Below are 49,721 nucleotides of genomic sequence, written 5' to 3'. Positions count from 1 at the left end.
CTGAAAGATGCGCATGATCATTTGTCCGAACTCCGTAAAGTACGGTTCCTGAATGTATGAGCGCCTCTGGTTCTATGACCATATCATTTTGTTGCGGGTGTGTCTGCTTTGGGCTCAACGCGGTCATCCGACCTTTTTTCTGATGAAGGCTAAGCGCCGCTAAGCGGTCTTTCGGCAGCAGACAGTCGAACTTTGTGCATTTAGTGGTCGCTCAGCACGATAGCAGACGCTGACCAAAAACCCGCTCCGCTGTAGCCGAGGATGGCACTTAACTACCGCCAAGCCCCGTAGAAAAATGCACAATTATTCTCAACTCAAACCGAATTATATTATGTAAAGTATATAGTTATTGCTTGGTGCATTCACTTTCTGAGAACAGAGGGGTTCACTATGCCAACACCGCTCTTCAAGCCTGGTCATTCCGGAAATCCGGGTGGCCGACCCAAGCTGGAGCCCCAGACAAGAAAGTTGATTCAGTCGAACGGCGAGATCGCTGTTAAACGCATGAACGATCTTTTGTCGATGGATGAGCTCTTCAATCGCATTGATCGGAACGGCGAATTTGTATTGGGAAAACTCTCTGGCAAGGAACAAATCGCCTTGTTGGCCTTAGCGCAGGACCGAGCCTTTGGACGCGCTGATAGCGTTAGCATCACACACACCCACAGCGGAACTGTCGGCATGAGTGTCAATCCAACACAGCGGCTCAAAGACATCAGCGACCGCCTTCCAGAAAGATTGGCTCAGCGGAAGGTGATTGAGCCAAAACTGCATGACGTCGAGTAGTCTCCAACCATCTCTTAGGGGCTGCCTGGTGCAGAGGTTTGGGTTTGCGCCTACAGGCCATGCGCACGCGCACGTAAGCCTCCTCGAGTTGACGACCCTATACTGTATCTGATAGGCGACGCCCCCTTTTTCCAAAAAATTAGGAGGACCTGCAGATGTGGGTAGCATTCTCGACGCCCGAGAGTTCGGGCTTTTTTCTCGGCCGTTGCAAAGGATGAGGACGGTAAGACCAGCGGGCCGCACATGGGGTCTCGCGTCTGTCTTCGGTTCCACCGCGCTCAAGACGCCGAACTTCTGTGCGATTATGGTATGGACGGTGAGGTGATCGAAACACCGGGCGGCGACTATCGTTACCGGGCGTTCATTCCACGAAACCACCTCGTGACAGTGCTGATGAACCTGGGCGACCGAATGGCATACCCTAATTTCAAGGACAGCATTCCCAACGATGACATACCACCAGCAAACGCCTGCCATTAGGCATTGGCTGTGTTCGGTAATATACAGGCGAGTGGACCGCACGGAGTGGGGTGAAAACAACCTATTTCGCCCAGCGCGGTTGCTTCAAAGTTGCCTTGAAGAGAAACTCCTCGAAGCTATCAAGTGGACCAGATCACCCAAGACGTTTCTTTTATTGAGAAACCAATGGCGGACCGAGGAGGATTCGAACCCCCGACCCCTTGATTCGTAGTCAAGTACTCTATCCAGCTGAGCTATCGGTCCGCGTTGGTGAGGCGCTATTTAGACCCGGTGCCGGGGACGTGCAAGCCGATTCTGCAAAAATTCTTCAAAAAGTTAGATCGCCGCGTGGAAGGCTTATTTCAAAGGTTGTACCGGTGGGTCCGGTCTCTTTCAGCACGAGCTCTCCTCCATGTCCGCGCACCAATTCCTGTGAAATCGCAAGCCCAAGGCCCGAGCCGCCTTTGCGCACGCCGCCCTGGAATGGCGTGAACAGATTCTCGCGGGCTTTGGGCGGCAGGCCGGGGCCGGTGTCGCGGATTTCGATGCACCAACTGGCCTCCATGGCGCAGCCGGTGACGGTGACGCGCCCGGGTTTGCCCGAGGCGACCAGAGCCTGCCGGGCATTGCGCACAAGGTTCATGATCACGCGGAACAGCTGCTCGGGGTCTGCGCGCACGACCAGATCCTCGGGCACCTCGTTCACGATTTCGACGCATGCATCGGCAACGGCCAACTGCTCGCTGGCGGCGACATCTTCGGCGATGTCGCGGACGCGGACCATTGTCAGGGTCGGCGCGGGTTCTTCCGCGCGTCCAAAGGCGAGGGTGCTTTCACACAGTGAAACCGCACGCGTGATCGAGTTGACCAGCTTGGGGGCCATGCGGCGGACCAAGGGGTCATCGCTGGCTTCGATCCGGTCGGTGAACAGTTGTGCAGAGGTCAGAATATTGCGCAGGTCATGGCTGACCTTGGCCACCGCACCACCCAGTTGCGCCAGACGCTCGCGTTGTTTCAGCGCCTGCGTCAGGTCGGTCTGCAGCATCTTGAGGGCCTCTTCCGCCTCACGCAATTCAGTGACCTTGGAGTTGGGAGTGATAATGCCCCGCGCATCCTCGGGCGCGCTGGCATAGCGCTGCATATAGCCGACAACGCTTTTGATCGGGCGTACCAGCACAACGCGCACAGCAAGGAACAGGAAGAAAGCCGTGATTATCGAAATAACGAAGGACAGACCCAGAATACGCAGCCCGTAATCCACCATCGCCATGCGCAAGGGCATGCTGTCTATGGTTACCTCGATTAGTAGACCGGCGCCTTTGACTGGCTCACCGATCACGCGGATGACCTCATTCTCAGTGGTGAAAATACGGGTCATCGCATCGCGGATCAGGATCCATGGGCCCGCGTCTCGCAGATCATAGGTGTTGGTGATCTGTTCCGGGATAGGCGAAGACAGCATCAGCTGCCGCACCTCATCGCGCCGCAGGACGACGTTATAGACACCCGCATTTGCCAGCAGCTCGGCCTCGAGATCGTCGGCGAGCATATCATCGGCCAGTAGCGCCAAAGACGCGATCTGCGCGCGTTCCAACCGGTTCAGCAGGAAGTCTTCCCGGAAACGCGCGATGGACGGCACAAAGATCAGGACCTCGGCCAACATCACGAAGACCGTCGTCAGGATCAGAAATCGGCCGGACAGCGAGTTCAATTGGCGCTCCTCTTCCGGTCAGGGGATCCAGCGTTGCACGAACCTGACCACGCGTTTAACCGTCTGATTCTCAAACAGCCTTGGCGAGAAATAAGCCCCCGCCACACGTTTGTTAACCTCTCCGATCGTCGGATAGGGTGAAACCATCGCGGCGATCTGTCCCATCTTGAGGTTATTGGCCAGCGCAAGGGACCACAAGTTGATCAGCTCTCCGGCCTGATGACCAATGATTGTCGCGCCCACCGGGCGTCCTTTCACGACCATGACCTTGATGAACCCTTTTGTCTTACGCTCGGATATGGCGCGGTCATTGTGGTGATAGTCGAACCGGGCAACCTCCATCGCGTCGCCATGCTGTTCACGAGCCTGCGCCTCTGTCAGGCCAACTTGAGCCAGTTCGGGGTCCGTATAGGTAGCCCAAGGGATGTGAGATGTCTTGGCCTTTGATGGCAGACCAAACAGGGCCGAGCGGATGATAATGCCCGCATGATACCCCGCCACATGGGTGAATTGCAGACCACCCGCCACATCGCCGATGGCATAGACCTTGCGATTGGACGTGCGCAGAGCGTCATCCACCTTGATCCCCGTGCGCGTTCGGTCGATCCCTGCGGCCTCTACGTTCAGGCGTTCGACATTGGCCTTGCGTCCGGCTGCCATCAGAAGATGGGTCCCGGCAAAGATGTCTCCGTTCTGGGTGACAACTTCGACCGCGCCAGCCGAGCCTCGGATTTGCGCGACCATGGCTTGTTCCTGAATGTCGACACCTTCGGCCCGCAGGGTCTCCAGAACGAGGGCTGCAGCCTCGGGGTCATCCTTGCCCAGCGCCTTTGCGCCTTCGATCACGGTGACCTTGCAGCCCAGCCGGATATGGGCCTGCGCCATCTCCATCCCGATGGGGCCGCCGCCGATGATCAACAGGTGGTCGGGCTTATCCTTCAGATCAAAGATGGTTTCATTCGTGTAGAATGGCACCGAGTCCAGCCCCGGGATCGGCGGCACAAGCGGCGATGATCCGGTGGCGATGACAACCCGCCGGGCGGTGATCACGTTCTCACCGGCCTGCACCTGTGTCGGAGACAGGAAGGTGCCAAATTCGCGGATCACCTTGACGCCGAAGCCCTCGAACCGTTCCTGACTGTCCATCGGCTCGATCTGAGCGATGACATCGTGCACGTGATCCTTGGCGGCGGCATAGTCCACTTGCGGCACAACATCGGCCACGCCAAAAGGCGCAGAATACGCCTGCCCATAAGCCATCTTGCCACTTGCGATCAGGGCCTTGGAGGGGACACAGCCAAAGTTCAGGCAATCCCCGCCCATCTTGTGGCCTTCCAGCAGAATCACATCGGCCCCCATCTGCGCCGCCCCTGCTGCAACCGACAAACCGCCCGACCCGGCGCCGATGACCAGGATATCTGTTTTCAGCTCTTTCATGGAATTCAGGCGTCCTTTTTGCCGCGCAGGGCTTTGATCAGAATGGGCAGAGCGGCCAATACGCACAAGCCTATGATCGGACCGATAACAAAAGGTTCCCAAAGCAGCGAAACATCCGGCGTTTCGCCGCGATCAAAGACACCGCCTAGGCCGACGCCGATCCAGGTGTAGACGATACCACCCGGAATGATGCCCAGCGCCGTGGTGAACAGGAAGTTGCGGAACTTCACGCCCACCAATGCCGGGACCAGATTGGCCACAAAGAACGGAACCACGGGCACAAGACGCAGCAGGAACAGGACCGAGATCTCATTCTCGCGCAGGCCGTCCTTGAGTTTCTTGATGGTCCCTTCCGAGGATTCGAGTCGCGCCGTCAACGACTCACCCAAGCCCCAGCGCGCAGCCAAGAAGATGGCGGATGCGCCGATGGTTGCCGCGAATACGTTGAACGCGGTGCCTGCGAACAGGCCGAACAGGAAACCACCGGTCATCGAGGCGACGGCGGCCCCGGGCAGGGAAAACGCCACGATCACGATATAGATCCCAACGAAAGCTGCGGCCATGGCCCAGTAATACTCATCCCGCCAGGCCAACAGGGCCTCGCGATTGTCGCGCAGGGTTTCAAAACTCAGGTAGTCCCCAAGGGTGAAGAACCCCACCGCGGCGACGGTCAGGATCACAAGCAATGGAATATGGCGCGCAAACCCGCTGCGCGGTGCTTGGGTTGTTTCGCTCATCTGGCTGTCCGGCTTTGATTGTTTCATTCTGACCCCAACATGCGCTGCCTCGTGGTCCTGCAACAGGCCCCTCACGCGGCCTTGAACTCTGTGGCAGGGAATGTGAGGGTTCGGGGCGCAAAAAACCGGATTCTGAAATCTTTTGACCGGCCAGGTTACAGAATTGTTGCAAAAGGCGCGAAAACCCGTGCCTTGGGGTTTGACTTACCCCCCGCTTGGCAGTAGAGGACGGGCTTCGAACACTCGGGCCAGGCGAATCCGCGCCGCACCCACCGCTATAGATTGGAGACGGAGCGATGAAACGCACCTATCAGCCTTCGAACCTGGTTCGCAAACGCCGCCACGGTTTCCGCGCGCGCATGGCCACCAAAGCCGGCCGCAAAATCCTGAACGCGCGCCGTGCACGCGGCCGCAAATCGCTGAGCGCGTAAACCGCCTCACCGATCAGGTTATGAACATGACGCCGCCGGAGGCCCCTGAGGATGGTATCAACCAACCGAGGGTCAAGCCCCCGGCGGCGTCCGTTTGCGCGCCCAAACCTCTGACCGTTCTCAAGAATCGTTCTGATTTCCTGAAAACGGCACGGGCGCGTCGGCAAGGCACATCCTCGATGATGGTGCAGGCCCGCAAGCGTGCGCCGGATGAGGGCGCAGGCATTCGCATCGGGTTTACCTGTTCCAAGAAGGTCGGCAATGCGGTGGCCCGCAACCGCGCCAAGCGCCGCCTGCGTGAAGCAGCCCGCGCCGTACTGCCCACACAGGGGCATGAGGGCTGGGACTATGTCCTGATTGGCCGCGCCGAGGTCACCGCCGGGCGGGCGTTTGACGCCATGCTCGACGATCTGCGCTATGCGCTGCGCAAGATTCACTCCCCTCGCAAATGACCCTGCTGGCGCGCATATTTGCTCTGCCCGTGCGCGCATACCGGTTGGTTTTCAGCCCCTGGGTCGGATTCAATTGTCGCTACCAACCGACGTGTTCGGCCTATGCACTGGAAGCGCTAGAGAAACACGGCGCGATCAAGGGCGCGTGGCTGGCCGCCCGTAGAATCGGGCGCTGCCACCCATTGGGCGGTACGGGGTATGACCCAGTGCCCGAGAAATCCGAAGACGATTAGACCAGCGCCAGATTCCCTCGGTCCGTGAACCTTCGGGTCGGGATGACTTCCCGATCCAACTTACCCAGCAAAGAGTGGTGCAAATCTTCGTAGAACCGAGGCGAGTCGAAATACCAGCTGTGGCTGGCGGATGGTCCATCCGGGTAATCCGCGCGATTGTCATTGAAAAACTTGCCGCAATACAGGTTAACCGCCTTTTCAGGATGGTCCGAGGGCATACCCACCCGCCCTAATCTGCGCGAAACGCCCACGCGCTTGACCTCAGAGATCGAAAGAACCTCATCAAACGGGCTGTAGTAGCAGGTCAGCCTCGTACACCGCCGCATCAAGGATGAGGTCTTGGCGCTGCCTTCCCGGAAAGACTTGGCCGAAACATCCGCCGCGACAAAGGCGATCTGGCTTGTGGTCCAGCTGTGTTGGGCGATCTCATGGTCGTCATCGGCGTAATCCATAGCCTCGCGCACCAGAAACGTCCCCATCGAATACGCCAGAACGTGAACATTGTGGGGGCAATCCGGGGTCTGCATTTTGGACAAACGTCTGATCCCGTCATTGAACAGCTTATCCGCCGAGCGACGCGCATCGGCTCTGTCCGAGCTATAGCCCAAGACGGATCCATCGCTTGGCCAGTCAAAGCTGACGATCACACCTTTGAAACCATGGGCCTCAAGCCCTTTGCGGATCTTGCGGTGCCGCTCCAACATCTCGAACTGCTCGGTGTTGAAACCATGCACGAAAAATACGATATGGCCTTTTTCGTGATCCGTCGCCCCGACGGCCTGCTGCACCTTGTCCAGCCAGTCCGAAATTCGGATTTCATGTTTGCGCGCCGGTGTCTTTACGTTGGACGGGATCGCCAGATAGCGCGCCTTGCCCAGTCTGTTGGAATAGGTATTGCCGCTGCGTCCGCGGACGGTAAAGAAATAGTCCATTTTAAACTCCGTTAGTAAATCCGCAGAGCATAGCACAGGCGGCGCTTTCCCCAAAAACTGGCCCGGGTTCACGACACCTTGCCCACGCGCATCCTGCGCTGTAATCACGGCCCATGTTTGATGAAGCCGACGATATCCATCCGCTGTTTGCTGGCGCGCCCTCGACGACCGAGTTCAAGAAGCTGCGCAAACGCATCGTGCGCCAGACCCGTGAGGCGATCGAGCAGTACGGGATGATCGACCCCTCCGCCCATGACAAGGACGGCAAGCCGCCACGCTGGCTTGTCTGCCTGTCAGGCGGCAAGGACAGCTATACCCTGCTTGCCGTTCTCTATGAGCTGAAATGGCGCGGGTTGCTGCCGGTCGATTTGCTGGCCTGCAATCTGGATCAGGGGCAACCCGGCTTTCCCGCCACCGTCCTGCCCGAGTTTCTGGAACGGATGGGTGTTCCCCACCGGATCGAGTATCAGGACACCTATTCCGTTGTGATGGACAAGGTCCCTCAAGGCCGGACCTATTGCGCCCTGTGTTCGCGCCTGCGCCGGGGCAACCTGTATCGCATCGCGCGGGAAGAGGGCTGCTCGGCCGTAGTGCTGGGCCATCACCGCGACGACATTCTGGAAACCTTCTTCATGAACCTGTTCCACGGCGGGCGTCTGGCAACCATGCCGCCCAAGCTGGTCAATGAAGAGGGCGACCTGTTCGTCTTCCGCCCGCTGGCCCATGTGGCCGAGGCCGATTGCGAGAAATTCGCCAAGGCAATGAACTACCCGATCATTCCCTGCGATCTGTGCGGCAGTCAGGACGGTTTGCAGCGACAACAGGTCAAACACATTCTCGATCAGTGGGAAAAGAACAGCCCCGGCCGCCGTCAGGTCATGTTCCGCGCGTTGACCAACGCCCGCCCCTCCCATTTGCTGGACCCGAAATTGTTCGACTTTTCAGGGCTTTCCTTGGATTTCAGCAAAAAAGACGAAAATTCTGCTGAAATTCCGCAGTTGCGTTAACGTCTGACTCAGACTGGTTTCCTACCGTTCACCTTGAGCGTTCGATGCCCAAGGCCTGGAATAGTTATGCGGAACCTTCCTGATTTTGACCGTTTTCTGCGTCCTGTGACCTCTGCCCTCAGCGGGCCATCTGCGCTGGCCTTTCTGCCAGCGCTCAGCCTTGGCGCGTTTTGGCTGGGCGGCGAACGCGCGCTTGTCAGTGTGACGCTTGGGGTGCCGTTGATGTTCGCGGTGGCAGGGAGTGTGGACAGTCAGGCGAAAACGCATGCAGCGCAGGCAATCGGGGGTGTGCTGCCAAGTGATCAGTTCAATCTGGCCCTGTCAGAAAAGCTTGAAATCGCGCACCAGCAAGAGGCTGGTACAGCCTGCATCGCCATTGCAATCGACGGCTTTCCCGAGGTTGTGGATATTCACGGCCAGGCCGCCGCCGATCACATCCACCAGCAGTTCTCTAGCCGGGTTCTTTCGATGATCCGCGACGATGACATTGCGATGTTGGTCGGGGACGATGGTTTGATGATCGGGCTGCATCCGTCGCAACAGTTGGATCTCGAGGCTTGTATTCAGATGTCAGGGCGCATCCAGTCTGCGGTAGAAGAGCCGATCATGCTCAATGGAATCGGCCTCTACCTGACCTGTTCGATTGGGTTCAGCATGAACAAAACTATCTCTGGCGATACGGTCTCGGACTGGAAAGCCGCCAGCACCGAGGCGCTGACCGAGGCACAACGCAGCGGGCCCTCGACGATTCGGGCCTATTCCTCCGAGACCCGGCGCAGGTCACTGATCCGCAGCAATCTGCGTAAAGAGTTCGAGGCGGCGCTGGATCATGGCGATATCCGCCCATGGTTCCAACCACAGGTATCCACGGATACCGGCCGCGTTACGGGTTTTGAGGCGCTGGCTCGATGGGAACATCCGCAGAAAGGCGTGCTAAGCCCACAAGTCTTCCTGCCCTTCGCCGAACAAGCCGACTTGATGGAGCGTTTGGGTCAGGCCATCCGGCACCACGCCTTCACCGCCATGCGGGCCTGGGACAGGGCGGGCGTTATTGTGCCGCGTATAGGCGTCAACTTCTCTTCGGATGAGCTGCGCGCACCGGGTTTGATCGACCGCCTCAAATGGGAGCTGGATCAATTAGATCTGACCCCCGACAGACTGACCGTCGAAGTGTTAGAGACCGTCTTTTCCCGCCGCCCCGACGACGTGATCACCCGCAATGTTACCGGCCTTGCAGCTTTGGGGTGCTGTATTGATCTGGATGATTTCGGCACCGGCCATGCCTCGATCGCGTCGATCAAGCGGTTCAATGTCACGCGGATCAAAATCGACCGCTCATTCGTTGCCAAATCCGATCAGGACCCCAGTCAGCAACAGATGGCCAGCGCCGTCCTGACCATGGCCGAACGCTTGAATCTGGAGACGCTGGCGGAAGGGGTCGAGACACCGGGGGAGCATGCCCTGATGGCCCAGCTTGGATGTGATCACGTGCAGGGCTTTGGTATCGGCAAGCCAATGCCGTTCGAAAAGACGCTGGACTGGATGGCCGCGCATAACGGCAAGATGAACGGGGTTCCGAAAATCGGACGCCAAACCGGCTGAATTCCGTGAAAGAGTGCCCCGGAATGCCACGGCGCGACGAATTTGCAGCCGATTCCGCTTGACCTTTGGGCCTGCACTCTGTTGAACCCTGCGGGTGTCTTTCACTGCTCAAGGTGGCTGTCCCAGATGGACGATCAGAACAAGAATCTCATCCTTGCAACCGCGCTCAGCTTTCTCGTGATCCTGGTCTGGTTCGTGTTGTTCCCTCCGCCGGAACCCACGCCCGGAACGGAACAGACCGAGATAGCGGCAACCGAAGGGTCCGAGATTCAAACGCCCAGCGCAAGCGGTACCGGAACGGTTGGCGAGGCAACCGCAACCGCGGAAGAGGCTCAGCCCGAAGAACAGGCCCCGCGCGTTGCGATTGATACGCCCCGTCTGAAAGGCAGCCTGTCGCTGTCGGGCGGCCGCATTGATGAGCTGTTCCTGAAGGATTACAAAACCTCTCTTGAGGAAGGCGCACCGATCGTCGAACTTCTGGCCCCTGTCGGGTCGGATTCGGCCTACTACGCCCTCTATGGCTGGGCCCCCGGATCCGGTGTGAGCGGCACGGACGTTCCCGGCCCCAACACCCTTTGGACCCTTGAGCAGGGCGAGACATTGGGCGTGGACACCCCCATCACTCTGGCGTGGAACAACGGCAACGGCCTGACCTTCCGCCGAACAGTCTCGGTGGATGAAAACTACATGTTCTCGGTGACCCAGTCGGTCGAAAACGCCACCGGCGCCGAGGTCAGCATGGCCCCTTACGGCATTCTGGCCCGCCATGGCATTGGCGAAGACGGCGATCTGCCGGGCCTCAAGAACTTCTTCATCCTGCATGAAGGGGTGATCGGCATGGCCGACGGAACCTTGACCGAGGTCGACTATGGCGATGTCCGCGACTTTGACATCGACCCGAACGAACGCGCTCAGGCCGAGGTCTATCAAGTCAAAGAGGACGGCTGGATCGGGTTCACCGATCACTACTGGATGACAACACTGATCCCCGAGCCCGGATCGGCCTTCAAGGCGGCCGCAAAATACGACTCGCGCCGCAAAATCTATCAGACCGAAACCGTGCTTCCGACCCTGACAGTGGCTCCGGGTGCGACGGAAGAGGTCAGCACCCGACTGTTCGCGGGCGCGAAGGAATGGGAAGCCATTCGGGAATACCAATCCGAGGGCGTTCAGAAATTCATCGACAGCATCGACTGGGGTTGGTTCTTCTTCCTGACGAAACCGATTTTCTGGCTGCTGCACAACATTAACCTCCTGATCGGCAACATGGGATGGTCCATCATCGGCCTGACGCTGATCATCAAGGCAATCCTGTTCCCGCTGGCGTTCAAATCCTACGTCTCGATGGCGAAGATGAAGGAGCTTCAGCCGCAGATGGAGGCCTTGAAAGAGGCTGCGGGCGACGACCGGCAGAAGATGCAGCAGGGCATGATGGAGCTGTACAAGAAGGAAAAGGTAAACCCCGCCGCGGGCTGTTTGCCGATCCTGATGCAGATCCCGATCTTCTTCTCGCTGTACAAGGTGATTTTCGTCACTATCGAACTGCGTCAGGCCCCGTGGTTTGGTCCGTTCCAGGACCTCAGCGCGCCGGACCCGACCTCGATCTACAACTTGTTTGGCTTGTTGCCCTGGGCCGCACCCGCGCCCGAAAGTTTCCTTGCGCTGATCTTTATCGGGATCCTGCCCCTGCTGCTGGGTATCTCGATGTGGCTACAGCAAAAGCTGAACCCGGCGCCAACCGATCCGACACAGGCGATGATCTTTGCCTGGATGCCGTGGGTCTTCATGTTCATGCTGGGCGGGTTTGCCAGCGGTCTGGTGGTTTACTGGATTGCCAACAACACCATCACCTTCACCCAGCAGTATCTGATCATGCGCAGCCAAGGATATAAGCCGGACGTGTTCGGCAACATCAAGTCCGGCTTCAAGCGTACGCCGAAGACGGACGGCAAATGAGCGGGCAGGTCTCAGCCATCTGGCGGCACCCGATCAAGAGCCATGGGCGAGAAGCCCTGACCGAGATCACTGTACTCCCCGGGCAGACCATGCCCGGGGATCGTGTTTGGGCCGTCGCGCATGAGGCTGCCAGGACCGACGGCTCGGAATGGGCACCCTGCGTAAATTTCAGCCGCGGTGCGAAGGCGCCCAAGCTGATGGCAATCTCGGCCGAATCCCACGGCGACAGCGTGACCCTTCGCCACCCTGATCGTCCGGATCTGAGCTTTGCACCCGATACCCAGCAGGACGTGTTTTTGGAGTGGGTCAAACCACTGATGCCTGCGGATCGCGCAGCATCGGCGCGGATCGTGCGTGTGCCCGGTCGGGGAATGACCGACAGTGATTTCCCCTCAATCAGCCTGTGCAACATGGCCAGCCACCGCGCGGTCGAACAGAAGCTGGGTCGTGAGCTGTCGCCTGTCCGCTGGCGCGGCAATATCTGGTTCAATGGCCTGCCCTTGTGGGAGGAGTTCGATTGGCTCGGGCGTGAAGTTCAGATTGGACAGGCCGTGTTCCACGTGCGCGAACGGATCACGCGCTGTCTGGCGACCACTGCAAACCCCGACACGGGCGAGCGGGACGCAGATACACTTGGTGCCCTGAACAGCTGGGACCATCAGGATTTCGGCGTTTATGCCGAGGTGATCCGAGGCGGTGAAATCCGCATTGACGACAAGGTTCAACTGCTATGACTGCCCTGCCCTTTCCGCTTGCCGAAGATCCTGACGCGTTCGCGCTGGAGCGTGGGCGCAAGCTGTTTGCAGGTGAATCCGAGTTCGTCAAAGGCGTCGTCGCGATGAACGGCCTACCCGCCCCCAACCGGCTTGAGGTCTGTTTTGCTGGACGCTCGAATGTCGGAAAGTCCAGCCTGATCAACGCGCTGACCGGCACCAAGGGCCTCGCGCGCGCCTCAAACACACCGGGCCGCACGCAAGAGATCAACTTTTTCACCCAAGGTCCTGAGCTGTATCTGGTGGACCTGCCCGGCTATGGCTACGCAAATGCTCCGGTCAAGGTAGTTGAGAAATGGCAGCGGCTGCTGAAACAGTATCTTAGCGGGCGGCAAACCCTGCGTCGCGCCTTCGTTCTTATCGACTCACGCCATGGGGTGAAGCCTGTGGATGATGAGATCATGAAGCTGCTGGACACCAGCGCCGTGACCTTTCAATGCGTCATGACCAAGGCCGACAAGGTGAAGGCCAACGACCGCGAGAAAGTGCTGAACCAAGTGCGTAAAGCCCTGTCCAAACACCCTGCCGCCTACCCCGAGATCGTTTTGACATCCTCGGAAAAAGGGGATGGGGTGCCGACGCTACGCTCTATCATTGCCCATCTGGAATGACCCTAATCCTGCGCGTCTTTGGTGTTCTGACCCTGCTTGCACTGCTCACGACCAGTGCAATTCCGCAGGGCTGGATGCCCGCGCAAGGCAATGACGGCAAGATCCTACTGGTGCTTTGCACAGGTGAGGGAATGGTCGAGCAATGGGTCGATCTGGACCCGGACGATCCAATCCATGATGAGCATGACACGCGCTCCATGTGCCCTTTTGCGGGGCTCACTGCGGATGCCAATTTGCCCGGGTTTGAGTTGATCATTCTGGCGGATTTCCAACTGCAGCCGCGCTGGGATCATTCCGATTTCACCCATCGAAGTGCGGGGTTTTACGCCCGCTATGATGCGCGGGGACCACCCCACTCCTCCTGAAACAGCGAAACCTTGTTTTGACCCTGCGCGCACCTGCGCGCGAGGGATGTCTGTATATGGAGATTTCAAATGGCAATGAATAGCCAAACTTCGGGCACAGCCCCGATGCAGAATACAGCTGCGCAAAAATTCTACTTCGCCGCTTGGCGGTGGCACTTCTACGCCGGGATTTTCGTAATCCCGTTTCTGATCATCCTCGCCGTCACCGGTTTGATGATGATGTTCATAACCCAGTTTGACGGGCGCGATGGCGAGAAAATCGCCGTCACGGTCGAAGGCAAAGCCCTGCCCGTCTCGCAACAGGCCGAAGTCGCTTTGGCCGAGGTTCCCGGGCAGGTCGTCGAATGGATCGGCCCCAAGGCCGAGGATCTGGCCACCGTCTTCCGCATCAAAACCGATGAAGGCCAACGCTTGGTCGCGGTTGACCCCTACGCCGGTCATGTTCTGGAAATCTGGGATCGCCGCGCCGGATGGTATGATCTGGCGGACAATATCCACTCGACCCTTCTGATCGGTACCACTGGCGACCGCATACTTGAAATCGCCGCAGGCCTGAGCCTCGTTCTGGTGTTCACCGGCCTTTATCTATGGTGGCCACGCAGCAATGCGATGGCGGCATTTGTGCCCAACCTCAAGGCGCGAGGGCGCGCGTTGTGGAAGTCCTTGCACGCAGTGGTCGGCTTCTGGATGTCACTCTTGCTGGTCGTCTTCCTTGTCTCAGGCCTGTCTTGGGCCGGGGTCTGGGGCGGTATGATCGTTCAACCCTGGAGCAGCTTCCCAGCCGAGAAATGGGACAACGTTCCCTTGTCGGATGAAACCCATGCCAGCATGAACCACGGTCATCAGAACGACGTGCCGTGGGCGCTCGAGCAAACGCCCATGCCTTCCTCCGGCTCTGACGCGGGCATTGGGGGCGTGCCAGAGGGCACTTTAGTCGATATCGACGCGCTAGTCGCTTTGGGGACGGCATTGGAGATGAGCGGACGATTCCGAGTGGCCTATCCGGGCGGCAAAGATGGCGTCTGGACGCTCAACCGCGACAGCATGAGCAGCGACTCGACCGATCCCGTGAACGACCGAACTGTCCATGTCGACCAATACACCGGCAAAATCCTGGCCGATGTACGGTATACGGACTATTCGCTGATGGGCAAATCCATGGCCGTTGGGATCCCATTCCATATGGGGTTGATGGGCACGTGGAACTTCATTCTCAACGTGGTGTTCTGCCTATCGGTGATCTTCGTCTGCGTCTCGGGCGTGGTGATGTGGGTCAAGCGCCGCCCGCAAAAGGCGCGTCGTCTGGCGGCTCCACCGATGCCTGCGGAATTGCCGCTGTGGAAAGGCGCGGTCCTGATCGGGCTATTCACAGCTATGGCTTTCCCGCTGGTAGGGCTGACCCTACTGGTTGTACTGGTCTTCGACTTGCTGATCCTCAGCAATATTCCCGCGATGAAACGCGCGATGAGCTGATCTGAACAGGGGCCGCGCCAACCCGGCGCGGCCCCCATAGCCTGCTTTTGCAGCGGTATGGTCTTGGCAGCCCGGTCCAAACGCCCTAACAGAGTGGATCAGAGGACTGACAGCCATGAAGACACGAGACATGAACCGGGATTGGATCGCCACCGCCGCAACCCTGAACAGCGCGTTGCCCTATTTGCAGCGCTACGATGGCGCGATTGTCGTCATCAAACTGGGCGGCCATGCCATGGGCAGCGATGAGGCGATGGATAGCTTTGCCCGCGACGTGGTGCTGATGCGGCAGGTCGGTGTGAATCCGGTGATCGTGCATGGCGGCGGACCGATGATTAACGCGATGCTCAAACAGCTGGACATCCAGTCAGAGTTTGTGGGCGGCAAGCGCGTCACCGACAAAGCGACGGTGGAAGTGGTCGAGATGGTCCTGTCGGGCCTTGTGAACAAGCGGATCGTGCAGGCGATCAACCGTCAGGGCGGCACCGCTGTGGGCCTGTCGGGCAAGGACGCCAACCTGATGACCTGCGAACAGACCGATCCTTCGCTAGGCTTTGTGGGGTCTCCGTCGAAGATGGACCCAAAGGTCCTGCACGACCTGTTCTCGCATGATGTGATCCCGGTCATCGCACCGCTTGGCGCGGGCACCGAGGGTGAGACCTTTAACGTCAACGGTGACACCGCTGCGGGGGCTATCGCCTCGGCGTTAAAAGCCGACCGCCTGCTGCTGCTGACGGACGTCTCGGGCGTCAAGAACGCTGCTGGCGAGGTGGTGACCGAGCTGAAGGCCGGTCAGATCCGCGAAATGACTCTGGAAGGCACCATTGCCGGTGGCATGATCCCAAAGACCGAAACCGCGCTGGATGCGCTGCATAGTGGAGTGCGCGCGGTGGTTATTTTGGACGGACGCGCGCCCAACGCGGTCCTGCTGGAGCTGTTCACCGAACACGGCGCCGGTTCGCTGATACGCCCCGACTAATTCCAAACCGGAGGAGATATGACCCAACAACCCGCCTCCTCTCACCACCGCTATGACCGTATCGAACACGCAGCTCAGCGGGTTGGGCTGATTGTCATGGGCGCGCTGCACCCGCGCCAGGTTCAAGCGAAACAATTGGATAGCGGTACCCTGATCCTTTTGGGCGCAGGGCCCGAGTTCTGGCCCCAGTTGAAAGCCGCGCCGGAATGGCAGGGCAAGGACCCGGTCGATCGCTGGTCACTCCGTGTGGTTGGGCAATTGGCACAGGACTTAGGTGCCGAGGCACATTTTCCCTTTGGCGGCCCTCCCTACGCGCCGTTCATCGACTGGGCGTTGAAATCAGGGCGGACCTTCAGCAGCCCGGTGGGTGCTCTGGTACATGACCAGATGGGCATGATGATCTCGCTCCGCGGCGCGCTTCATTTCGCCGATGAATTCCCAATACCCCTAGCGACCGCTCCTTCGCCATGTACCTCATGCGCAGCGCCTTGCACGCAGACCTGCCCGGTGGGTGCGCTGAATGATCAGAGCTTCTACAATGTCGAGGCCTGCCACAACCACCTCGCCACGCCCGAGGGGCAGATCTGCATGACCGGGGGATGCCTCGCGCGCCTCTCCTGCCCGGTCAGCGCCCGCGCAGGCCGAGACCCGGACCAATCCGCACATCATATGAGGGCCTTTCATCCGTCATGACACACACCCTGATCCTGACCCGCCATGCCAAGTCCAGCTGGGATGATCCCAACCTAAGCGATCATGAGAGACCACTGAACAAACGTGGGTGCGCCTCGGCCCCGGCGATTGGATCTTGGCTCAAGAACAACGGCTGGGTCCCGGATGAGCTTCTGAGCTCGAACTCGGTCCGTACGCGTGAGACCTGGGACCACATGGGTCTGCATGCTGAAAACGCCTACTACGCCTATGACCTCTATCTGGCGGGCCCGGATGCGATGCTGGCAGAGTTGAAGACGGCAACAGGCCAAACCGTGATGATGCTGGGTCACAACCCCGGTATTGCCCAGTTCGCCGCTCAGCTTGTCGAAACCGCGCCCGAGCACGCTCGGTTCCATGACTACCCGACCTGCGCCACAACGGTGATCCAGTTTGAGATCGACAAGTGGTCCGACATCCAGAAGCACAGCGGCAAGGTCTTAGGCTTCGCGATCCCGCGCGAACTTCTGAAATGAAAAAAGGCGGGGCAAAACCCCGCCTTTCATTTGATGTGATCTCGATCAGTGCCCGAGGATCTGGCTGAGGAACAGCTTGGTGCGTTCGCTCTTCGGGTTGTTGAAGAACTCTTCCGGTTCGTTCTGTTCTACGATCTGGCCAGCATCCATAAAGATCACGCGGTTGGCGACCTGACGGGCAAAGCCCATCTCGTGGGTCACACAGAGCATGGTCATACCTTCTTCGGCCAGCTCGATCATGGTGTCGAGCACCTCTTTGATCATCTCGGGGTCAAGCGCCGATGTCGGTTCATCGAACAGCATGATCCGCGGCATCATGCAGAGCGAGCGAGCAATCGCCACACGCTGTTGCTGACCACCGGACAGTTGACCCGGATACTTCAGCGCCTGATCAGGGATCTTCACCTTCTCAAGAAAATGCATCGCGCGCTCTTCGGCTTCTTTCTTGGGCGTCTTGCGCACCCAGATCGGGGCCAACGTGCAGTTCTCCAGAATGGTCAGATGCGGGAACAGGTTGAAGTGCTGGAACACCATGCCAACTTCTGACCGGATCTTGTCGATGTTTTTCAGGTCATTCGACAGTTCGATCCCGTCCACCACGATCTTGCCCTGCTGGTGTTCTTCCAGCGCATTCAGGCAGCGGATCAGGGTGGATTTACCCGAGCCGGACGGGCCCGCGATCACAATCCGCTCGCCTTGGTTGACGGTCAGATTGATGTCGCGCAGCACGTGGAACGAGCCGTACCACTTGTTCATTCCGTTGATATCGATGGCGACCTCGTCGCTCACCTGCATCTTCGAGCGGTCGATTTCGCGGTCAATTGCAAGTTCAGACATGTGTTGAACTCCTTAGTGATGATCGGTGGCAAGGCGACGCTCGAGCCACTGAGAATATTGAGAGATGCCGTAGCAGACGACGAAGAACAGAAGCGCGGCAAAGCCTAGAAGCTCCCAATAGACGCCGTTCCATTCGGTTGACGCCAGGATGGGGCCTCGGATCATGCCCACCAGATCGAACATCGAAATGACCGAAACCAGTGTGGTGTCCTTGAACAGGCCAACGGCCACGTTCACGATACCAGGGATCGAGATCTTCAGAGCCTGCGGCAGGATGATCAACCGCATCGCCTGCGGGTAATCCAGACCAAGGCTGTCTGCTGCTTCATACTGTCCACGTGGAAGCGCTGCCAGACCGCCGCGGATCACCTCGGCGATGTAGGCGGCTGAGAACATGGTGATCATGATCACAACGCGCAGGAACAGATCGACCGTGCTGTCAGGCGGGAAGAAGTAGGCCAGCATCACCGAAGCCACGAACAGCAGCGTGATCAGAGGCACGCCACGGATGAATTCGATGAAGATGACGCTCACCCACTTGATCAGCGGCATGTCGGACTGACGGCCCAGTGCAAGGGCTATGCCCAACGGAACCGACAGCGACACACAAGTGACACCCAGCATCATGTTCAGCATGAAGCCACCCAGATCACGGCTGGGAACAGCTGTAAGCATAGCGTCTTCAGAAGCACCTTCTGGTATCAGCGCTCCGCCAACATTCCACACGACCAGCGCAACGATGATTGCCCCGAAGAAGCCGGCCGCAAAGCTGTTCTTGCCGAATTTCTGGAACACGGCGCCGCCCGCGACGCAACCCAGCAGAGCCACAAGCGGGACCAGAATGGTGCCACCCCAGATCAGCCAGAACGCAATGAACGGGTAGAGCGCTGTGAAGATCAGCATCTTGCGCGGCAAGTCGAAGAACAGCACCGGAGCAAAGGCCACCAGCATCAGCACAAAGGCCAGGTTGGGGCGCCAGTACGCGTCAACCGGGTATTTGAAGCCGTAGATCAGCTGAGGCCAGCGTTCGGTCAGAACCGCAAAACACGCGCCTGTCTTGCCACCTAGAATCTCACGACACTCTGCCAGCGAGTTCGCATTCCACACCCCGTTCAGAATCCACGGCAGCGTATTCTTCAGAAGGATGTAGATCAGGATCAGCGACAGAACCGTCAGGATGGTGTTGGTAACGCCCGAGAACAGGTTCTCACGCAGCCATTTGACCACGCCCGTCTCATTCGCCGGGGGCGGAGAGGGAGGGATGGTACCTTCGGCCACGAAAGCGATCGGATTGGTTGTTTGATCGGCCATGGCTCAGCGCTCCTTCAACTTGACGGATGCGTTGTAGACGTTCATCACCATCGAGATCACCAGCGAGGCGGTGAGGTAGAACAGCATCAGCAGTAGAACGCATTCGATCGCACGACCGGTCTGGTTCAGGGTGATACCGCCCAACGTCGCGGTAATATCCGCATAGCCCACGGCAATCGCCAGAGACGAGTTTTTGGTGATGTTGAGATACTGCGAAATCAGCGGCGGAATGATCACCCGCAGCGCTTGCGGCAGGATGACCAGATTCATGATCCGACCCTGACGCAGACCCAGCGCGGCTGCAGCCTCAGTCTGACCTTTCGAGATCGCCTGAATACCGGCCCGCACGTTTTCCGCGATGAAGGCCCCGGTGTAGATCGACAAGGCGAACCACAAAGCGATCAGAGGACCACCGACCTTGATACCTCCGCTGAAGTTAAAACCCTTCAGCGCGGGAATGTCCCAGGTCAGGCCCATCAGAACCATCAGCAGCGCAAACGGCACCAGCCAGACGCCCAGTTTCACCAGCAGCGTTCTGGGGCGTTCACCGGTCTCTTCCTGCTTCTTGGTCGCCCGCTTTTCGATCTCGCGCGAGGCGAACCATGATCCGACCAGACCGGCAATCACCAGCAGCCAGTTCAGAATGGTTGCACTGAACAGGCCATGCGCGAATTCCGGACGGGGGATATAGACCCCACGGTTGGTGAAGGCGAAGGCATCAAACAGCATGCTCGAGGTCGGGTTGTCACCGCGGAACGCCCGCGGGCCCGGCAGAACGGCCGTCATGATCGTGAAGATGATGATGATCCAGATCAGAACCGGAATGTTGCGGAAGATCTCGACATAGACCGCCATCAGCTTTGAGACGAGCCAGTTGTTCGAGAGCCGCAGAACCCCGGCGATCACACCGAATATTGTTGCGGTGATACAGGCCAGAAACGCCACAAGCAGCGTGTTCAAAAGCCCCACAACCGCGGCCCGCCCATGCGAGGACTGGCTGTCATATTCGATCAGACGCTGGTTGATGTCGTACCCGGCGGAATCGCCGAGGAATGTGTAGGATATGTTCAGGCCTGCGGCCCGAAGGTTCTGGATCAGGTTGTTGCCCAGATACCAAATGGATAGCGCAATAGCGATAGCCGCGATCACCTGAAAGGTCAGCGATCTGTAGCGGGTATCGTTTATGAGCATCGACAGCCGAAAATCAGCTTTCGGCGGGTCAGTCATAGTCGACATATTTTGGAATCCCCGTAGCTAGCGGACTTTGTTTTTATGGCGAGGTTGTCCCCGCTCTGTGTCCGTTCGCGTAAGTATTAGTGAAAAAGGGCGCAGGATGTCCTGCGCCCTTTTCCGTGGATGTCTTAGCGGAAAGGCGGCGAGTACAGCAGGCCGCCTTCGGTCCACTGAGCGTTCAGGCCGCGTGCCAGACCGATCGGAGTTTCTTCACCGATGTTCTTGGCAAACACTTCACCATAGTTGCCGTCCGCCTTGATGGCGCGCATGGCCCACTGAGCGTCCAGACCCAGCATCTCGCCCAGAGTACCTTCGGTGCCCAGCAGACGGTTGACTTCCGGGTTGTCGGTCCCAGCTGCCAGCTCGTCGATGTTTGCCGAGGTCACGCCCAGCTCTTCAGCCGAGACCAGTGCGTTCAGGGTCCAGCGGACAACATCGCCCCACTCGTGATCGCCGTGACGGACCAGCGGGCCCAGCGGCTCTTTCGAGATGATTTCGGGCAGCAGGACGTGGTCACCAGGGTTTTCGAACGTGGCGCGGGTTGCGGCCAGGCCCGAAGCGTCGGTGGTGTAAACGTCACATGCGCCAGCCAAGTACTGCTGCTGCGCTTCGGCGTTGGTTTCGATCGGAACCGGCTCGTAGCTGATGTTGTTGGCACGGAAGAAATCGGCCAGGTTCAGCTCGGTGGTAGTGCCGGTCTGGATGCAGACGGTTGCGCCGTCCAGTTCCTTGGCCGAGCTTACGCCCAGCGCCTTGGGAACCATGAAGCCCTGACCGTCATAGTAGTTCACGCCGGTGAATTCGAACTTCAGGTCGACGTCGCGGCTGAAGGTCCATGTGGTGTTACGGGCCAGCATGTCGATCTCGCCCGAGGCCAGAGCGGTGAAGCGCGTCTTGCCGGTTGTCGGAACGAATTCAACTGCGTTTGCGTCACCTAGAACAGCGGCGGCAACGGCACGGCACAGCGATACGTCGAAGCCTTTCCATTCGCCATTCGCGTCAGGTGCAGCGAAGCCAACCAGACCGGTGGTCACACCACAGTTCAGAGTGCCGCGCGCCTTGACGTCGTCTACAGTTCCCGCCGCGGCAGCACCTGCGGCCAGACCGGCCACTGTTGCCGCGCCCAAGATTACGGATTTTTTCATTTTTACCTCTTCCTGATTTTCCGCCCCGGTAAGGGCGGCTCTGCCCGGCATAGTGGATGCCGGAAAGGTTACCCCAAAGGTGTCTCCCCTTTAGTGGGCTTGAGTTTGGTCGCATTCATAAACAAACGTCAAGGGTCGGATCAGGGAAAACGATGGGTCTCCGCCTCTCGATTAGGCAGATGCGTAAAAAAACCAACGTTGGAAGGATCAAACAGAGAGATCGAAGAAGGTCTTGGCGTGCAAAAACGCGGCTTTCTTTGTTTCCGCCACGGCGTGGGCTTCGTCATCATGGCCCCATTGTTCGATCTGCCAGGCCTCATCAAGTCGCGAAATGCGCCATATCTCGTCCGGTTTGCGCCAACCCTGCGCCGCCGCAAATCCCAGAATCAACGACCCAGACAAGCTGACCAAATCGTGGAAAGCCGCCAACTGAAACGCGTCCAGCGCATGGACCTGCTGACGCAACTGCACCAATGCCTCAGCCGATTGGGGTCGGTGCAGTACACCCGCCACGGGAATCAGTCGGGCCTGCAGGGTCTCGGCGGCCCAGTCCAACGCGGGATCCCAGTCTGCGGCCTGACGCTCCTGCAGTTCCTGAGGATGGGTGGCGCGATAGCACAGCAGATCGGAGTCGCCATAGTCCGCCAGCATATCCGCTACTTCGCCGTGCTGGATGCGCACCTTGTCAATTGCCGCATTGGCCGAGCGGGTAAAGGGCATGGTGGTCGGGTCCACCTCTTTGTCTTGCGCATCCCATTCAGCAGCGACGGCTTCGGCCATCGCTTTGGTCGGCAGAATCAATGCGGCCTTGGCCGGCGTTTTGACCCGGCGGCCATCCAGCTCGACCGTATAGCCGTCCTCGGCCTCGACCGCGGTGCTGTTTGTCCAAAAGCGTTTCGGTTTCCAGTCGCTCATGTCTTCACTTCCAAAGAGTGGCCAGCGCATCCGGCAGCTGGTCGAATGTTTCAATCACACAAGAGGCCGCACTTAGCGCAGCAGTGTCGTGGTACCCCCACGACACCCCAATCCCGGTCACGCCTGCAGCGGCGGCCATGTCCATGTCAAAGCTGGTATCCCCGATCATGACCGCATGCGCAGCCTCAACACCGGTTTCCGCCAACGCAGTCTGAACCATCGAGGGATGAGGTTTTGAGGGGTGATGATCCGCCACTTGACGGGTCACGAAATAGCGCTCCAGCCCATGCGCTTCGATCAGCGCATCCAGACCGCGTTGCGATTTGCCGGTGGCGACGCCCAGCAGAATCTCGGGCACCGCATGCAGGGCTTCGATCGCATCGCGTGCACCGGGATAAAGGGGGGAACTCGCCGCGCCAAGATCCAGCCGGTGCGCGTGATAGGCCTGCTTGTACCCTTCTACCAATTGCGCCTGAACCGTCGTCGACTGCTGTGGCACAAGCTGCGCAATGGCCAAAGGCAAAGACAGACCAACAATCGACAGAATGGCCTCGCGGCTTGGCACCTCGACCGAGGCGGCCTGAAAACTGGTCGTCATCGAATGGACGATGCTGCCCTGACTGTCGACCAGCGTGCCATCGACATCGAACAGGACCAAACGCAGCGGTGCGCTCATTGCAGCTCCTCGAAGGGGTCGTCGGCGGCAAGGTCTTCGGTCCAGCCAAACGTGTCCCAGCTGTGCTTCATGTGCTCGGGCAGAGGGGCCTCGACCGTGATCGGCTTACGGGTCATCGGGTGCTGGAAAGACAGGCGCCGTGCGTGCAGGTGCAGCTTTTTGCTGATAATCCCACCCAATTGCGCGCCCCAGCCATCGCCGAGGTTTTCCTGACCCGAGCCACCATATTTGCCGTCGCCAATGATCGGATGCCCGATCGCGGCCATATGCGCGCGCAACTGGTGAGTCCGGCCCGTGATCGGCTCCATCGCAACCCAAGCGGCGCGGCCCGCGACACGGTAGAGCGTTGCGTAGTGGGTATGCGCCCGCTTCGCCCCCGGCGTGCTGTCGATGTCGCCCATATGGACGGGGATCATCTTCTCACCCTCGCCCTGCTTGCCATGGCCCGAGGCCTTGACCAGACCGGTCTTGATCTCGCCCAGATAGGGCGTCGGCACACCGGCGACTAGCGCCCAATAGATCTTGCGTGTATCGCGGTGGCGGAAGGCAGCAGTCAGCCCCTTTGCAGCCTCTCGCGTGCGGGCCAGCAGCAGAACGCCCGAGGTGTCCTTGTCCAGCCGATGGACCAGCCGCGGGTTCTCATCATAGCCAAAGCGCAAAGCCTCAGACAGGCTGTCGACGTGGCGGGTCTGGCCGCTGCCGCCCTGCACCGGCAAGCCGTGCGGTTTGTTCAGTGCCAAAACGTGATCGTCACGATAGATCACGCAGGACCGGATCATCTTCGCATCGGCCTCGGACACGCTGCGCTTCACCTCGGCAGGCTTGTGATCGGCATCCGGCAGCGGGGGCACTCGGACGACCTGCCCAACCTCCAGCCGGGTCGAGGCCTTGGCGCGGCTGCCATCCACACGCAACTCACCCTTGCGACACATTTTTTCGATCCGCCCCTGGCTGACATGCGGAAACAGGCGGCGCAGCCAACGATCCACACGCTGGTCTCCGTCACCTTCTGCGACCGTAATCATCTGCACGCCACTCATGCCATCGCCCCTTGTCCCGCGCGGCCGATCCGCCCGGAGTATCCTGTTACCACTATCCTAGAAAACATGCGCGTCTGTGGCCTGCAACGGGTCGAGAGTCAAGCAATCGTAGGTGTTTCAGATATTCAAGAAATCCCCATGTCGCCCGGCCCCGTCTCGGAACCGCCCTGCGCCTGCGGTCCCCTCGCGCCGGATCGCCTCCAGACCGTTGGCCCATTCAACCTTAAGCCCATCGCGCACCGACATCCCACGCGTTTCGATGATCGAGCGCCGGTCGGCCCGCACAGCCTCCTGCGGGAAACGGGCGATGTCGTAGGCCATGGCCTCGGCAGCGGCCCGCGCTTCTCCATGCGGCACGACTTTCTCTGCCAACCCGATCAGATAGCACTCCTCAGCATCAACCTTGCGCCCGGTCAGAGCGATCTCAAGCGCTTTGCCCTGCCCAACCAAGCGCGGCAAGCGAACTGTGCCGCCGTCCATCAGAGTAATTCCCCAGCGGCGACAAAAAACCCCAAGGTAAGCCGTCTCAGCCATCACCCGTATGTCGCACCACAAGGCCAACTCCATCCCACCGGCCACGGCTGCACCGTCGATGGCTCCGATGACTGGCTTTGACAATTCCAGCCGAGATGGCCCCATTGGCCCGAGCGTCGAGGTGGCGGATCCAATAGGAAAGCTGTGTTTCTCGTAATAGGCCTCACCCAGTTCAGGGTCAGACAGGCTGGCGGCGAGCTTCAAGTCCCACCCGGCGCAGAAATTGCCCCCCTTCCCCCAGAAAACGGCAACCTTTGCAGGGCCGTGTTCGAACTCGAGAAACGCATCCACCAGAGCCTTCGCGTGATCCGGGTCAACAGCGTTCCGCGCCTCGGGCCGGTCATGGATGATGGTCCAAACGTCTTCGGTTTTGTCTATGGAAACGGGCATGACATGTCCTCCCTCATGGTCATTGACCCAAGGGAAGCCGGATGTGTGCCACCTGTCGCCTGTGACGCCACGGCAGCGCGAAATTGACCCTGCGTTACCCGCTGTTGCGCTGCGTGCGCAGCTTGGCGAAATAGTCCAGCCGCTTCTTCAACTCACGCTCGAACCCACGTTCGACTGGTTGATACAGCACAGGCCGCTTCATCGTCTCGGGGAAGTAGTTCTGACCCGAGAACCCATCTTCTGCATCGTGGTCATAGGCGTAACCGTCGCCGTAGCCCTGATCCTTCATCAACGAAGTGGGCGCGTTCAGTATATGCTTGGGCGGCGGCTCACTGCCCGATTGCTTGGCCAGACGCATCGCCGCCTTGTAGCCCACATAGGCCCCGTTCGATTTCGGCGCCAGCGCCAGATAGACCAGTGCCTGCGCTAGCGCCAGCTCTCCCTCGGGAGAGCCGAGCCGTTCATAGGTCTCCCACGATTGCAGACAGATCGCCTGCGCCTGAGGGTCGGCCAGACCGATATCCTCAACTGCCATGCGCGTAATGCGACGAGCCAGATAGCGCGGGTCCTCGCCCCCAGTCAGCATCCGCGCAAACCAATAGAGTGCCGCATCCGGGTCTGAACCGCGCACGGATTTGTGCAAGCCCGAGATCAGGTTGTAATGCTCATCGCCGGATTTGTCGTATTTCGCAGCGCGCCGCATCAGGCGCGTTGACAGCGCATCCGGGTCTAGTGGCGCGTCAACCTTCCACGCGGCGACCTGCTCGATCAGGTTCAGCAAAGCCCGCCCGTCGCCATCTGCCATTTCGTGCAGTGCATCACGTGCGGCAGGCGTCAGGGGCAGCGCTTTGCCCAGTTCTTTCTCGGCCCGCTGGGTCAGACGTTCCAGATCAGCAAGGCTCAAACGCTCCAACACCAGAACTTGCGATCGGCTCAGGACCGCAGCGTTCAACTCGAACGAAGGGTTTTCGGTTGTGGCCCCGACCAGCAGGATGGTCCCGTCTTCCATATGGGGCAGAAACCCGTCCTGCTGGGCTTTGTTGAAGCGGTGGATCTCATCCACGAACAGTAACGTTCCCTGCCCGTTCTGACGCCGGATCTTTGCCGCTTCGAACACCTTTTTCAGGTCCGGCACACCGGTAAAGATCGCGCTGATCTGAACGAAGTGCAGATCGGTTTCCTGCGCCAGCAACCGCGCGATGGTCGTTTTACCAACGCCCGGAGGCCCCCAGAAAATCAGGCTGGACAGGCTGCCCGAGGCCAGCATGACCCCCAATGGAGCGTCTGGACCCAGAACCTGTTCTTGCCCGATCACCTCGGCCAGCGTTTGCGGACGCAGGCGATCCGCCAAGGGGCGGTGCGGATTCGCTGCAGGCTCGGCTGCGCCGGTGTCGAACAGATCGCTCATGCGCTACAGCCGGAATCGTAGGGACAGACTACGGCCGCCTCGCTGAATTACCATGTTGATCCTGCGCCCCGGATCGGTCAGCGTTCGAACGACGTCCTGCGGACGCGCGATGTCCGTAGCATTGATCGCCTCCAGAACGTCGCCGGCTCGTAGACCCGCGCGGGCGCCGTATGGGCCGGGGTCAACAACAACGACGCCGGACTGGGACAGTTTAAGCCCCAGATCAATGATCACAGCCGGGTTAACGCCCGAGACGGTCAGTTCGGGCAGTACGGTGCTTTCATCCAAGGTCGTCTTTTCGGCATCTGGCGTATCAGGCGCACGGATCAGCGCCACTTCGATGTCGTCGCTTTCCTGACCGCGCAAGCGGGTCAGAACGGATGTGCCGCCGACCCCCGCCACGGACATGCGGAATTTCATCTCGGCCGGAGAGTTCACCTCATCCCCGTCTACATGTGTGACCACATCGCCAACCCGCAATCCGGCCTCGGCCAGAGGGCTAAGGTCGTGCAAATCCGAGATCACCACGCCCATAGGGATCACCAGACCCAGAGACTCGGCGATGTCGGCGCTCATATGCTGGCCGCTCATACCCGCCCAGGGGCTGACGAACACTTCGTTGCCGTCTTGCGCCTGCCGCAGGAACTCGGCCACCAGATTGGCGGGGATGGCGAAACCGATCCCGTTTGAACCACCAGACCGAGTCAGGATCGAGGTGTTGATCCCGATCAGATCGCCGTTGACGTCAATCAAGGCCCCGCCCGAGTTGCCCGGATTGATCGCCGCATCAGTCTGAAGAAAATAGCCGCGCGCATTCCCGGTCGCGGTGCCGGTGCGCGCCAACCCCGATATAATGCCCGAGGACACCGTCTGCCCGATCCCGAACGGGTTACCGATCGCCAAGGCCAACTCGCCCACCTCAACGTGATCCGAATCACGCATGGTCAGGAAGGGCAGGTCCTGAGCCTCTTCCAGTCGCAGGATCGCGATATCGCTTTCCTCATGGCCCAAAACCACCTCAGCCGTGAATTCGCGCCGGTCGGTTGTGACTACACGAATTTCAGTGGCCGAGCCGACCACGTGGTAATTCGACACCACATAGCCATCCTCGGACAGGATCACGCCCGACCCGAGCGAATTCTGGACCCGCTGCTGTGGCTCTCCAAATCCGCGGCCAAAGAAATCCTGAAAGAACGGGTCCGAGAACAACGGCCGCGACCGCCCCTGCCGCACGATCTTGGCATAGATGTTCACAACCGCAGGCGCGGCCTCTTTCACCACGGGGGCAAAACCAAGCGAGATTTCGGCTTGGGATTGAGGGACGCGCGTCTCGGCATGGGCAACCGATGCCATGGCGACCGAAACAGCGATGAAAATCCAGCGACGCATGAGGAACCTCAATCCAGTAAAGCCCTCTGGATATGCGCCGAGCGGATCGTCAATGCAAGAAGGCCAGTCGTCAGCCTTTTGCACCTTCGTCAAAAAACGGTGTCATCTGCGCGACAATGACAGCGTTCTCGTCCAGTGCTCGCTGCATCAGGGCGCGTTCATCAGGGTCGATGTCATGCCCCTGCGCCTCGCGCTCGGCCAATGTGCCATAGCCGGTCACGTCCAGAGGGGCCGTGTCGGCCTGTTTCAGGATCGCAACCGTTTCACGCACGGCCTCTGCCTCGTCCACGCCACTGGCAAAGCACATCAGGGCCGCTCCGGTCGCGCCGTCTGGCAGGCCGTCGCCCTCCTTGCGGCCGATCTGCACGAGCAGGGTATAGACTTGCTGACGAGAGGGTTTCTTTTGCTTTTCCATGCAGGGGGCCATAGACCTGCACCCTTGCACGGTCAAGCATTTGCATGGAGCTGACAACTCTGCATAGTGGTATTTTCACAAGCCACTAGGGATGTTTGATGACCTTTCCAGTTTTCATTACCGACTTTCCCAGCCTTGACGTTCCCTTCCCCGAGGACGTCGTGCAAACAGCCGTGATCCGCTCTGATGCCGGGCTGGTGGCGTTTTTCACTTTCCTTAAGGATTTTGAACTGCCGATGCACGCCCACAAGGCCCAATGGGGCACTGTCATCGAAGGTGAGGTAGAGCTGACGATAGGGACGGAGACCCGAATCTATCGCCCTGGCGACAGCTACTCCATCCCGGACGGCGTCGAGCATGGCGGTAAGATCAAGGCAGGCTCACGCGTGATCGACGTGTTTGAAGAGCCGGACCGCTATCCTGTCAAAGCCTAACAAAAAAGGCCGCAGCACAGGGCTGCGGCCAATCGTTTCGATGAAATGCGCTTAGTCTCGCAGCAATTCGTTGATCCCGGTTTTCGAGCGGGTCTTTTCATCCACCCGTTTCACGATCACCGCGCAATAGAGGCTGATGTTGTTCTTGGACGGCATCGAGCCTGCAACGACCACGGAATAAGGCGGAACCTCGCCATAGGTGACCTCGCCGGTCTCACGGTCGACGATCTTGGTCGATTTCCCGATGAACACACCCATGCCCAGAACTGAGCCTTCGCGCACGATGCAGCCTTCGACCACCTCAGAGCGCGCGCCGATGAAGCAATTGTCTTCGATGATGGTGGGGCCAGCCTGCATCGGCTCTAGCACGCCGCCGATCCCGACGCCGCCCGACAAGTGAACGTTCTTGCCGATCTGTGCGCAGGACCCGACGGTCGCCCATGTATCCACCATGGTGCCTTCGTCGACATAGGCGCCGAGGTTCACGAAAGACGGCATCAGTACTGCGCCCGGCGCGATATAGGCCGACTTGCGGACAACGCAGTTGGGCACGGCACGGAAACCGGCGGCCTTCCAGTGGTCTTCGCTCCAACCGGCGAACTTGCTGTCCACCTTGTCCCACCAACCACCGGCCTGAGGGCCGCCGGTCTGAATTTCCATGTCCTTGATACGGAAGCCCAGCAGAACTGCTTTCTTGGCCCACTGGTTGACATGCCAGTCACCGCTGTCCAGCTTTTCCGCAACGCGCAAAGCGCCGCTATCCAGCGCGTTCAGCGTGTCTTCGATGGCGTCGCGCTGTTCGCCTGTGGTTGCGGGCGTGATCGTATCGCGCGCCTCCCAGGCGGATTCGATGGCGGCTTCCAGTTGCGCATTGGACATTGGGCGTCTCCCTACAGAATCTGTTCGTGTCGGTGTGGCCTATACGAAAGCCAAGCCCACGGCGCAATGCGACGAACAGGGGCTCTTTTGCGGCGGAATTGTCCGACCCTCAGCTAGCGCGGCGGATATGGCGGATCAGGATGGTCGTTGCCGCGGCAAGATCCTTGTGTTTCAACGCCTGAACAATCGCCAGATGATCCTTGTCGACGCGCTGTTTCCACTTGGGTCGCCAATGGGCAAACAAGTGGCGTGCGCTGGCGATATGAAGGTCATCAATCGTATGCAGCAGACGCGGCATGCCGCAGGGCGTCAGGAGCGTCCGGTGAAAGACCCGGTTACGTGTTTCCCAGTCCGGCATGGTCTGCGCCTCGTCACACGCCATCCGCGCCTCATCCATGCGCTTCACATCACCGGGCGTCATGTTCTGCACGGAATGCTGCAGGGCCAAAGGCTCAAGCACCACGCGCATTTCGACCACTTCGCGCACCTCGGCCGGGTCGAGGACTGCGACCCGCATACCGCGCCGCGGTTCGCTTTTGGCAAGGCCATGCCCCTCGAGCCGCAGCAGAGCCTCGCGCACGGGGACGTGACTGGTCTCAAAGGCCTTGGCGATATGATCCTGGCGCAGCTTCTCACCGGCGTTCAGATCACCGGTGATGATCTGCTGCCTGAGATTTTCGTAGATTGTGTCGGCAATCGTTGCGCTCATGAATTATAGATAAGTTCCTCAACCTGTTTTCACAAGGCGATAATTCAGCCTGCAAGCGGGTCCGGCGCAATGTTCCCACCGCAGATCAGAACGGCGACGCGTTCGCCCGGCTCTGGCGTGTAGGCCCCCGACATCAACGCCGCCAAGGCGGCGGCTCCGGCGGGTTCGACAAGGATACGATGCGCTTGCCACAACACGCGCTGCGCCTCAGATATGGCCTGATCGGAGACCAGCACCGACTCCATCCCTTGCGCCAGTTCAAAACAGATCGACCCGATCCGCCGCGCGCCCAGCGCGTTGGCCGCAACGCCGGAAACCGACACATCCACCGGCTCACCGGCCTGCAAGGCGGCGTTCAAAGCGCAGGAGGTCTTAGGCTCGACCGCCACGACCTTGCGTGCGCCTTGAAACCAGGCCAGAGCGCCCGCGATCAGCCCGCCGCCGCCCACGGCGATCAGGACGGTATCGGCCTCCAGCCCCTGCGCCTCCCATTCGGCAAAGCAGGTGCCCTGTCCGGCGACCGTAGCAGGTGCATCATAGGCGTGGATCTGCATTGCGCCGGTCTTGTCCTCATGCGCCTGCGCCATCGCCAGCGCGTTGGCATATTCGCCGGGCACAACGCTCAGATCCGCGCCGATCTGTTCGATCAGGGCAATCTTGGACGGGCCCGCGATCTCTGGCACAAAAATCTTGGCCGGATGCCCTAGCGCACGCGCCGCATAAGCCGCCGCCGCCCCGTGATTACCGCCCGAGGCCGCCACAACACCTGCTTGTGGCACCTCCATGCTCAGCAGCGTGTTGAACGCGCCGCGCGCCTTGAAGCTGCCAGTGTGCTGCATATGCTCAAGCTTCAGCTCGACCGGATAGCCGGGAATATGGCTCTCCATCACCGGGGTTGTCTGCGCGTGTCCGGCAATACGTTCTGCTGCCGCCTGAATTTCCGTCTTCCAATCCATTCTTGTCTTTCCGTGACTGGCACTCTGCCCGCGAACCCTATAGCTGTTTGTCAAACACGCAAGCAGGGATCGTTCACCAATGAGAGAAGACCGCCACAGCCCTTTCCGCGACGCGCAGACCGACCGCTCGACCGCGAGCGAGGTGCCGGACACGCCCCAGACGCGGTCTCCGGCCTATCGCCTTGCCTTCGCCGATGAGGAATTCCTGTGCCGCGATGAGCTGCGCCCGGTGCGTCTACAGCTGGAACTGCTGAAACCCGAGATGATCATGAGCGAGCGTGAGATCACCTCGACCATCGTCATGTTTGGCGGCGCGCGTATTCCGGAACCGTCGCAGAAACACACCGCCCGCACCGAAATGCTTGCCGGTCTGTCCCAGTATTACGACGAGGCGCGCGAGTTCGCGCGACTTATGACCGAGAAATCGAACGAAACTGGCTGCCGCGAAAACGTCATCGTCACGGGTGGCGGCCCCGGCGTGATGGAGGCCGGAAACCGCGGCGCGCAAGATGCAGGTGGGTGCTCCATCGGTCTGAACATCGTGCTGCCGCATGAACAAGCGCCGAACCTTTATGTGACGCCGGACCTCAGCTTCAACTTCCACTATTTCGCCATCCGCAAGATGCATTTCCTGATGCGCGCTCGTGCCATCACCATCTTCCCCGGCGGCTTTGGCACGATGGATGAACTGTTCGAGTCCCTCACCCTGATCCAAACGGGACGGATGGAGCGTGTGCCCTTCCTGCTGTTTGGTCGCGAATTCTGGGAAAAGGTCATCAATTGGTCAGCGCTGGCCGATGCGGGCACGATCTCGGACGAAGACCTCGACCTGTTCCGCTTTGTCGACACCGCGCAAGAAGCGGTTGAGATCATCGAAAACTGGGAACCCGCCCCGCCTCGCGACGCCATTCCGGGACGCTGAGCCATGGCCAACAAACCCGGAGAAATGCTTCACCTGCGTGGCAACGCGTTGGAAAAGGGCGAACCCGTCGCCCTGCCGCTGACCCAAAGCAGCATGTACCACCTGCCTGGCCTGCCGGATGGGCATGCCACCTATGGCCGCGTCGACAACCCGACCTGGGTGCATCTGGAACATGTCTTGTCCCATCTTGAGGACGCGCCCTGCCTCAGCTTCCCGTCGGGCATGGCGGCCATCTCGGCCGCTTTGTTTGCAACCGTTCAGGCCGGTTCGCGCCTGTTGATCCCATCGGATGGCTACTACGTGACGCGCCTGCTGGCGGACAGGTTCTTGTCCCGACTGGGCGTTGCGGTCGAAGAACGGCCGACCACGGGCTTTGCCGACGGAGGGTTTGAGGGCTTCGACGTGGTCTTCGTCGAAAGCCCTTCGAACCCCGGCCTCGACATGATTGACCTTGCGGATGTAGCCAAACAGGTTCGCTCTGCCGGAGGCATCACCATTGCCGACAATACGACCCTGACACCTCTGGGCCAGCGCCCGCTGGATTTGGGCATCGACGTGGTCGTGTCCTCGGACACCAAGGCCATCGGTGGGCACTCGGACATGCTGATGGGCCACGTCGCCAGCCGCGACGCGCAGATCATGGAGCGGGTCGAGGAATGGCGCCGCGTCTCAGGCTCAATTCCCGGACCACACGAAGCATGGCTTCTGCATCGCGGGCTCGAGACTCTGGACGTGCGTTTTGATCGCATGTGCGCCTCGGCCCAGGTGCTGGCTGAGCGCCTAGCAGCGCATCCGGCCGTCAAGCACATCCGCTATCCCGGCTTGTCGGACGATCCGTCCCACGCGCTGGCGCAAGCTCAGACCACGCGGTTCGGGTTCCTGCTCTCGCTGACGCTGGAAAGCGAGGACAAGGCCGAGGCCTTCATCAACACCTGCCCTCTGCTGCGGCCCGCCACGTCTTTCGGCGGCGTTCACAGCTCGGCCGAGCGCCGCGCGCGGTGGGGTGACGCTGTCGACCCCGCCTTCATCCGCCTTTCGGTCGGGTGTGAGCCGGTTGATGAGCTTTGGCAGGCGTTCGAGGCCAGCCTGAACGCGCTCTGACTATTTCTTCGCTTCGCGCAGTTCTTTGAACACGTAGATCGGCAGCACCACGCTGGCGATCAACGCCCCCAGCCAGACCAACAGCGTTGCGGCCAGCAGGTTGGAAACACCCCCAACCGTCAGCCCCGAGGCAATCAGGTCGGTGACCAGGAGACCCACAAAGGTCACGATCAACGCGATCCCACCCTTCAGGGCCGGCGCCTTCTTTTCCCCCAGTTTCAGGATCAGCGGCTCGGCAATCACCTGAACGACGGTGAACACAAGAACCACAACGATGAATGAGATCGGCTTGATGGCAAAGCCGTTCAAAATGAGCGACGCCAGCAACAGGCCGATGGCATTCCCGGCCAGCAGGGCCAGAGCGGATTTGATTCTGCGCGACATTCAGGCTCTCCGTGTATGAACAGGTACAGACATGCAGATATTATCAAACCTGTAGGATTTTTCGAGCCAATTCAATTGCCTCTTCCTTTTGGTCGGTTGAAATCGCATGATAAAACACATTCATAAAGATCAGACCGACCCACATCCGCGAGAGGTGAGATGAGCGACGATCCCTATTCCGTCCTCGGCGTCGCCAAAGACGCCAGTGCCGCCGAGATCAAGAAAGCCTATCGGCGCATCGCCAAGGAATGCCACCCGGACCTCAAACCCGGTGATGCCGAGGCCGAGGCCAAGTTTAAAGCCGCCGCCGCTGCTTACGATCTGCTGAAAGACCCTGAAACCCGTGCCCGCTATGACAATGGCGAGATTGACGCTTCGGGTCAGGAGCGCCCTCAACAGCAATATTATCGCGACTATGCCGAGGCCGCCGGAAACCCCTATCGCGGACGGCAGGCGGACCCGGATGACATGTCAGACATCTTCGCCGAATTCATGCGCGGCCGCGGTGGGTTTGGCGACCAGCGCACGCAGGAATTCCATGCGCCGGGTCACAATCTGAATTACTCGCTACAGATCAGCTTTCTGGATGCCGTGTTTGGGGCCAGCCAAAAGCTTACCCTGCCCGATGGCAACCGGATCGAGGTTAAAATCCCGGCGGGTATCACCACGGGTCAAACCATCCGGCTGCGAGGCAAGGGCGCTCCTGGCTATGGTGAGGGGCCTCCGGGGGATGCGCTGGTCACGATTTCGGTCGCGGACCATCCGCTGTTCGACCGGCAAGGGGATGACATCCACATCACATTGCCGATCACCATCGATGAGGCTGTTCTGGGCGGCAAAGTGCCAGCCCCAACGATAGACGGTGGCGTCAACGTCACCGTCCCGGCCGGCACCAGCAGCGGCAAAACCCTGCGCCTGCGGGGTAAGGGAGTCAAAAAACGCGGCTCGTCCGAGCGGGGGGATCAACTGATCGAACTCACCGTCGCCCTGCCCGACCAGATCGACGACGACCTCAAGCAATTCATGGAAACATGGCGCGACGCCCATCACTATGATCCTCGGAAAGGAATGCCGTCATGACCCTGACCGAAGAGGAACTGATCGAAACCATCACTCGCCTGACCTCGGACCGCCTGACCGAATACCTGGCCGCCGAGATCGTGATCCCCGAGCAATCAGATCAAGGCGTGGTCTACCACAGCATCGACGTTGCCCGGCTGGAACTGGCCTGCGAACTGCACGAGCAATACGATATGGAGGCCGATGCTTTGTCGATGATGATCTCTCTGATCGACCAGATGCACGGGCTACGCGCTGAACTGCGTGAAGTTCTGAACGCGGTCGAGGCGCAACCCGATCCCGTGCGGCAGCAACTTATTGAGGTTATCGGAACCGCCCGCTTTCGTCGCGGATAGGTCTACTCACCTTTGATCTGGTAATCCTCGGGAACGTAGAAGGTGTAGTCCCTGTCGGCCACCTGCACGTGGCAGTCATGGCAATAGGCCACGGCCCCGGACCGATCGCCCAGAGTGTCGCCAAACAAAGACCCATCGGGCAGCACCATAATGTATCGCCAGTCTGCCGTCTCGGGATTGGCACCTTGGGCCAGTTTCTCCATCACGAACATCGCACCGGGGTAGATCTTGCCCTCATCCGTTACCGTCATGCTGTCCTTGGCAAGAACCGAGCCCATGGGCATAAGCTCACCCGGTTGCAGGGTCGCGTAGTTCAGCGCCATGCGATTGGCGTAGCTGTTCACGAACCGCTGCCCATGTGTGGCCGAGATATAGGGCGCATCATTGAAAAGCGGCCAGCTTTGGTAATTCAAAATGAGATCCAGTTGCGAGGTCGCGTAGCCACGCGCCATGCGTTTCGACAGCGCGCGATAATGCGCGTTGGCTTCGTCCTTACTCAGCTCGGCCGGATTTTCGATGGCCAGATGAGCGTCAGGGTCTTCCGCAAAAGCGCCCGCCGCAGATAGCGGTACAAATAGGACTGCAAATGCAATGGTTTTCAATTTACTTCGAGGTCGTTCAATCATTTGGGGCTCACCTGAAATATCAGTTTGCCTACATGCCGCGCGTAGCGAAGAAATAGGCTCGCGGCGAAAAAGCCCCGGCGTTTCAAGGGAAAGCCGAGCGTCCGAAACAGGACCGGACGCCCTAACACATAGCAAATATTGAAGACAAAATCAGCACCGGAAACATTAAGTTTACCGCTGCAACCCTTGGCAGAAATGGCTTAGTTACCGCTCAACCCAGCCTCAGCTTCGATCTGTTTACGCGATTTGCGCGCACGCTCGGTTGCCGATTTCAACTGACCACAGGCCGCCATGATATCCTCGCCGCGCGTCTTGCGGATGGGTGAGGCATAGCCGGCCTGGTAGATGATATTCGCAAAGGCCCGGATACGATTGTTCGAGCTGCGTTTGTACGGCGCACCAGGCCATTCGTTGAACGGAATCAGGTTGATCTTGGCCGGGATCTTATGACGTTTGATGTGGTCGATCAGACGATGCGCGTCCTCGTCGCTGTCGTTCACGCCATCCAGCATCACGTATTCGAACGTGATCCGTTCGGAATTCGAGACATTGGGGTAGCTGGCCAGCGCTTGCAACAACTCCTCGATGTTCCAGCGCTTGTTGATCGGCACCAGAACGTCGCGCGTCTCATCCGTGGTAGCGTGGAAGGAGATCGCCAGCAGGCAGCCGATCTCTTCAGCCGTACGCGCGATTTCCGGCACCACGCCGCTCGTCGACAGAGTGATCCGGCGGCGCGACAGGGAAATTCCTTCGGGGTCCATGGCGATCTTCATCGCGTCGCGGACGTTTTCGAAATTGTAGAGCGGCTCACCCATGCCCATCAGAACGATGTTCGACAGCAGGCGCGTCTCATCCTTCGGCGCACCGGGGGTCGGCCATTCCTCAAGATCATCGCGGGCCATCATCACCTGGCCCACAATCTCCGCCGCGGTCAGGTTGCGCACCAGTTTCTGCGTGCCGGTATGGCAGAAAGAGCAGGTCAGCGTACAACCTACCTGAGACGAGATACACAGCGTGCCGCGATCATCTTCGGGGATATAAACGACCTCGACCTCATGCCCGCCCGCAATACGACACAGGTATTTGCGTGTGCCGTCCTCTGACACCTGACGGGTGACCACTTCGGGAATTTCGATCACAAAGCTCTCGGCCAGTTGCGCGCGATAGGCTTTGGCCAGGTTAGTCATCAGTGCGAAATCACGCACGCCCCATTGGTAGATCCACTGCCAGATCTGACCAGTCCGCATCTTGGCCTGCTTTTCCGGCGTGCCATGTTCGATCAGAGCCGCGCGGAGCTGATCACGAGTCAGTCCGACAAGGTTCACCTTCCCCTCAGGCAGTTTGCGGGGGATGGTCATGACGTCTTGAGTGATCGGCGCTTTGGGCGACATTTGGGTACCTACTGGGCGTATCTCAGGTGGATTCTGGATTGGGATGCGCCTCTATATAGGATTGCGCGCAAAGATCAAAAGGAATCGTATTGACCCTTACGCGCTTTTATCGCCGGATCAGACCCCTGCAGGCGGGATAAAGCAATCCTCGGCATCCAGTGTTTTCACCGGATCTTCAGGCCCGCATTCTTCACCTGTAATCGGGTAGGTTTCAGGCTCTTTTTCACAGGCCGCCAGAACCAGTGAAGAAGCCAACATCAGAGTGATCAGAGTTTTGTCGAACATATTCAGACATCCTTTGTTATTACTGAACAAATTAGTTCAGATGCCAAAAGGACGCGCTTTGATACGGATCAAGCTTTCTGAATATTTGGTAGAATTATGCGAGAAGCTGCAAAATAGACGGGTCGCTTGTGATCGCGACCCGAAAGATCAGTTGGTGCAGCGCGTCTCCGCGTCTTCAATCGCGGCGGTGAAGCCCAGCAGAGAGAACGTGTCCTTTGTTTGCGTCCCGCGTTCCGAGCGTGCGGTCAGCACAGCCTCGGTCCCGCGCTTCATGGCGGTGACGATCTTGGCATCGTCCTGAGCAGTCGCCGGCCAGGCCCACTCGCCCTCGGTAAACAGTTCGAATTCAGACCCGTCTACAACCAGGTTCACCGTGGAACCGGCCGCAAAAGGGTAGCCACCGGTAAAGGTCACTTGTCCTTTGACCTCGGCATTCGGACGATAGAAGACAAACAGCAAGATGTCGCTGCGGCGCACAGAAACGACACGTCCGCCCCGCGTATTCACGGTTTCCTTGGGGGCCGAAACGCTCCAGCATTCGGTAGGATCATCTTCGACAAAAACGCTCCAATCCGTTTTTGCCGCGACGCGGTTTGTACTTGTCCCCTGCTGTGCGATTGCAGTTGTGGCCATACCCGCCACACACAGACCCGCAAGCACGCGGGTAAGCATTGATCCCATTTGTCCAGCCTCCTAGCTCGACCTTCTACCTCATACCCATCGGAAAGCCATGCGAACCCTGCCAGTTCGTCTTGGAAACGTTGCGCATTCCGATGATTGTCGACATACACACACTAACGCAGGTTTCGCCACAGGCGAAAGGGCGATTGGCAGAATTTTGCGCATAAATCCGGAGGTCCAGATGACGCAGCCCATCCCGATGACAGAACTGTGGCGCGGCGATTTGTTGGAAAGCCTGCATCTGGGCCATGCAGTGGTCTGCGATGACACCGGGCAGATCGTGCAAAGCTGGGGCGATCCGAACGCAGTGATCTTTCCACGCTCCTCGGCCAAGATGATCCAGGCTTTGCCTGTGGTTACGTCTGGCGCTGCGGCCAAATACGGGCTGAACTCGGAACATCTTGCGCTGGCCTGCGCCTCGCATAACGGGGCCGCCATTCACACGGATCGCGTCTCAGTCTGGCTGGATCATCTGGGTCTCACCGAGCATGATCTGCGCTGCGGCCCGCAAGAGCCCGCCGACATCGCCGCGCGCGACCGGCTTATTCTGGCCGACGATACGCCGTGCCAGATCCACAACAATTGCTCGGGGAAACACTGCGGGTTTCTGACCCTGTCTCAGCATATGGGGGCCGGACCGGAATACCTTGAGATCGACCACCCTGTTCAACAGGCCTGCTTGTCTGCCATCGAGGAAACAACCGGCGAGACTAGCCCCGGGTACGGCATCGACGGATGCTCGGCCCCGAATTTCGCGACTTCGCTGGTTGGGCTTGCGCGCTCCATGGCGTGGTTTGCCTCGGCCGCTGATCGGTCAGACCGGTCGAGCGATGCGGCGCAGCAACTGACCGCCGCGATGATCAAGCACCCAGAGCTTGTCGCGGGCGAAACCCGCGCCTGCACAGAGTTGATGCGCGCAATGAATGGGCGCGCTGCGATCAAGACCGGGGCCGAAGCCGTCTTTGTCGCGATCCTGCCGGATAAACGCATGGGCGTTGCTCTGAAGATCACCGATGGCACCACCCGCGCCAGTGAATGCGCCATCGCGGCCATTCTGGTCAGCCTCGGGGTGTTGGAGGCTGATCACCCGGCCACGCGCAAATTCATGAATGCCACGCAATACAGCCGCCGAGGACTGGAATGCGGCGTGATCCGACCCGCGCCGGGCTTTCCGAACTAAGGCAGCTACATCTCGATTTCGTGGATTTCCGCCACTTCGACCGAGCCAGATCCGTTTATGACCATCGGGCAGCCTTTGGCCATCTCGGTTGCATCATCAATGCTATCGGCTTTGATCACCGTGAAGCCAGAGGCCGGGTTAGCCCCGCCATTGTCGACAACGCCGCCGTTGCTGACGGTATAGGATTGGCCTACCGGGTTTCCCGGGATATCCAAAGCCTCGCCCATGTTCTGAAACCATGCGCCCCACGCGGCCATGGTTGCCTCGATCTCTGCGGGGTCAGTTGGGGTGTGGCCCCCGTGATAAACAAATAGATATTGGGGCATTTCGGTCCTCCCTGAATGAAATCTATTGGCACTGCGCTTCGAGTTTGCGCAGCGAGGATGTCCAGCCTGTGTTGTGGTTCTCAGCTGCCTCGGCGTCCACGAGTTCACGGTGATAGATAACAAGTCGGGCACCGGTTTCGGTTGCCACTATTGAAAAAGTCACATGGCTTTCCTGCCCGCGTTGATCCTGGTCGTCATGCCAACCCCAAGTGAAGCCAACCGAGTTCGGTGGATTAACATGCGTGACATGCCCCGAAACCTTGAATTGCTGCCCATCGCTGTTTTCCATCACCGAAAACCATGGGCCGGTTCTTGAAAAATCCAGACTGTGATCCGGCACATGCATGCCTTCCGGCCCCCACCAATGCAGTAGTTTCGAGCCATCTGTCACCCAAACAAAAAGATCTTCTGGGCTGACGGGAAAGTCCCGCTCCAATTTCAGGTCGGCCATGAATTTTCCCTTTCCAAGATGTCACCCAAACGATCCAGACTGCTTTCCCAGAACTGCCGTTTCGAGATCGTCCACTCGGCAATCGCACGAAGGCCTTCGGAGTGGACGGAATACAGCCTCTGGGTGCCCAGCACGCGCTGTTGCACCAATCCGGCCTCTCGCAGCACCTTCAGGTGGCGCGAGATTGCGGCACCTGACATACCTTTGCCTTCGACCAGGTCTCCGGCGGGCAGTTCACCGCCTTCCATCAGTTGCTCGACGATGGCAAACCGCGTGCGGTCAGATAGTGCGGAAAAGGCTGCAATAAGATCGGTCATGATTCTTATTTAACACAATTGTTAAATAAAGGAAAGCCTACCTTTTTGTCGGCGCCAATCAGGAAAATTGGCCGAGCCCCTTCTTTTCGTGTATATGTGAAAAGGTTCATAGACCTGCTCCAAAGACACAAGTTACGGTGTTATGTGTGAGTTTAATAAGTTGTTTTATTTTAGGAGGCTTGAGATGCGCTTCGCGTCCACTTCATTGTTTATCGCCTGTACCCTTGTTGTTGCAGGCTGTGCATCCCCTTGGTCACAGACTGAGACTGTAACCCCTGCTGCAACCGCCCCTCAACCAACCCCTGCGGCGGCCGTAGCGACAACTCCCGCGCCTGCGCCCGCAACGACGGCGGCAGCAGCCCCCGCGGTGACCCCAACGGCCGTTTCATCGACAGCGCCTCAAAATGCGTATGACCGCGACGGCGGAGATGGTGGTGGCGGCGGCGGCGGTGGCGGCGGCGGTGGCGGCGGTGGCGGCTGGGGCGGTTAAGCCGGAGACGACACCACATGCTTAAGCTTGGGTCTAAAACTGGTCGGCGCCATTTACTAGCAGCTGCGTCTATCCTGACGATTTGCGCAAGCGGCCTCAGCGCGCAGTCCTCGTCGGCAACCAGCGCGAACAGCAGGGTTGCGATCGTCATCGGCAATCAGGACTACACGAGCGTTGGCGACCTGACCAATGCCAGAAAAGACGCCGAAGACATTGCGGACATGCTGCGAGACTTCGATTTCCAAGTCTTCGACGGCTATGACCTGACTAAACGCGAGTTTGAAGAGCTGATCCGCACAGCGGTTCTGAACATCCCGGATTCCGCAGATGTTCTGTTCTACTATGCGGGTCACGGCATTCAGATCGGGCGGCGAAACTATTTGCTGCCCGTGGATGCCAAGTTTGAAAGCGTCTATGATGTGCCACTGGCAACGATGACGCTGGATCGCGTGATTGACACCCTGTCCGCCCGTAGCGCGGCCCACGTGGCCATTCTGGACTCGTGCAGGGACAATCCGTTTCAAGACCTCAGATTGGCGGCCGATCTGGACGCCAACCTTTTTGAGACTCGCGAAGGGTTCGACGTCTTCAAAACGCCGCTGAATTCTCTGGTGGCCTATTCAACCTCGCCCGGTGCGGTGGCCAGTGATGGCGAAATCGGCCACAACAGCCCCTATACGGCGGCCGTTCTGGAAACCGCCCAATCCTCTCCGTTTGAGAATATCCAACAGCTCTTTCCGGTCATACGCGAACGGGTTCACACCAAAACATCGGGGCAGCAGATCCCCTGGGAAAGCTCGACACTGGTGCGCCCGTTCTATCTGGCGCAGCAAAAGGTCGAGGTTGAACCAGAGGCGCTGCAGGATGGTGCCGCCCAATCCCTCTCGCTCAGCTATCAGTTTGATAAATCCGTCCCATTGTCCCAAAGCCTGAGCCAAGCGCTGGGAAGGGACATTGTAGATGTGCGGGTGACGGAAACCCCTGACCGGGGTGCTGTCAGCGCAAGCGAAACATCTCTGACCTATACGCCCGAGATCACGGACACACGTGCCGTTGACCTGCCCAAAACCGATTTTGCCGATACCTTCGCAGTCGAAGTCGTAACCGCTGATCAGACGCGACAGACGGTTGAGGTCTCTCTGGAATTGGGGATGAATGCCTGCGATCTCGAAGCGGGGGATGCGCTGGATCTTAATGGCGTTGGCGTGTTTCGCCTGCCGAATGAGCTGGATATCACCAAAGGTCTGGCCGCCTGTTCGCAAGCGGTCGAGGACTATCCGGAAAACGCGCGGTTCCAGTATCAACTGGGCCGTTTGCAACAAGCCGCAGGAAATGTGCCAGGCGCCTTTGAGAGTTTCACGACCGCTGTCGACGGCGGGCATATTCGCGCCAAATACGCTCTGGCAACTTTGTTGGATACACAGCGCATCGACCGCGCGGTCACCAAGACCCCTTATGACCCGGACAAAGCGCGCGCCCTGTTAGAAGAAGCCATCGCCCAGCAAGACCCCTATGCCATGCACCGGCTGGGCCAACAACTGCTGCGCAAAGGTGAAACGACCGAAGAGAAAAACCGCGGCTTTGAGCTGTTGGAACGCTCGGTCGAGCTTGGACATACCTATTCGATGAATGAACTGGGCATGTATTTCCTGCGTGAAAACTCGGAACGCTATATCCCCGAGCGTGGGTTGCGATATCTCCGCGCTTCCGAACTACGGCAGGACATCTATGGGTACGACAATCTGGCCTATGTCTCGCTGAATGGTCTGGGCGGCAATCCGGTCGATTTCGATAAGGCGGAGTCCTACTTTCTGGCGGCAGCCCAAGGCGGGCACCCAACCGCTCCGGCAAGTATCGCCCGCATGATCATGCGGGACCAGCTACAAGGCCGGCCCCGTACCGAGGCTTTGGCCTGGTACGACACATCGCTGGAACGCGGTGATGCCTGGGGCGGTGCGAACGGAGCTTATATCATTCTGGATGGTCAGGTACCGGGCAAACGTCCGGCCGATGCGGCGCTCAGGGCGGCCAAAGCAGCCCTACTGCCGAATGAGGAACCTGCCGCGCAGGCTCAGTCGCAGCTGGACAGACTCTCGCGCGGGGATCTGGATCGGGCATTGCAACTGGCGCTGAATGAACTTGGGGAGAATGTCACCGTCGATGGCCAAGTCGGCCCGGCGACTTTGACTGCGCTCGAGAATATCAGCGCCAAGTTCGGTGTTCCGGTTCCCTATGCCGCCGCCAGCGATCCAAAGGCCCGGTTGTTGCTGGCCGCGCGTGTGTACTGGGCGCAGAATCCGGTGCGCTTTGACTTGTTCTAGACGCTGAAATCAGCCTTTCTAAAGCCTTGAATGTAAAGCAGGGCCGTCAGGTCTCCGTGATTGATCCGCACGTCGCACTCAGCCGCAACCGAGGGCTTCGCGTGCAGTGCAACGCCGGTTCCGGCCCGCCCCAGCATGCCCAGATCGTTAGCTCCGTCTCCAACTGCGATCACGTCGCCCTCGGACAATCCAAGCGTTGCGGTGATCCGCTCGAGTGACTCCACCTTGGCCTGCCGCCCGAGGATCGGGCGCTGCACATCACCCGTCAGCTGCCCATTCTCGGTCAAAAGCGTGTTCGCCCGGTTCTCATCAAACCCCAACTGCGCGGCCACACGGGCTGTGAACGCCGTGAACCCACCCGAGACCAAGGCCGCATAGCCGCCAGCCGCGCGCATGGTCGCCACCAACTCGCGCCCGCCGGGCATGAGGGTGATCCGCGTGTTCAGAACGTGGTCAATGACCGCCTCGTCCAGCCCTTTCAACAAGCCAACCCGTTCGATCAGCGCGCCTTCGAAATCCAGCTCACCATTCATCGCGCGAGCGGTGATGTCCTTGACGCGCTCACCCACGCCCGCCTCATCCGCCAGCTCATCAATGCATTCCTGCTGGATCATGGTGCTGTCCATATCCGCCAGCAGCATTTTCTTGCGCCGCCCTTCGGACGCCTGAACGACCAGATCAACGCCCATCTCTTGCAGATCGGTCCAGACATCCCAGCGATTGTCTGGCATCTCGGGCAGCGTGAACTCGGCCGCCTCACCGGGGTTGAGCCACGTGACCTCACCCCCGCCCCACGCATTTCGCAACGCGTCCACCATCGGGACCTCAAGCGAGGGCGTGGCGGGATTTGTGAGCAAGGTGGCAACGTACATGGCAGGTCTCCGGCAATCTGCATAGCGCATATCGCAGGTGCAGCATTTTCGCCAGAGTTGGTTGGAAATATCTGCCAAACGGGGCTTTACGGTCCCGGTTTTCCCAGCCAGATTCAGCCCGCGACGCACGGAAAGGAACACCGAATGGCCAACCCGCTTTATGATCGTCTGTTTGGCATTCACGCTGGGAAAACCACTCCGTTCCTGTATCTGCCCGACGGTCAGGTTCTGACCCATGCCACCTTTCTCGACACGGCCGCGCGGCTGGCCAACGCGCTGACGGGGCTGGAGCTGGAGCCCGGAGATCGCGTCGCGGTTCAAGTCGAAAAATCGCCCGAGGCGCTTGCTCTCTACGCCGCTTGCGCGCAGACCGGGCTTATCTTCTTGCCGCTCAACACCGCCTATACGACCACTGAGCTGCAGTATTTCATCGAAAACAGCGGCGCAAAGCTGGTAGTCTGCGATATCGCGAACGAGGCTGGCCTGAGCCCGATTGCCCAAGCGCAGAACGCCCATATTGCAACTCTGAACGCCGATGGCAGTGGCAGCCTGATGCGCCGGGCGCTGGGAATGCTGCCTGCGTATGAACCTGTTTCACGGTCCGAAGATGATCTGGCCGCGTTCCTTTATACCTCAGGCACCACGGGGCGGTCGAAAGGTGCGATGCTGACGCAGGCCAACCTGCTGTCCAATGCCGAAACGCTGGTGCAGCAATGGCGCTTCACCAAGGACGATGTGCTGCTGCATGCGCTGCCGATCTTTCACACCCATGGCCTGTTCGTTGCAACCAATGTGGTGCTGGCCTCAGGCGGGTCGATGATCTTTCTGCCCGAGTTCGATCTGGACAACATCCTGCGTCTGATGCCGGGTGCCACTTCGATGATGGGGGTGCCGACCTTCTACACCCGCCTGCTAGGCGATGACCGGTTTACCAGCGATCTGACGCGCCATATGCGGCTGTTCATTTCGGGCTCGGCGCCTCTGCTGGCAGAGACTCATGAGCTGTTCGAGGCCCGCACCGGGCATCGTATCCTCGAACGCTATGGCATGACCGAAACCAACATGAACACCTCAAACCCCTATGACGGCGAGCGCCGCGCCGGGACCGTCGGGTTCCCGCTGCCGGATGTCGAGCTGAAGGTTACGGACCCCGAAACGGGCGCGCCTCTGCCCCAAGGTGAGATCGGCATGATCGAGGTACGCGGTCCGAACGTCTTCAAAGGCTATTGGCAGATGCCCGAGAAAACCGAGGCCGAGCTGCGCGAGGACGGGTTCTTTATCACCGGCGATCTGGGCCGGGTGGACGAGGATGGCTATGTCCATATCGTCGGCCGCGGCAAAGACCTGATCATCTCGGGCGGCTACAACATCTACCCTAAGGAAATCGAGCTGTTGTTGGATGACCAACCCGGTGTTCTGGAAAGCGCGGTCATCGGTGTGCCGCATCCGGACTTTGGTGAAACGGTGCTGGGCATTCTGGTGCCTCAACCCGGACAGGTGCTTGATCTGGATGCCATTCTGGCGCGCGTTCAGGATCAGCTGGCCCGGTTCAAACATCCGCGCAAACTGATCGTTCTGGATGAACTACCCCGCAACACCATGGGCAAGGTGCAAAAGAACGCCCTGCGCGAGACCTATAAAGACAGCTTTACACAAGGCTGACCCGGCCCTTTTCAGTCAACTCCCAACAGGTGCGGCCTTCGAAGACAACGACACTGGCCGGGCGTCCATACCCCGCGCCGGTATCCAGATTCACACGGTTCCCGCAATACGTCACCCGGTCGACCGGAGTATGGCCATGGACGATCAACTTGGGATGGGGCTCGGTATGTTTCAAAAACTCCTGCCGAATCCAGACCAGATCGTTTTCGTCCTGCTGATCCAGCGCGATACCGGGGCGGATGCCCGCATGAACGAAAGCCAGATCGGGTGTCTGGTGCATCAAAACCAGCCCGCGCAGGAACGCACGATGATCCTCGGGCACGGCCTGCAACGCCATGGCGTGCAGATCCTCAAGCCGGGTTTGTCCCTCGAACACGATACCATAGCTGGCAAGTGTTTCGACCCCGCCCAGACGCTCATGCAGCCAGTGGTAACCGACCAGAAGATGCGGATCATGGCGGGGGAAATCCTCGAGGAACCATGCAAACATGCGGTCGTGATTTCCTAGTAAGGTAATCCAGTCCCGCCCTGCCGCGCATCCCGCGATCAAGCGGTCCAGAACGCCCCGGCTATCCGGTCCCCGGTCGGTATAGTCGCCCAGAAACACCACCTGAGCCTCAGGCCCGCCGTCGCGGTCGATCAATGAGAGGAGTCGGTCGAACTCGGCGCTCTGCCCGTGCAGGTCGCCAATGGCGTAAATCGGTTTGGTCATGAAAAGGTCTCGTCTGCTGTTACGGCAGTTTAGAGGCTAAAGCGTTGATAGCGCAATCAGGAACACCCGCGCCGGTCCTTGGCGCGGGTGTCAAATTGTCTGAAATGACAAAGGGTGCCAATCAGGCGACGTCGAACTCCAGCGGTTTGATCTGCGTGAACAAGCCCGTTTCCGCCAGCTTTGCGCGCGCCTCGGCTGGCACAGGTTCGTCCACATAGAGCAGCGCAATGGCCTCACCCCCCGCCTCAGACCGGCCGAGGGTAAAGTTCGCGATGTTGACGTCGTTCTCGCCCATGGTCTGACCCAGCGCACCGATGATGCCCGGCACATCCTCGTTGGTGGTGTAGAGCATATGCGCCCCGATCTCGGCGTCGATATTTATGCCTTTGATCTGGATGAAGCGCGGCTTGCCATCGCTGAACACTGTCCCACCGATCGAGCGTTCGCGCTTGGTGGTCACGACGGTGACCTTGATGTAGCCCTCAAACGCACCGGACTTGTCCTGATTGGTGGTCGAGATCTTGATGCCACGCTCTTTGGCGACAACCGGCGCCGAGACCATGTTCACCTCGGGATTGAACTTCTTCATAATCCCCGCAACGACGGCGCAGTTCAGAGCAGCCAGGTTCATTTCAGCCGCGACACCGTCATAGAGAATGTTGATCGCCTGCACCGGCTCATCGGTCATCTGGCCGATGAAGCTGCCAAGATGGCCCGCCAGTTTGATCCACGGCCCCATGACCTTAGCCTCTTCAGCGGTGACGCTGGGCATGTTCAACGCATTTTCCACCGCACCGGTCAGCAGATAGTTCGAGATCTGCTCCGCCACCTGTAGCGCCACGTTCTCCTGCGCCTCGGTCGTTGCCGCGCCAAGGTGAGGCGTGCAGACCACGTTGGGCAGGTTGAACAGAGCGTTTTCTTTCGCCGGCTCTTCGCTGAACACGTCAAACGCCGCGCCGGCAACATGGCCCGATTGCAGTGCCTCGGCCAGCGCGTCTTCGTCGACCAGACCACCGCGGGCACAGTTGATGATCCGCACGCCCTTCTTGGTCTTCGCAAGGTTTTCTCGGCTCAGGATATTGCGGGTCTGATCGGTCAGCGGAACATGCAGAGTGATAAAGTCAGCGCGGGCCAGCAGCTCGTCCAGCTCGACCTTTTCAACACCCATCTGCGCGGCTTTCTCTTCACCCAGATAGGGGTCATAGGCCACAACCTTCATCTTCAGGCCAAGCGCGCGCTCACACACGATACCGCCGATATTGCCCGCCCCGATCACGCCGAGGGTTTTGTTGGTCAGCTCAATCCCCATGAACTTGGACTTTTCCCATTTACCCGCATGGGTCGAGGTGCTGGCTTCGGGGATTTGCCGCGCCACGGCGAACATCATCGCAATCGCATGCTCGGCGGTGGTGATCATGTTGCCGAAGGGCGTGTTCATCACGATCACACCCTTTTTCGAGGCCGCATCCTTGTCGATATTGTCGGTCCCGATCCCGGCACGACCGATCACTTTCAGTTTGTCGGCCTTCTCCAGAATGGTCGGTGTGACCTTGGTGGCCGAACGAATGGCAAGGCCGTCATACTGACCGATCACCTCGGCCAGTTTGTCTTTGTCCTTGCCCAGATCGGGCATGAAATCCACGTCGATGCCGCGATCGCGGAAGATTTGCACGGCGGTTTCGCTGAGCTTGTCAGATACGAGTACTTTGGGGGCCATATTCTCTGGTCCTTGAATTGTATGGAAGGTCCGGGCCTGGGGCGGCCCGGTGAAAAGTCAGGCAGCCTCAGACTGTGCCGCGATCTCGGCCTCGAAGGCCCAAGCCAGCCAAGGCAGCATCGCTTCGATATCCGAGGTCTCAACCGTGCCACCGCACCAGATCCGCAGGCCTGCAGGCGCGTCACGATAGGCGCCGATGTCCAAGGCGATATTCTCGGCCTCAAGCCGTTTGGCCACGGCTTTCGCGAATGCTGCACCGTCCTGAATGCGCCCATCCGTGAATTTCAGGCAGACCGAGGTGTTCGATTGCGTCGCCGCATCTTCGGCCAGATTGGCGATCCAATCGTTTTGGTCGCAGAAGGCGTGAACCGCACCGGCATTGGCATCAGCACGGGCGATCAGCCCCTGCAACCCACCAACTGAGCGCGCCCAATCCAGCGCAAACAGGTAATCCTCAACCGCTAGCATCGAGGGCGTGTTGATCGTAGCCCCGGTAAAGATACTGTCGATTAATTTGCCACCTTTGGTCAGGCGGAAAATCTTGGGAAGCGGCCATGCGGGCGTGTAGCTCTCCAATCTCTCAACGGCATGGGGCGAAAGGATCAGCATCCCGTGGGCCGCTTCTCCGCCCAGCACTTTCTGCCAGCTGAAGGTGGTCACATCCAGCTTGTCCCAGGGCAGGTCCATCGCAAACGCGGCCGAGGTCGCATCACAGATCGTCAGACCCCGACGGTCATCGGCGATCCAGTCGCCATTGGGCACCCGAACGCCCGAGGTTGTGCCGTTCCACGTAAACACCACGTCATTGGCAAAATCGACCGAAGCAAGATCGACGATCCGCCCGTAATCTGCGGTCTTTACCTCAGCGTCGATCTTCAGCTGCTTGACCACGTCAGTCACCCAGCCCGCGCCGAAGCTCTCCCACGCCAGCATCTCAACCTTGCGCTCACCCAGCAGCGACCAAAGCGCCATCTCAACCGCGCCGGTGTCCGACGCGGGAACAATACCGATCTTGTAGTCCGCTGGAATGCCCAACACCTCACGCGTGCCTTCGATGGCCGCTTTCAGCTTGTCCTTGCCAACGGCCGCGCGGTGCGAACGACCCAGCGCGGCATCAGCCAATTTGGACAGATCAAATGTGGGGGGTTTGGCACAGGGGCCTGAGGAAAAACGCGGATTCGCCGGCCGCGTGACCGGTTGTTCTTTTGTCATCTGTATTACCCTTCCAGATACACGCCCCTCGTTGGGGAGGGGTGTCCCACGGACAGAGCTATGGGGGCTTTGCAGATGCAGCAAGCGGAAAAGACGCTATTGCGACAGAAAACGACATGCCTGAGGCGTACAAATCAGAACGCAGGTTTCCGATAAGCGAAAACCCCGCCGATTTTTCGGCGGGGGTTTGTAGTTTTATTCTGCGGCTTCTTCGTATGCTTCCATTGGTGGGCATGTGCAGACGAGGTTTCGGT

At 59.3% G+C, this 49,721-nt stretch carries 54 protein-coding genes and 1 tRNA gene; 24 read left to right on the top strand and 31 right to left on the bottom strand.

The genetic code is table 11. The features are described 5' to 3' along the window. Nucleotides 1–390: 390 nt before the first annotated feature. The gene (locus tag ACR0KL_RS22200) at nucleotides 391–786 is read left to right on the top strand and encodes a hypothetical protein (RefSeq protein WP_480777528.1); all 396 of its coding nucleotides are present in this window, start codon (nucleotides 391–393) and stop codon (nucleotides 784–786) included. Nucleotides 787–1,029: 243 nt separating this feature from the next. Next, the gene (locus tag ACR0KL_RS22195) at nucleotides 1,030–1,266 is read left to right on the top strand and encodes a hypothetical protein (RefSeq protein WP_480777527.1); all 237 of its coding nucleotides are present in this window, start codon (nucleotides 1,030–1,032) and stop codon (nucleotides 1,264–1,266) included. 166 nt (nucleotides 1,267–1,432) lie between these two features. On the opposite strand, the gene ACR0KL_RS22190 is transcribed toward ACR0KL_RS22195, so the two are convergent. The 4 genes from ACR0KL_RS22190 to ACR0KL_RS22175 form a co-directional block, all read right to left on the bottom strand. Continuing rightward, nucleotides 1,433–1,509, bottom strand: a tRNA-Arg gene (locus ACR0KL_RS22190). A gap of 64 nt (nucleotides 1,510–1,573) precedes the next feature. Next, nucleotides 1,574–2,956: an ATP-binding protein gene (locus ACR0KL_RS22185; RefSeq protein ID WP_480777526.1), complete on the bottom strand. Its 1,383-nt coding sequence runs from the start codon at nucleotides 2,954–2,956 to the stop codon at nucleotides 1,574–1,576. 18 nt (nucleotides 2,957–2,974) lie between these two features. After that, nucleotides 2,975–4,393 carry an FAD-dependent oxidoreductase gene (locus ACR0KL_RS22180; RefSeq protein WP_170681005.1) on the bottom strand — a complete coding sequence of 473 codons (1,419 nt, stop codon included), beginning with the start codon at nucleotides 4,391–4,393 and terminating at the stop codon, nucleotides 2,975–2,977. Nucleotides 4,394–4,398: 5 nt separating this feature from the next. Continuing rightward, nucleotides 4,399–5,130 carry a TVP38/TMEM64 family protein gene (locus ACR0KL_RS22175; protein ID WP_170376065.1) on the bottom strand — a complete coding sequence of 244 codons (732 nt, stop codon included), beginning with the start codon at nucleotides 5,128–5,130 and terminating at the stop codon, nucleotides 4,399–4,401. Nucleotides 5,131–5,426: 296 nt separating this feature from the next. Here ACR0KL_RS22175 and rpmH point away from each other — a divergent pair, with 296 nt between their 5' ends. Genes rpmH through yidD form a run of 3 tightly spaced genes read left to right on the top strand, consistent with a single transcriptional unit; the run spans nucleotide 5,427 to nucleotide 6,246 of the window. After that, on the top strand, nucleotides 5,427–5,561 hold the full coding sequence (gene rpmH / locus ACR0KL_RS22170) for a 50S ribosomal protein L34 (RefSeq protein ID WP_005980833.1): 135 nt from the start codon (nucleotides 5,427–5,429) through the stop codon (nucleotides 5,559–5,561). A 26-nt stretch (nucleotides 5,562–5,587) separates the two neighbouring features. Next, nucleotides 5,588–6,013 carry a ribonuclease P protein component gene (gene rnpA, locus ACR0KL_RS22165; RefSeq protein ID WP_170681004.1) on the top strand — a complete coding sequence of 142 codons (426 nt, stop codon included), beginning with the start codon at nucleotides 5,588–5,590 and terminating at the stop codon, nucleotides 6,011–6,013. Continuing rightward, the gene (gene yidD / locus ACR0KL_RS22160) at nucleotides 6,010–6,246 is read left to right on the top strand and encodes a membrane protein insertion efficiency factor YidD (protein ID WP_170459835.1); all 237 of its coding nucleotides are present in this window, start codon (nucleotides 6,010–6,012) and stop codon (nucleotides 6,244–6,246) included. The genes rnpA and yidD overlap by 4 nt, the downstream gene beginning before the upstream one ends. Here yidD and ACR0KL_RS22155 read toward each other — a convergent pair. Next, nucleotides 6,243–7,178: an alpha/beta hydrolase gene (locus ACR0KL_RS22155; RefSeq protein ID WP_170681003.1), complete on the bottom strand. Its 936-nt coding sequence runs from the start codon at nucleotides 7,176–7,178 to the stop codon at nucleotides 6,243–6,245. The genes yidD and ACR0KL_RS22155 overlap by 4 nt on opposite strands. Before the next feature lie 113 nt (nucleotides 7,179–7,291). On the opposite strand from ACR0KL_RS22155, the gene ttcA reads away from it, so the two are divergent. The 10 genes from ttcA to ACR0KL_RS22105 all read left to right on the top strand — a co-directional run bounded on the left by ttcA (nucleotide 7,292) and on the right by ACR0KL_RS22105 (nucleotide 17,131). Then, a complete protein-coding gene (gene ttcA / locus ACR0KL_RS22150; RefSeq protein WP_170667876.1) occupies nucleotides 7,292–8,185 on the top strand; it encodes a tRNA 2-thiocytidine(32) synthetase TtcA in 894 nt (297 codons plus the stop codon). 66 nt (nucleotides 8,186–8,251) lie between these two features. Further along, nucleotides 8,252–9,787, top strand: a complete 1,536-nt coding sequence (locus ACR0KL_RS22145; protein ID WP_480777525.1) for a putative bifunctional diguanylate cyclase/phosphodiesterase — start codon at nucleotides 8,252–8,254, stop codon at nucleotides 9,785–9,787. Nucleotides 9,788–9,913: 126 nt separating this feature from the next. Continuing rightward, nucleotides 9,914–11,743, top strand: a complete 1,830-nt coding sequence (gene yidC / locus ACR0KL_RS22140) for a membrane protein insertase YidC (protein WP_170680999.1) — start codon at nucleotides 9,914–9,916, stop codon at nucleotides 11,741–11,743. Beyond that, nucleotides 11,740–12,477 (top strand): MOSC domain-containing protein, encoded by a 738-nt coding sequence (locus ACR0KL_RS22135; protein WP_480777524.1) that lies wholly within the window; start codon nucleotides 11,740–11,742, stop codon nucleotides 12,475–12,477. The genes yidC and ACR0KL_RS22135 overlap by 4 nt, the downstream gene beginning before the upstream one ends. Continuing rightward, nucleotides 12,474–13,127, top strand: a complete 654-nt coding sequence (yihA, locus tag ACR0KL_RS22130; RefSeq protein WP_480777523.1) for a ribosome biogenesis GTP-binding protein YihA/YsxC — start codon at nucleotides 12,474–12,476, stop codon at nucleotides 13,125–13,127. Before ACR0KL_RS22135 ends, yihA begins: the two co-directional genes overlap by 4 nt. Further along, nucleotides 13,124–13,492: a DUF2946 domain-containing protein gene (locus ACR0KL_RS22125; RefSeq protein WP_170680992.1), complete on the top strand. Its 369-nt coding sequence runs from the start codon at nucleotides 13,124–13,126 to the stop codon at nucleotides 13,490–13,492. Before yihA ends, ACR0KL_RS22125 begins: the two co-directional genes overlap by 4 nt. A gap of 69 nt (nucleotides 13,493–13,561) precedes the next feature. Beyond that, nucleotides 13,562–14,965, top strand: a complete 1,404-nt coding sequence (locus ACR0KL_RS22120) for a PepSY-associated TM helix domain-containing protein (protein WP_480777522.1) — start codon at nucleotides 13,562–13,564, stop codon at nucleotides 14,963–14,965. A 115-nt stretch (nucleotides 14,966–15,080) separates the two neighbouring features. After that, the gene (gene argB / locus ACR0KL_RS22115) at nucleotides 15,081–15,944 is read left to right on the top strand and encodes an acetylglutamate kinase (RefSeq protein WP_480777521.1); all 864 of its coding nucleotides are present in this window, start codon (nucleotides 15,081–15,083) and stop codon (nucleotides 15,942–15,944) included. Nucleotides 15,945–15,962: 18 nt separating this feature from the next. Beyond that, nucleotides 15,963–16,637, top strand: a complete 675-nt coding sequence (locus ACR0KL_RS22110; protein WP_480777520.1) for a ferredoxin — start codon at nucleotides 15,963–15,965, stop codon at nucleotides 16,635–16,637. After that, nucleotides 16,634–17,131: a SixA phosphatase family protein gene (locus ACR0KL_RS22105; protein ID WP_480777519.1), complete on the top strand. Its 498-nt coding sequence runs from the start codon at nucleotides 16,634–16,636 to the stop codon at nucleotides 17,129–17,131. Before ACR0KL_RS22110 ends, ACR0KL_RS22105 begins: the two co-directional genes overlap by 4 nt. A gap of 45 nt (nucleotides 17,132–17,176) precedes the next feature. Here the strand turns inward: ACR0KL_RS22105 and ACR0KL_RS22100 are convergent, their stop codons facing one another. The 11 genes from ACR0KL_RS22100 to ACR0KL_RS22050 all read right to left on the bottom strand — a co-directional run bounded on the left by ACR0KL_RS22100 (nucleotide 17,177) and on the right by ACR0KL_RS22050 (nucleotide 28,424). Further along, nucleotides 17,177–17,968, bottom strand: coding sequence for an amino acid ABC transporter ATP-binding protein (locus tag ACR0KL_RS22100; protein ID WP_170375957.1), 792 nt, complete (start codon nucleotides 17,966–17,968; stop codon nucleotides 17,177–17,179). Between the two features lie 12 nt (nucleotides 17,969–17,980). Continuing rightward, nucleotides 17,981–19,279 (bottom strand): amino acid ABC transporter permease, encoded by a 1,299-nt coding sequence (locus tag ACR0KL_RS22095; protein ID WP_170692998.1) that lies wholly within the window; start codon nucleotides 19,277–19,279, stop codon nucleotides 17,981–17,983. A gap of 3 nt (nucleotides 19,280–19,282) precedes the next feature. Then, the gene (locus ACR0KL_RS22090) at nucleotides 19,283–20,515 is read right to left on the bottom strand and encodes an amino acid ABC transporter permease (protein WP_170375961.1); all 1,233 of its coding nucleotides are present in this window, start codon (nucleotides 20,513–20,515) and stop codon (nucleotides 19,283–19,285) included. 125 nt (nucleotides 20,516–20,640) lie between these two features. Continuing rightward, a complete protein-coding gene (locus tag ACR0KL_RS22085; RefSeq protein WP_170375963.1) occupies nucleotides 20,641–21,657 on the bottom strand; it encodes an amino acid ABC transporter substrate-binding protein in 1,017 nt (338 codons plus the stop codon). A gap of 207 nt (nucleotides 21,658–21,864) precedes the next feature. Beyond that, nucleotides 21,865–22,572, bottom strand: coding sequence for an ATP12 family protein (locus ACR0KL_RS22080; RefSeq protein ID WP_170680980.1), 708 nt, complete (start codon nucleotides 22,570–22,572; stop codon nucleotides 21,865–21,867). Between the two features lie 4 nt (nucleotides 22,573–22,576). Then, the gene (locus ACR0KL_RS22075) at nucleotides 22,577–23,248 is read right to left on the bottom strand and encodes an HAD-IA family hydrolase (RefSeq protein ID WP_170680978.1); all 672 of its coding nucleotides are present in this window, start codon (nucleotides 23,246–23,248) and stop codon (nucleotides 22,577–22,579) included. Then, nucleotides 23,245–24,288 carry an RluA family pseudouridine synthase gene (locus ACR0KL_RS22070; protein WP_170680976.1) on the bottom strand — a complete coding sequence of 348 codons (1,044 nt, stop codon included), beginning with the start codon at nucleotides 24,286–24,288 and terminating at the stop codon, nucleotides 23,245–23,247. The genes ACR0KL_RS22075 and ACR0KL_RS22070 overlap by 4 nt, the downstream gene beginning before the upstream one ends. 117 nt (nucleotides 24,289–24,405) lie before the next feature. Continuing rightward, nucleotides 24,406–25,212 (bottom strand): crotonase/enoyl-CoA hydratase family protein, encoded by an 807-nt coding sequence (locus ACR0KL_RS22065; RefSeq protein ID WP_170680974.1) that lies wholly within the window; start codon nucleotides 25,210–25,212, stop codon nucleotides 24,406–24,408. Between the two features lie 94 nt (nucleotides 25,213–25,306). Further along, a complete protein-coding gene (locus ACR0KL_RS22060; RefSeq protein WP_480777518.1) occupies nucleotides 25,307–26,620 on the bottom strand; it encodes a replication-associated recombination protein A in 1,314 nt (437 codons plus the stop codon). A 3-nt stretch (nucleotides 26,621–26,623) separates the two neighbouring features. Continuing rightward, on the bottom strand, nucleotides 26,624–28,009 hold the full coding sequence (locus ACR0KL_RS22055) for a trypsin-like peptidase domain-containing protein (RefSeq protein ID WP_480777517.1): 1,386 nt from the start codon (nucleotides 28,007–28,009) through the stop codon (nucleotides 26,624–26,626). Nucleotides 28,010–28,079: 70 nt separating this feature from the next. Then, complete coding sequence (locus ACR0KL_RS22050; RefSeq protein WP_170375977.1) at nucleotides 28,080–28,424, bottom strand: hypothetical protein; 345 nt, start codon at nucleotides 28,422–28,424, stop codon at nucleotides 28,080–28,082. Nucleotides 28,425–28,522: 98 nt separating this feature from the next. On the opposite strand from ACR0KL_RS22050, the gene ACR0KL_RS22045 reads away from it, so the two are divergent. After that, entirely contained in the window at nucleotides 28,523–28,858 is a 336-nt protein-coding gene (locus ACR0KL_RS22045) for a cupin domain-containing protein (protein ID WP_170680968.1), read from the top strand. A 51-nt stretch (nucleotides 28,859–28,909) separates the two neighbouring features. On the opposite strand, the gene dapD is transcribed toward ACR0KL_RS22045, so the two are convergent. The 3 genes from dapD to ACR0KL_RS22030 form a co-directional block, all read right to left on the bottom strand. Further along, nucleotides 28,910–29,737 carry a 2,3,4,5-tetrahydropyridine-2,6-dicarboxylate N-succinyltransferase gene (gene dapD, locus ACR0KL_RS22040; RefSeq protein ID WP_170680966.1) on the bottom strand — a complete coding sequence of 276 codons (828 nt, stop codon included), beginning with the start codon at nucleotides 29,735–29,737 and terminating at the stop codon, nucleotides 28,910–28,912. A 109-nt stretch (nucleotides 29,738–29,846) separates the two neighbouring features. Next, nucleotides 29,847–30,446: a GntR family transcriptional regulator gene (locus ACR0KL_RS22035; protein WP_170556267.1), complete on the bottom strand. Its 600-nt coding sequence runs from the start codon at nucleotides 30,444–30,446 to the stop codon at nucleotides 29,847–29,849. A gap of 44 nt (nucleotides 30,447–30,490) precedes the next feature. Next, a complete protein-coding gene (locus ACR0KL_RS22030) occupies nucleotides 30,491–31,402 on the bottom strand; it encodes a threonine/serine dehydratase (RefSeq protein WP_480777516.1) in 912 nt (303 codons plus the stop codon). Nucleotides 31,403–31,481: 79 nt separating this feature from the next. Here ACR0KL_RS22030 and ACR0KL_RS22025 point away from each other — a divergent pair, with 79 nt between their 5' ends. Further along, a complete protein-coding gene (locus ACR0KL_RS22025) occupies nucleotides 31,482–32,324 on the top strand; it encodes an LOG family protein (RefSeq protein ID WP_480777515.1) in 843 nt (280 codons plus the stop codon). Nucleotides 32,325–32,327: 3 nt separating this feature from the next. After that, nucleotides 32,328–33,425, top strand: coding sequence for a cystathionine gamma-lyase (locus ACR0KL_RS22020; protein ID WP_480777514.1), 1,098 nt, complete (start codon nucleotides 32,328–32,330; stop codon nucleotides 33,423–33,425). Here ACR0KL_RS22020 and ACR0KL_RS22015 read toward each other — a convergent pair whose 3' ends face one another. Further along, nucleotides 33,426–33,809: a hypothetical protein gene (locus ACR0KL_RS22015; protein ID WP_170644204.1), complete on the bottom strand. Its 384-nt coding sequence runs from the start codon at nucleotides 33,807–33,809 to the stop codon at nucleotides 33,426–33,428. A 159-nt stretch (nucleotides 33,810–33,968) separates the two neighbouring features. Between ACR0KL_RS22015 and ACR0KL_RS22010 the strand changes: the two genes are divergently transcribed. Both ACR0KL_RS22010 and ACR0KL_RS22005 read left to right on the top strand, forming a co-directional pair. Further along, nucleotides 33,969–34,889 carry a J domain-containing protein gene (locus ACR0KL_RS22010; protein ID WP_170662969.1) on the top strand — a complete coding sequence of 307 codons (921 nt, stop codon included), beginning with the start codon at nucleotides 33,969–33,971 and terminating at the stop codon, nucleotides 34,887–34,889. Continuing rightward, nucleotides 34,886–35,224 carry a hypothetical protein gene (locus tag ACR0KL_RS22005; RefSeq protein ID WP_170375995.1) on the top strand — a complete coding sequence of 113 codons (339 nt, stop codon included), beginning with the start codon at nucleotides 34,886–34,888 and terminating at the stop codon, nucleotides 35,222–35,224. Before ACR0KL_RS22010 ends, ACR0KL_RS22005 begins: the two co-directional genes overlap by 4 nt. 2 nt (nucleotides 35,225–35,226) lie before the next feature. Here ACR0KL_RS22005 and ACR0KL_RS22000 read toward each other — a convergent pair whose 3' ends face one another. The 4 genes from ACR0KL_RS22000 to ACR0KL_RS21985 form a co-directional block, all read right to left on the bottom strand. Continuing rightward, the gene (locus ACR0KL_RS22000; RefSeq protein WP_170680959.1) at nucleotides 35,227–35,850 is read right to left on the bottom strand and encodes a cytochrome P460 family protein; all 624 of its coding nucleotides are present in this window, start codon (nucleotides 35,848–35,850) and stop codon (nucleotides 35,227–35,229) included. A 200-nt stretch (nucleotides 35,851–36,050) separates the two neighbouring features. After that, nucleotides 36,051–37,241 carry a dual-specificity RNA methyltransferase RlmN gene (rlmN, locus tag ACR0KL_RS21995; RefSeq protein WP_170680957.1) on the bottom strand — a complete coding sequence of 397 codons (1,191 nt, stop codon included), beginning with the start codon at nucleotides 37,239–37,241 and terminating at the stop codon, nucleotides 36,051–36,053. A 117-nt stretch (nucleotides 37,242–37,358) separates the two neighbouring features. Beyond that, nucleotides 37,359–37,526: a hypothetical protein gene (locus ACR0KL_RS21990; protein ID WP_170376001.1), complete on the bottom strand. Its 168-nt coding sequence runs from the start codon at nucleotides 37,524–37,526 to the stop codon at nucleotides 37,359–37,361. 147 nt (nucleotides 37,527–37,673) lie between these two features. Next, nucleotides 37,674–38,207 carry an invasion associated locus B family protein gene (locus ACR0KL_RS21985; RefSeq protein ID WP_170376002.1) on the bottom strand — a complete coding sequence of 178 codons (534 nt, stop codon included), beginning with the start codon at nucleotides 38,205–38,207 and terminating at the stop codon, nucleotides 37,674–37,676. Nucleotides 38,208–38,388: 181 nt separating this feature from the next. On the opposite strand from ACR0KL_RS21985, the gene ACR0KL_RS21980 reads away from it, so the two are divergent. Further along, on the top strand, nucleotides 38,389–39,387 hold the full coding sequence (locus ACR0KL_RS21980; RefSeq protein WP_170637815.1) for an asparaginase: 999 nt from the start codon (nucleotides 38,389–38,391) through the stop codon (nucleotides 39,385–39,387). A 5-nt stretch (nucleotides 39,388–39,392) separates the two neighbouring features. Here ACR0KL_RS21980 and ACR0KL_RS21975 read toward each other — a convergent pair whose 3' ends face one another. The 3 genes from ACR0KL_RS21975 to ACR0KL_RS21965 are packed head-to-tail and all read right to left on the bottom strand — an operon-like array spanning nucleotide 39,393 to nucleotide 40,481. Continuing rightward, a complete protein-coding gene (locus ACR0KL_RS21975) occupies nucleotides 39,393–39,713 on the bottom strand; it encodes a YciI family protein (RefSeq protein ID WP_170637813.1) in 321 nt (106 codons plus the stop codon). 22 nt (nucleotides 39,714–39,735) lie between these two features. Continuing rightward, nucleotides 39,736–40,164 carry an SRPBCC family protein gene (locus ACR0KL_RS21970; protein WP_480777513.1) on the bottom strand — a complete coding sequence of 143 codons (429 nt, stop codon included), beginning with the start codon at nucleotides 40,162–40,164 and terminating at the stop codon, nucleotides 39,736–39,738. Next, a complete protein-coding gene (locus ACR0KL_RS21965) occupies nucleotides 40,152–40,481 on the bottom strand; it encodes a metalloregulator ArsR/SmtB family transcription factor (protein ID WP_170680953.1) in 330 nt (109 codons plus the stop codon). The genes ACR0KL_RS21970 and ACR0KL_RS21965 overlap by 13 nt, the downstream gene beginning before the upstream one ends. A gap of 184 nt (nucleotides 40,482–40,665) precedes the next feature. Between ACR0KL_RS21965 and ACR0KL_RS21960 the strand changes: the two genes are divergently transcribed. Further along, complete coding sequence (locus ACR0KL_RS21960) at nucleotides 40,666–40,971, top strand: hypothetical protein (RefSeq protein WP_480777512.1); 306 nt, start codon at nucleotides 40,666–40,668, stop codon at nucleotides 40,969–40,971. Between the two features lie 17 nt (nucleotides 40,972–40,988). Beyond that, nucleotides 40,989–43,292 (top strand): caspase family protein, encoded by a 2,304-nt coding sequence (locus tag ACR0KL_RS21955; RefSeq protein WP_480777511.1) that lies wholly within the window; start codon nucleotides 40,989–40,991, stop codon nucleotides 43,290–43,292. On the opposite strand, the gene serB is transcribed toward ACR0KL_RS21955, so the two are convergent. After that, on the bottom strand, nucleotides 43,289–44,164 hold the full coding sequence (gene serB, locus ACR0KL_RS21950) for a phosphoserine phosphatase SerB (RefSeq protein ID WP_480777510.1): 876 nt from the start codon (nucleotides 44,162–44,164) through the stop codon (nucleotides 43,289–43,291). The two genes, ACR0KL_RS21955 and serB, sit on opposite strands and share 4 nt — an antisense overlap. 144 nt (nucleotides 44,165–44,308) lie before the next feature. Here serB and ACR0KL_RS21945 point away from each other — a divergent pair, with 144 nt between their 5' ends. Further along, the gene (locus ACR0KL_RS21945; RefSeq protein ID WP_480777509.1) at nucleotides 44,309–45,826 is read left to right on the top strand and encodes a malonate--CoA ligase; all 1,518 of its coding nucleotides are present in this window, start codon (nucleotides 44,309–44,311) and stop codon (nucleotides 45,824–45,826) included. On the opposite strand, the gene ACR0KL_RS21940 is transcribed toward ACR0KL_RS21945, so the two are convergent. The 3 genes from ACR0KL_RS21940 to ACR0KL_RS21930 all read right to left on the bottom strand — a co-directional run bounded on the left by ACR0KL_RS21940 (nucleotide 45,813) and on the right by ACR0KL_RS21930 (nucleotide 49,467). Continuing rightward, complete coding sequence (locus tag ACR0KL_RS21940; RefSeq protein WP_170680943.1) at nucleotides 45,813–46,538, bottom strand: metallophosphoesterase family protein; 726 nt, start codon at nucleotides 46,536–46,538, stop codon at nucleotides 45,813–45,815. The genes ACR0KL_RS21945 and ACR0KL_RS21940 overlap by 14 nt on opposite strands. Nucleotides 46,539–46,659: 121 nt before the next feature. After that, complete coding sequence (gene serA, locus ACR0KL_RS21935) at nucleotides 46,660–48,255, bottom strand: phosphoglycerate dehydrogenase (RefSeq protein ID WP_170482243.1); 1,596 nt, start codon at nucleotides 48,253–48,255, stop codon at nucleotides 46,660–46,662. Between the two features lie 57 nt (nucleotides 48,256–48,312). After that, complete coding sequence (locus ACR0KL_RS21930; RefSeq protein ID WP_170680941.1) at nucleotides 48,313–49,467, bottom strand: phosphoserine transaminase; 1,155 nt, start codon at nucleotides 49,465–49,467, stop codon at nucleotides 48,313–48,315. Between the last annotated feature and the right edge of the window lie 254 nt (nucleotides 49,468–49,721).

The organism is Ruegeria sp. C8, assembly GCF_056537565.1.
Note: the sequence above shows the minus strand (reverse complement) of the source record. Positions and strands in the feature narration are given on the sequence as shown.

Coding starts and splice junctions, on each gene's coding strand:
- ACR0KL_RS22200 (WP_480777528.1), top strand. CDS start 391: ATGCCAACACCGCTCTTCAAGCCTGGTCATTCCGGAAATCCGGGTGGC.
- ACR0KL_RS22195 (WP_480777527.1), top strand. CDS start 1,030: ATGGGGTCTCGCGTCTGTCTTCGGTTCCACCGCGCTCAAGACGCCGAA.
- ACR0KL_RS22180 (WP_170681005.1), bottom strand. CDS start 4,393: ATGAAAGAGCTGAAAACAGATATCCTGGTCATCGGCGCCGGGTCGGGC.
- ACR0KL_RS22175 (WP_170376065.1), bottom strand. CDS start 5,130: ATGAGCGAAACAACCCAAGCACCGCGCAGCGGGTTTGCGCGCCATATT.
- rpmH (WP_005980833.1), top strand. CDS start 5,427: ATGAAACGCACCTATCAGCCTTCGAACCTGGTTCGCAAACGCCGCCAC.
- rnpA (WP_170681004.1), top strand. CDS start 5,588: ATGACGCCGCCGGAGGCCCCTGAGGATGGTATCAACCAACCGAGGGTC.
- yidD (WP_170459835.1), top strand. CDS start 6,010: ATGACCCTGCTGGCGCGCATATTTGCTCTGCCCGTGCGCGCATACCGG.
- ACR0KL_RS22155 (WP_170681003.1), bottom strand. CDS start 7,178: ATGGACTATTTCTTTACCGTCCGCGGACGCAGCGGCAATACCTATTCC.
- ttcA (WP_170667876.1), top strand. CDS start 7,292: ATGTTTGATGAAGCCGACGATATCCATCCGCTGTTTGCTGGCGCGCCC.
- ACR0KL_RS22145 (WP_480777525.1), top strand. CDS start 8,252: ATGCGGAACCTTCCTGATTTTGACCGTTTTCTGCGTCCTGTGACCTCT.
- yidC (WP_170680999.1), top strand. CDS start 9,914: ATGGACGATCAGAACAAGAATCTCATCCTTGCAACCGCGCTCAGCTTT.
- ACR0KL_RS22135 (WP_480777524.1), top strand. CDS start 11,740: ATGAGCGGGCAGGTCTCAGCCATCTGGCGGCACCCGATCAAGAGCCAT.
- yihA (WP_480777523.1), top strand. CDS start 12,474: ATGACTGCCCTGCCCTTTCCGCTTGCCGAAGATCCTGACGCGTTCGCG.
- ACR0KL_RS22125 (WP_170680992.1), top strand. CDS start 13,124: ATGACCCTAATCCTGCGCGTCTTTGGTGTTCTGACCCTGCTTGCACTG.
- ACR0KL_RS22120 (WP_480777522.1), top strand. CDS start 13,562: ATGGCAATGAATAGCCAAACTTCGGGCACAGCCCCGATGCAGAATACA.
- argB (WP_480777521.1), top strand. CDS start 15,081: ATGAAGACACGAGACATGAACCGGGATTGGATCGCCACCGCCGCAACC.
- ACR0KL_RS22110 (WP_480777520.1), top strand. CDS start 15,963: ATGACCCAACAACCCGCCTCCTCTCACCACCGCTATGACCGTATCGAA.
- ACR0KL_RS22105 (WP_480777519.1), top strand. CDS start 16,634: ATGACACACACCCTGATCCTGACCCGCCATGCCAAGTCCAGCTGGGAT.
- ACR0KL_RS22100 (WP_170375957.1), bottom strand. CDS start 17,968: ATGTCTGAACTTGCAATTGACCGCGAAATCGACCGCTCGAAGATGCAG.
- ACR0KL_RS22095 (WP_170692998.1), bottom strand. CDS start 19,279: ATGGCCGATCAAACAACCAATCCGATCGCTTTCGTGGCCGAAGGTACC.
- ACR0KL_RS22090 (WP_170375961.1), bottom strand. CDS start 20,515: ATGTCGACTATGACTGACCCGCCGAAAGCTGATTTTCGGCTGTCGATG.
- ACR0KL_RS22085 (WP_170375963.1), bottom strand. CDS start 21,657: ATGAAAAAATCCGTAATCTTGGGCGCGGCAACAGTGGCCGGTCTGGCC.
- ACR0KL_RS22080 (WP_170680980.1), bottom strand. CDS start 22,572: ATGAGCGACTGGAAACCGAAACGCTTTTGGACAAACAGCACCGCGGTC.
- ACR0KL_RS22075 (WP_170680978.1), bottom strand. CDS start 23,248: ATGAGCGCACCGCTGCGTTTGGTCCTGTTCGATGTCGATGGCACGCTG.
- ACR0KL_RS22070 (WP_170680976.1), bottom strand. CDS start 24,288: ATGAGTGGCGTGCAGATGATTACGGTCGCAGAAGGTGACGGAGACCAG.
- ACR0KL_RS22065 (WP_170680974.1), bottom strand. CDS start 25,212: ATGCCCGTTTCCATAGACAAAACCGAAGACGTTTGGACCATCATCCAT.
- ACR0KL_RS22060 (WP_480777518.1), bottom strand. CDS start 26,620: ATGAGCGATCTGTTCGACACCGGCGCAGCCGAGCCTGCAGCGAATCCG.
- ACR0KL_RS22055 (WP_480777517.1), bottom strand. CDS start 28,009: ATGCGTCGCTGGATTTTCATCGCTGTTTCGGTCGCCATGGCATCGGTT.
- ACR0KL_RS22050 (WP_170375977.1), bottom strand. CDS start 28,424: ATGGAAAAGCAAAAGAAACCCTCTCGTCAGCAAGTCTATACCCTGCTC.
- ACR0KL_RS22045 (WP_170680968.1), top strand. CDS start 28,523: ATGACCTTTCCAGTTTTCATTACCGACTTTCCCAGCCTTGACGTTCCC.
- dapD (WP_170680966.1), bottom strand. CDS start 29,737: ATGTCCAATGCGCAACTGGAAGCCGCCATCGAATCCGCCTGGGAGGCG.
- ACR0KL_RS22035 (WP_170556267.1), bottom strand. CDS start 30,446: ATGAGCGCAACGATTGCCGACACAATCTACGAAAATCTCAGGCAGCAG.
- ACR0KL_RS22030 (WP_480777516.1), bottom strand. CDS start 31,402: ATGGATTGGAAGACGGAAATTCAGGCGGCAGCAGAACGTATTGCCGGA.
- ACR0KL_RS22025 (WP_480777515.1), top strand. CDS start 31,482: ATGAGAGAAGACCGCCACAGCCCTTTCCGCGACGCGCAGACCGACCGC.
- ACR0KL_RS22020 (WP_480777514.1), top strand. CDS start 32,328: ATGGCCAACAAACCCGGAGAAATGCTTCACCTGCGTGGCAACGCGTTG.
- ACR0KL_RS22015 (WP_170644204.1), bottom strand. CDS start 33,809: ATGTCGCGCAGAATCAAATCCGCTCTGGCCCTGCTGGCCGGGAATGCC.
- ACR0KL_RS22010 (WP_170662969.1), top strand. CDS start 33,969: ATGAGCGACGATCCCTATTCCGTCCTCGGCGTCGCCAAAGACGCCAGT.
- ACR0KL_RS22005 (WP_170375995.1), top strand. CDS start 34,886: ATGACCCTGACCGAAGAGGAACTGATCGAAACCATCACTCGCCTGACC.
- ACR0KL_RS22000 (WP_170680959.1), bottom strand. CDS start 35,850: ATGATTGAACGACCTCGAAGTAAATTGAAAACCATTGCATTTGCAGTC.
- rlmN (WP_170680957.1), bottom strand. CDS start 37,241: ATGTCGCCCAAAGCGCCGATCACTCAAGACGTCATGACCATCCCCCGC.
- ACR0KL_RS21990 (WP_170376001.1), bottom strand. CDS start 37,526: ATGTTCGACAAAACTCTGATCACTCTGATGTTGGCTTCTTCACTGGTT.
- ACR0KL_RS21985 (WP_170376002.1), bottom strand. CDS start 38,207: ATGGGATCAATGCTTACCCGCGTGCTTGCGGGTCTGTGTGTGGCGGGT.
- ACR0KL_RS21980 (WP_170637815.1), top strand. CDS start 38,389: ATGACGCAGCCCATCCCGATGACAGAACTGTGGCGCGGCGATTTGTTG.
- ACR0KL_RS21975 (WP_170637813.1), bottom strand. CDS start 39,713: ATGCCCCAATATCTATTTGTTTATCACGGGGGCCACACCCCAACTGAC.
- ACR0KL_RS21970 (WP_480777513.1), bottom strand. CDS start 40,164: ATGGCCGACCTGAAATTGGAGCGGGACTTTCCCGTCAGCCCAGAAGAT.
- ACR0KL_RS21965 (WP_170680953.1), bottom strand. CDS start 40,481: ATGACCGATCTTATTGCAGCCTTTTCCGCACTATCTGACCGCACGCGG.
- ACR0KL_RS21960 (WP_480777512.1), top strand. CDS start 40,666: ATGCGCTTCGCGTCCACTTCATTGTTTATCGCCTGTACCCTTGTTGTT.
- ACR0KL_RS21955 (WP_480777511.1), top strand. CDS start 40,989: ATGCTTAAGCTTGGGTCTAAAACTGGTCGGCGCCATTTACTAGCAGCT.
- serB (WP_480777510.1), bottom strand. CDS start 44,164: ATGTACGTTGCCACCTTGCTCACAAATCCCGCCACGCCCTCGCTTGAG.
- ACR0KL_RS21945 (WP_480777509.1), top strand. CDS start 44,309: ATGGCCAACCCGCTTTATGATCGTCTGTTTGGCATTCACGCTGGGAAA.
- ACR0KL_RS21940 (WP_170680943.1), bottom strand. CDS start 46,538: ATGACCAAACCGATTTACGCCATTGGCGACCTGCACGGGCAGAGCGCC.
- serA (WP_170482243.1), bottom strand. CDS start 48,255: ATGGCCCCCAAAGTACTCGTATCTGACAAGCTCAGCGAAACCGCCGTG.
- ACR0KL_RS21930 (WP_170680941.1), bottom strand. CDS start 49,467: ATGACAAAAGAACAACCGGTCACGCGGCCGGCGAATCCGCGTTTTTCC.